The organism is Streptomyces sp. NRRL F-5123 (assembly GCF_000721495.1).
Taxonomy (GTDB): domain Bacteria; phylum Actinomycetota; class Actinomycetes; order Streptomycetales; family Streptomycetaceae; genus Actinacidiphila.
The window spans coordinates 1-55,788 of record NZ_JOHY01000025.1 but is presented as its reverse complement, the minus strand read 5'-3'; the positions used below and the strand labels follow the sequence as shown (position 1 = coordinate 55,788).

Annotated in this window: 53 protein-coding genes, 3 tRNA genes and 1 pseudogene (1 of these 57 only partly in view); 12 read left to right on the top strand and 45 right to left on the bottom strand. The window is 73.0% G+C overall.

Annotated elements, in window-relative coordinates; genetic code table 11:
• The 9 genes from lepB (IH54_RS43450) to proS form a co-directional block, all read right to left on the bottom strand.
• Positions 1-556 carry the 5' end (the start) of a signal peptidase I gene (gene lepB / locus IH54_RS43450; protein ID WP_078862396.1) on the bottom strand. Its footprint begins 710 nt before the window's first position, so 556 of the gene's 1,266 nt are visible here — the first part of the coding sequence; the start codon lies at positions 554-556; its stop codon lies beyond the left edge, outside the window.
• On the bottom strand, positions 549-1,268 hold the full coding sequence (gene lepB / locus IH54_RS0121055) for a signal peptidase I (protein ID WP_031519050.1): 720 nt from the start codon (positions 1,266-1,268) through the stop codon (positions 549-551). The genes lepB (IH54_RS43450) and lepB (IH54_RS0121055) overlap by 8 nt, the downstream gene beginning before the upstream one ends.
• Before the next feature lie 45 nt (positions 1,269-1,313).
• Positions 1,314-1,664: a 50S ribosomal protein L19 gene (rplS, locus tag IH54_RS0121050; protein ID WP_031519048.1), complete on the bottom strand. Its 351-nt coding sequence runs from the start codon at positions 1,662-1,664 to the stop codon at positions 1,314-1,316.
• A gap of 133 nt (positions 1,665-1,797) precedes the next feature.
• A complete protein-coding gene (gene trmD / locus IH54_RS0121045) occupies positions 1,798-2,619 on the bottom strand; it encodes a tRNA (guanosine(37)-N1)-methyltransferase TrmD (RefSeq protein ID WP_031519045.1) in 822 nt (273 codons plus the stop codon).
• 1 nt (position 2,620) lies between these two features.
• Positions 2,621-3,235, bottom strand: coding sequence for a ribosome maturation factor RimM (rimM, locus tag IH54_RS0121040; RefSeq protein WP_031519043.1), 615 nt, complete (start codon positions 3,233-3,235; stop codon positions 2,621-2,623).
• A 141-nt stretch (positions 3,236-3,376) separates the two neighbouring features.
• A complete protein-coding gene (locus IH54_RS0121035) occupies positions 3,377-3,616 on the bottom strand; it encodes an RNA-binding protein (RefSeq protein WP_031519041.1) in 240 nt (79 codons plus the stop codon).
• Positions 3,617-3,618: 2 nt separating this feature from the next.
• On the bottom strand, positions 3,619-4,062 hold the full coding sequence (gene rpsP, locus IH54_RS0121030; RefSeq protein WP_031519038.1) for a 30S ribosomal protein S16: 444 nt from the start codon (positions 4,060-4,062) through the stop codon (positions 3,619-3,621).
• A gap of 149 nt (positions 4,063-4,211) precedes the next feature.
• Complete coding sequence (locus tag IH54_RS0121025; protein WP_031519035.1) at positions 4,212-4,802, bottom strand: hypothetical protein; 591 nt, start codon at positions 4,800-4,802, stop codon at positions 4,212-4,214.
• Positions 4,803-5,023: 221 nt separating this feature from the next.
• Positions 5,024-6,436 (bottom strand): proline--tRNA ligase, encoded by a 1,413-nt coding sequence (proS, locus tag IH54_RS0121020; RefSeq protein WP_031519033.1) that lies wholly within the window; start codon positions 6,434-6,436, stop codon positions 5,024-5,026.
• Between the two features lie 196 nt (positions 6,437-6,632).
• Between proS and IH54_RS0121015 the strand changes: the two genes are divergently transcribed.
• Positions 6,633-7,580: a hypothetical protein gene (locus tag IH54_RS0121015; RefSeq protein WP_031519031.1), complete on the top strand. Its 948-nt coding sequence runs from the start codon at positions 6,633-6,635 to the stop codon at positions 7,578-7,580.
• A 60-nt stretch (positions 7,581-7,640) separates the two neighbouring features.
• On the top strand, positions 7,641-8,162 hold the full coding sequence (locus IH54_RS0121010; protein ID WP_052397699.1) for a DUF402 domain-containing protein: 522 nt from the start codon (positions 7,641-7,643) through the stop codon (positions 8,160-8,162).
• A 67-nt stretch (positions 8,163-8,229) separates the two neighbouring features.
• On the opposite strand, the gene IH54_RS0121005 is transcribed toward IH54_RS0121010, so the two are convergent.
• The 6 genes from IH54_RS0121005 to IH54_RS0120980 form a co-directional block, all read right to left on the bottom strand.
• Positions 8,230-8,748, bottom strand: a complete 519-nt coding sequence (locus IH54_RS0121005; protein WP_031519026.1) for a GNAT family N-acetyltransferase — start codon at positions 8,746-8,748, stop codon at positions 8,230-8,232.
• A gap of 56 nt (positions 8,749-8,804) precedes the next feature.
• Positions 8,805-10,364, bottom strand: a complete 1,560-nt coding sequence (ffh, locus tag IH54_RS0121000; RefSeq protein ID WP_031519024.1) for a signal recognition particle protein — start codon at positions 10,362-10,364, stop codon at positions 8,805-8,807.
• A 131-nt stretch (positions 10,365-10,495) separates the two neighbouring features.
• Positions 10,496-12,925, bottom strand: coding sequence for a [protein-PII] uridylyltransferase (locus tag IH54_RS0120995; RefSeq protein ID WP_031519021.1), 2,430 nt, complete (start codon positions 12,923-12,925; stop codon positions 10,496-10,498).
• Positions 12,926-12,950: 25 nt separating this feature from the next.
• Positions 12,951-13,289: a P-II family nitrogen regulator gene (locus IH54_RS0120990; RefSeq protein ID WP_031519019.1), complete on the bottom strand. Its 339-nt coding sequence runs from the start codon at positions 13,287-13,289 to the stop codon at positions 12,951-12,953.
• Positions 13,286-14,623, bottom strand: coding sequence for an ammonium transporter (locus tag IH54_RS0120985; protein ID WP_031519016.1), 1,338 nt, complete (start codon positions 14,621-14,623; stop codon positions 13,286-13,288). Before IH54_RS0120985 ends, IH54_RS0120990 begins: the two co-directional genes overlap by 4 nt.
• Positions 14,624-14,899: 276 nt before the next feature.
• The gene (locus IH54_RS0120980) at positions 14,900-16,357 is read right to left on the bottom strand and encodes a hypothetical protein (RefSeq protein WP_234343665.1); all 1,458 of its coding nucleotides are present in this window, start codon (positions 16,355-16,357) and stop codon (positions 14,900-14,902) included.
• Between the two features lie 372 nt (positions 16,358-16,729).
• Between IH54_RS0120980 and IH54_RS0120975 the strand changes: the two genes are divergently transcribed.
• Positions 16,730-17,455, top strand: coding sequence for a bifunctional DNA primase/polymerase (locus IH54_RS0120975; RefSeq protein ID WP_078862395.1), 726 nt, complete (start codon positions 16,730-16,732; stop codon positions 17,453-17,455).
• A gap of 116 nt (positions 17,456-17,571) precedes the next feature.
• Here the strand turns inward: IH54_RS0120975 and ftsY are convergent, their stop codons facing one another.
• From ftsY to IH54_RS0120950, 5 genes are all read right to left on the bottom strand, one after another.
• Entirely contained in the window at positions 17,572-18,783 is a 1,212-nt protein-coding gene (gene ftsY / locus IH54_RS0120970; protein ID WP_031518994.1) for a signal recognition particle-docking protein FtsY, read from the bottom strand.
• Positions 18,784-18,858: 75 nt separating this feature from the next.
• Positions 18,859-20,274 (bottom strand): sugar porter family MFS transporter, encoded by a 1,416-nt coding sequence (locus IH54_RS0120965; RefSeq protein ID WP_031518993.1) that lies wholly within the window; start codon positions 20,272-20,274, stop codon positions 18,859-18,861.
• A 96-nt stretch (positions 20,275-20,370) separates the two neighbouring features.
• A complete protein-coding gene (smc, locus tag IH54_RS0120960) occupies positions 20,371-23,946 on the bottom strand; it encodes a chromosome segregation protein SMC (protein WP_031518992.1) in 3,576 nt (1,191 codons plus the stop codon).
• Between the two features lie 312 nt (positions 23,947-24,258).
• Positions 24,259-24,459, bottom strand: coding sequence for a hypothetical protein (locus tag IH54_RS0120955; RefSeq protein WP_031518990.1), 201 nt, complete (start codon positions 24,457-24,459; stop codon positions 24,259-24,261).
• Between the two features lie 358 nt (positions 24,460-24,817).
• A complete protein-coding gene (locus IH54_RS0120950) occupies positions 24,818-25,099 on the bottom strand; it encodes an acylphosphatase (RefSeq protein WP_031518980.1) in 282 nt (93 codons plus the stop codon).
• A gap of 147 nt (positions 25,100-25,246) precedes the next feature.
• On the opposite strand from IH54_RS0120950, the gene IH54_RS0120945 reads away from it, so the two are divergent.
• Entirely contained in the window at positions 25,247-26,116 is an 870-nt protein-coding gene (locus tag IH54_RS0120945; RefSeq protein ID WP_031518979.1) for a CAP domain-containing protein, read from the top strand.
• A 19-nt stretch (positions 26,117-26,135) separates the two neighbouring features.
• Here the strand turns inward: IH54_RS0120945 and mutM are convergent, their stop codons facing one another.
• The 9 genes from mutM to IH54_RS0120905 all read right to left on the bottom strand — a co-directional run bounded on the left by mutM (position 26,136) and on the right by IH54_RS0120905 (position 35,449).
• Positions 26,136-26,999 (bottom strand): bifunctional DNA-formamidopyrimidine glycosylase/DNA-(apurinic or apyrimidinic site) lyase, encoded by an 864-nt coding sequence (gene mutM, locus IH54_RS0120940; protein ID WP_031518978.1) that lies wholly within the window; start codon positions 26,997-26,999, stop codon positions 26,136-26,138.
• A gap of 300 nt (positions 27,000-27,299) precedes the next feature.
• On the bottom strand, positions 27,300-28,061 hold the full coding sequence (gene rnc, locus IH54_RS0120935; RefSeq protein WP_052397694.1) for a ribonuclease III: 762 nt from the start codon (positions 28,059-28,061) through the stop codon (positions 27,300-27,302).
• Positions 28,062-28,080: 19 nt separating this feature from the next.
• A complete protein-coding gene (gene rpmF, locus IH54_RS43445) occupies positions 28,081-28,254 on the bottom strand; it encodes a 50S ribosomal protein L32 (RefSeq protein ID WP_073500419.1) in 174 nt (57 codons plus the stop codon).
• Between the two features lie 2 nt (positions 28,255-28,256).
• Positions 28,257-28,865, bottom strand: coding sequence for a YceD family protein (locus IH54_RS0120930; protein ID WP_234343663.1), 609 nt, complete (start codon positions 28,863-28,865; stop codon positions 28,257-28,259).
• 174 nt (positions 28,866-29,039) lie between these two features.
• Positions 29,040-30,197 (bottom strand): hypothetical protein, encoded by a 1,158-nt coding sequence (locus IH54_RS0120925; RefSeq protein WP_031518974.1) that lies wholly within the window; start codon positions 30,195-30,197, stop codon positions 29,040-29,042.
• 9 nt (positions 30,198-30,206) lie between these two features.
• The gene (gene coaD / locus IH54_RS0120920) at positions 30,207-30,686 is read right to left on the bottom strand and encodes a pantetheine-phosphate adenylyltransferase (RefSeq protein WP_031518971.1); all 480 of its coding nucleotides are present in this window, start codon (positions 30,684-30,686) and stop codon (positions 30,207-30,209) included.
• Positions 30,687-30,714: 28 nt separating this feature from the next.
• The gene (gene rsmD / locus IH54_RS0120915) at positions 30,715-31,293 is read right to left on the bottom strand and encodes a 16S rRNA (guanine(966)-N(2))-methyltransferase RsmD (RefSeq protein ID WP_031518968.1); all 579 of its coding nucleotides are present in this window, start codon (positions 31,291-31,293) and stop codon (positions 30,715-30,717) included.
• Positions 31,294-31,341: 48 nt separating this feature from the next.
• Entirely contained in the window at positions 31,342-33,606 is a 2,265-nt protein-coding gene (gene recG, locus IH54_RS0120910) for an ATP-dependent DNA helicase RecG (protein WP_043181716.1), read from the bottom strand.
• Positions 33,607-33,706: 100 nt separating this feature from the next.
• Positions 33,707-35,449: a DAK2 domain-containing protein gene (locus tag IH54_RS0120905; protein ID WP_031518962.1), complete on the bottom strand. Its 1,743-nt coding sequence runs from the start codon at positions 35,447-35,449 to the stop codon at positions 33,707-33,709.
• Between the two features lie 312 nt (positions 35,450-35,761).
• On the opposite strand from IH54_RS0120905, the gene rpmB reads away from it, so the two are divergent.
• Complete coding sequence (gene rpmB, locus IH54_RS43440; protein WP_033173090.1) at positions 35,762-35,947, top strand: 50S ribosomal protein L28; 186 nt, start codon at positions 35,762-35,764, stop codon at positions 35,945-35,947.
• A 135-nt stretch (positions 35,948-36,082) separates the two neighbouring features.
• On the opposite strand, the gene thiD is transcribed toward rpmB, so the two are convergent.
• Both thiD and IH54_RS0120895 read right to left on the bottom strand, forming a co-directional pair.
• Positions 36,083-36,886 carry a bifunctional hydroxymethylpyrimidine kinase/phosphomethylpyrimidine kinase gene (thiD, locus tag IH54_RS0120900; RefSeq protein ID WP_420711790.1) on the bottom strand — a complete coding sequence of 268 codons (804 nt, stop codon included), beginning with the start codon at positions 36,884-36,886 and terminating at the stop codon, positions 36,083-36,085.
• The gene (locus IH54_RS0120895) at positions 36,883-37,848 is read right to left on the bottom strand and encodes a thiamine-phosphate kinase (RefSeq protein ID WP_031518957.1); all 966 of its coding nucleotides are present in this window, start codon (positions 37,846-37,848) and stop codon (positions 36,883-36,885) included. Before IH54_RS0120895 ends, thiD begins: the two co-directional genes overlap by 4 nt.
• A 176-nt stretch (positions 37,849-38,024) precedes the next feature.
• Here IH54_RS0120895 and IH54_RS0120890 point away from each other — a divergent pair, with 176 nt between their 5' ends.
• Both IH54_RS0120890 and IH54_RS0120885 read left to right on the top strand, forming a co-directional pair.
• Entirely contained in the window at positions 38,025-38,258 is a 234-nt protein-coding gene (locus IH54_RS0120890) for an Lrp/AsnC family transcriptional regulator (RefSeq protein ID WP_031518955.1), read from the top strand.
• Positions 38,259-38,277: 19 nt separating this feature from the next.
• Positions 38,278-38,763: a DUF3515 domain-containing protein gene (locus IH54_RS0120885; RefSeq protein ID WP_078862393.1), complete on the top strand. Its 486-nt coding sequence runs from the start codon at positions 38,278-38,280 to the stop codon at positions 38,761-38,763.
• Between the two features lie 57 nt (positions 38,764-38,820).
• Here IH54_RS0120885 and IH54_RS0120880 read toward each other — a convergent pair whose 3' ends face one another.
• Genes IH54_RS0120880 through IH54_RS0120870 form a run of 3 tightly spaced genes read right to left on the bottom strand, consistent with a single transcriptional unit; the run spans position 38,821 to position 41,744 of the window.
• The gene (locus tag IH54_RS0120880) at positions 38,821-40,011 is read right to left on the bottom strand and encodes a D-alanine--D-alanine ligase family protein (protein WP_031518950.1); all 1,191 of its coding nucleotides are present in this window, start codon (positions 40,009-40,011) and stop codon (positions 38,821-38,823) included.
• A gap of 12 nt (positions 40,012-40,023) precedes the next feature.
• Positions 40,024-41,025 (bottom strand): NAD(P)H-dependent glycerol-3-phosphate dehydrogenase, encoded by a 1,002-nt coding sequence (locus tag IH54_RS0120875; protein WP_031518948.1) that lies wholly within the window; start codon positions 41,023-41,025, stop codon positions 40,024-40,026.
• Positions 41,022-41,744 carry a lysophospholipid acyltransferase family protein gene (locus tag IH54_RS0120870; RefSeq protein ID WP_031518946.1) on the bottom strand — a complete coding sequence of 241 codons (723 nt, stop codon included), beginning with the start codon at positions 41,742-41,744 and terminating at the stop codon, positions 41,022-41,024. The genes IH54_RS0120875 and IH54_RS0120870 overlap by 4 nt, the downstream gene beginning before the upstream one ends.
• Before the next feature lie 113 nt (positions 41,745-41,857).
• Between IH54_RS0120870 and cofC the strand changes: the two genes are divergently transcribed.
• Both cofC and IH54_RS0120860 read left to right on the top strand, forming a co-directional pair.
• Positions 41,858-42,511 carry a 2-phospho-L-lactate guanylyltransferase gene (gene cofC / locus IH54_RS0120865; protein WP_031518944.1) on the top strand — a complete coding sequence of 218 codons (654 nt, stop codon included), beginning with the start codon at positions 41,858-41,860 and terminating at the stop codon, positions 42,509-42,511.
• Between the two features lie 44 nt (positions 42,512-42,555).
• Entirely contained in the window at positions 42,556-42,774 is a 219-nt protein-coding gene (locus tag IH54_RS0120860) for a hypothetical protein (protein WP_031518942.1), read from the top strand.
• A gap of 284 nt (positions 42,775-43,058) precedes the next feature.
• Here IH54_RS0120860 and IH54_RS0120855 read toward each other — a convergent pair whose 3' ends face one another.
• The 4 genes from IH54_RS0120855 to leuC form a co-directional block, all read right to left on the bottom strand.
• Positions 43,059-43,670: an HU family DNA-binding protein gene (locus tag IH54_RS0120855; protein ID WP_031518940.1), complete on the bottom strand. Its 612-nt coding sequence runs from the start codon at positions 43,668-43,670 to the stop codon at positions 43,059-43,061.
• Positions 43,671-43,801: 131 nt separating this feature from the next.
• Positions 43,802-44,026 (bottom strand): hypothetical protein, encoded by a 225-nt coding sequence (locus tag IH54_RS0120850; protein ID WP_031518937.1) that lies wholly within the window; start codon positions 44,024-44,026, stop codon positions 43,802-43,804.
• A 187-nt stretch (positions 44,027-44,213) separates the two neighbouring features.
• A complete protein-coding gene (leuD, locus tag IH54_RS0120845) occupies positions 44,214-44,807 on the bottom strand; it encodes a 3-isopropylmalate dehydratase small subunit (RefSeq protein WP_031518934.1) in 594 nt (197 codons plus the stop codon).
• 5 nt (positions 44,808-44,812) lie between these two features.
• Positions 44,813-46,237, bottom strand: coding sequence for a 3-isopropylmalate dehydratase large subunit (leuC, locus tag IH54_RS0120840; RefSeq protein ID WP_031518932.1), 1,425 nt, complete (start codon positions 46,235-46,237; stop codon positions 44,813-44,815).
• A 134-nt stretch (positions 46,238-46,371) separates the two neighbouring features.
• On the opposite strand from leuC, the gene ndgR reads away from it, so the two are divergent.
• Positions 46,372-47,088 carry an IclR family transcriptional regulator NdgR gene (ndgR, locus tag IH54_RS0120835; RefSeq protein ID WP_031518929.1) on the top strand — a complete coding sequence of 239 codons (717 nt, stop codon included), beginning with the start codon at positions 46,372-46,374 and terminating at the stop codon, positions 47,086-47,088.
• 185 nt (positions 47,089-47,273) lie between these two features.
• On the opposite strand, the gene IH54_RS0120830 is transcribed toward ndgR, so the two are convergent.
• The 7 genes from IH54_RS0120830 to IH54_RS0120800 form a co-directional block, all read right to left on the bottom strand.
• A tRNA-Glu gene (locus IH54_RS0120830) sits at positions 47,274-47,346 on the bottom strand.
• A gap of 65 nt (positions 47,347-47,411) precedes the next feature.
• Positions 47,412-47,484 (bottom strand) — tRNA-Glu (locus IH54_RS0120825).
• A gap of 14 nt (positions 47,485-47,498) precedes the next feature.
• Positions 47,499-47,570 (bottom strand) — tRNA-Gln (locus IH54_RS0120820).
• Between the two features lie 82 nt (positions 47,571-47,652).
• Positions 47,653-48,372 (bottom strand): HAD family hydrolase, encoded by a 720-nt coding sequence (locus tag IH54_RS0120815; RefSeq protein WP_031518927.1) that lies wholly within the window; start codon positions 48,370-48,372, stop codon positions 47,653-47,655.
• A gap of 95 nt (positions 48,373-48,467) precedes the next feature.
• On the bottom strand, positions 48,468-49,967 hold the full coding sequence (gene gltX, locus IH54_RS0120810; protein ID WP_031518925.1) for a glutamate--tRNA ligase: 1,500 nt from the start codon (positions 49,965-49,967) through the stop codon (positions 48,468-48,470).
• Entirely contained in the window at positions 49,960-50,781 is an 822-nt protein-coding gene (locus IH54_RS0120805) for a fumarylacetoacetate hydrolase family protein (RefSeq protein WP_031518922.1), read from the bottom strand. Before IH54_RS0120805 ends, gltX begins: the two co-directional genes overlap by 8 nt.
• Positions 50,782-50,854: 73 nt before the next feature.
• Positions 50,855-51,055: a hypothetical protein gene (locus tag IH54_RS0120800; RefSeq protein WP_031518919.1), complete on the bottom strand. Its 201-nt coding sequence runs from the start codon at positions 51,053-51,055 to the stop codon at positions 50,855-50,857.
• 589 nt (positions 51,056-51,644) lie between these two features.
• Between IH54_RS0120800 and IH54_RS0120795 the strand changes: the two genes are divergently transcribed.
• Complete coding sequence (locus IH54_RS0120795; protein WP_031518916.1) at positions 51,645-55,682, top strand: nitrate- and nitrite sensing domain-containing protein; 4,038 nt, start codon at positions 51,645-51,647, stop codon at positions 55,680-55,682.
• Positions 55,683-55,788: pseudogene (locus IH54_RS0120790) on the top strand (roadblock/LC7 domain-containing protein); the annotation flags it as partial.

The window sequence follows — 55,788 nt, the reverse complement described above, 5'->3', positions numbered from 1 at the left end:
TCGCGTCGCAGCACTGCACGGTGTCGCCGCCGACGCCGATCACCCGCTTGATCAGGTCCTGCTCGCCGCTGGCCGGCAGCAGCCCGATGAAGGTGAAGACCTGTTTCACCTGCTTGACGACCACCGGGTCGGGCTTGGGCTCCGGCTCGCCGTGCAGCCAGCCGCCCGGGTCCTTGAAGACGACCACGTCGCCGCGGTGCGGCTCGGCGCCGAACCACGGGGTGAGCTTGTCGACCAGCACCCGGTCGCCGATCTGGATGGTCTGCTCCATCGACCCCGAGGGGATGACGAACGCCTGCACCAGGAAGGTCTTCAGCACCAGCGCGATGACCAGCGCCACCAGGACCAGCAGCGGCACCTCCCGCGCCAGGGAGCGGCGCCTTCTGCGGGCCACCTTGCGGGCCAGCCGCCGCCGCTCGACCCGGGTGCTGCCGGTCAGCCGCGGCCCGTCCTCGGACCCGGCGTCCTCGACCCCTTCGGTGCCCTCGCCGGAGGCCGGCTCCGTGTCCACCACGCCGCCGAAGAGCGTCCGGCGGCCCTTGCCGCGGTTACCCATGCGCGCCGGCCGGGGCGGGCACGTCGGAGAAGGCCGCGGGGCGGCGCAGCCGGGTCCAGTGGCCGACCGGCCAGGCGATCCAGTCGGCGCGGCCGATCACCCGGCCGACCGGGACGGTACCGCCGCCGGGGTCGCCCAGGTGGTCACGCGAGTCTCGGGAGTCGTCGCGGTGGTCACCCATCACCCACAGCTTTCCGTCCGGCACCACGATGTCGAACCGTACCTGGGAGGGCGTGTTACCGGGATAAAGGTAGGTCTCGTCCAGCGGGTGGCCGTTCACCATGATCCGGCCCTCGGCGTCGCAGCAGGTGACCCGGTCGCCGCCGACGCCGATCACCCGTTTGACGAAGTCCGTGCCGGGCTTCTGGGTGAAGGAGCCGTCACCGTCGAACACGATCACGTCCCCCCTCCGGGGTGTGCCGCCGAAACGGTATGCCAGCTTGTCGACCAGCACCCGGTCGCCGATCCGCAACGTGCCCTCCATCGAGCCGCTCGGCACCTGGTAGGGCCGTACCACGAAGGTGGTGACCAGCAGCATCGCGCCCACGCCTGCCGCCGCGAGGAGGATCGTACGCCGCCACTCCTCCCACAGGGCAAGCAGCGCGCGCGACCGGCTTCCGCCGGACACAGCAGAACGCGACCGCTCCTCCGCTTCCGCCTCGTCGGCGGCGGGGGAACGGTCGCGTTCCGGTGGTGATACGTCGGTGTCCATCGGGGCCAGAGCCTATCCGGCCGCCGCGGACGGCCCGCGACGCGCTCAGTTCTCGCGCTTCTCCTTGATCTTCGCGGCCTTGCCCCGCAGCTCGCGCAGGTAGTAGAGCTTGGCGCGGCGGACGTCACCGCGGGTCACGACCTCGATCTTCTCCACGATCGGGGTGTGCACGGGGAAGGTGCGCTCGACGCCGACCGAGAAGCTGACCTTGCGGACGGTGAAGGTCTCGCTGATGCCCGCGCCCTGGCGGCGGATGACGACGCCCTTGAACTGCTGCACACGGGAGCGGTTGCCCTCGATGACGCGCACGTGGACGTTGACGGTGTCGCCGGGGCGGAAGGCGGGGATGTCGCTGCGCAGCGACGCGCTGTTGACGTCCGCGATCAGGTTGGCCATGTCGGTGTCTGCTTCCTCGCCGATGCCACAGGTCATCGGCGGAACATCAAATCGGATGAGGTGTTTGGCGACCGGTGGTGGCGGGCGTCGTTCCCCCTGTGGCAGGGGCGCGCGCCGGACCGGCAGCAGCCGCTCATTCTTCCATGACGTGCGGGCTCGGCCCAAATCGCCCGTCCGGGCCCTGCTGCCAGCCCAGGATGCTCAGCATCTCCCGGTCCTTCCGGTCGAAGGCGGCCGGGTCGCAGCGCCGGATCAGGTCGGGGCGGTGGGCGACGGTGCGGCGCAGCGCCTCGTCGCGCCGCCAGCGGGCGATCTTGCCGTGGTGGCCGCTGAGCAGCACGTCGGGGATGCCGCGGCCCCGCCACTGCGGGGGCTTGGTGTAGACGGGGCCCTCCAGCAGGTCGGCCATGGCGCCGGGGGCGAAGGAGTCGTCCCGGTGCGACTGGGCGTTGCCGAGCACGCCGGGCAGCAGCCGGGCCACCGCCTCCGTCACGACCAGAACCGCGGCCTCGCCGCCGGCCAGCACGTAGTCGCCGATGGAGACCTCGTACACCGGCATCCGGGTGCGGTACTCGTCGGTGACGCGGGTGTCGATGCCCTCGTAGCGGGCGGGCGCGAAGATCAGCCAGGGGCGCGCGGCCAGCTCGCCGGCGAGCTGCTGGGTGAAGGGCCGCCCGCTCGGGGTGGGGACGACGAGGGCGGGGCGGCCGGCGCCCGCCTCGTATCCCGCAGCCAGGGTGGCGTCGAGCGCCTCGCCCCACGGCCCGGTCATCATGACCATGCCGGGGCCGCCGCCGTACGGGGTGTCGTCGACGGTGTTGTGGCGGTCGTACGCCCACGCGCGCAGGTCGTGCACGCGCACGTCCAGCCGCCCGGCGGCGCGGGCCTTGCCGACCAGCGAGACGTTCAGCGGCTCCAGGTACTCGGGGAAGATCGTGACGACGTCGATCCGCATGTCAGCCGCCGTCCGCCGCACCCCGCGGGGCGTCCCCGGCGTCCCCGGCATCTCCTGCCGCGTCCTCCGGAGCGTCCTCGGGCTCTTCCTGGAGTTCGTCCTGGGGTTCGTCGTCGAGCAGGCCGGGCGGCGGGTCGATGACCGCGCGCTGCTCCTCCAGGTCGATCTCCGGCACGATCTCGGCGACGAAGGGCACCAGCACCTCGCTGCCGTCCGGCCGGGCCACGACCAGCAGGTCCTGGTAGGGCAGGTGGCTGATCTCGCTGATCCGGCCGATCTCGCGGCCGTCGGTCGTGACGACGTCCAGGTCGATCAGCTGGTGGTCGTAGAACTCCTCCGGGTCCTCCGGCGTCTCCTCCGGGTCGACCTCGGCGATCAGCAGGGTGTTGCGCAGCGCCTCGGCGCCGCTGCGGTCGCTGACGCCCTCGAAGCGCAGCATCAGCCGGCCGCTGTGCACCCGCCCGGTGGCGATGGTCAGCGGCCCTGTGGCGGCCGGGTCGGTGGCGAGGACGGCACCGGGCGCGAGCCTCAGCTCGGGCTCGTCGGTGCGCACCTCCACGCTCACCTCGCCCTTGATGCCGTGGGCGCGGCCGATCCTGCCGACTACCAGCTGCATGGAGCGCTTCACCTCTCGTGCGTGCCTCAGGGGGGCGTGCCCTCCCCTCGGCGGCCGGGGCGGGTACGTCAGACGGCTCGGGCCGGGAGCGGCAGCGCCACCCCCGGCCCGAGCCGGTGATTCGTGCGGTACGGCGGGCGGTCAGCGCACCTGGTCGACGTCGACGAGGTCGACGCGGATGCCGCGCCCGCCGAGCGCGCCCACGACCGTGCGCAGCGCGCGGGCGGTACGGCCGTTGCGGCCGATCACCTTGCCGAGGTCGTCGGGGTGCACCCGGACCTCCAGCACGTTGCCGCGACGCAGGGTGCGCATGTCCACCTGCACATCGTCGGGGTTGTCGACGATGCCCTTCACGAGGTGCTCAAGAGCCTCCTCAAGCACGCTCAGGCCTCGGTGGACTCAGCCGCGGCCGGGGCCTCGGCGGCGTCGTCGGCCTTCTTGTCGGCCTTCTTGGCCTTCGGCGTGATCGCCTCGCCCTTGGGCTCGTCGGCGGTGTCCTTGGCCGCGGCCTCGAACAGGGCGCGCTTGTCGGCCTTGGGCTCCGCGACCAGCAGCGGCGCGGGGGCCTCCAGGCCCTTGTACTTCTGCCAGTCGCCGGTGAGCTTCAGGATGGCGAGCACCGGCTCGGTCGGCTGGGCGCCGACGGAGAGCCAGTACTGCGCGCGGTCCGAGTCGACCTCGATACGCGACGGGTTCTGCACCGGGTGGTACAGGCCGATCTCCTCGATGGCCCGGCCGTCACGGCGGGTACGGGAGTCGGCGACGACGATGCGGTAGTGAGGCGAACGGATCTTGCCCAGACGCTTCAGCTTGATCTTGACTGCCACGGGAGTGGATTCTCCTGGTTTTTGACGTGTTTGGGCACAACGAGCTTCCACGTGGGGTTGCGGGAGTCGGGCGCCCGGTGGACGCGTCAGCCGAAGGAGAGAGGGTTCCTGCACGGCTGTCGAGTTCTCAGCTGGCCATTCTGCCACACTCAGGCGACACCCACGACCTCGGGGATCCGGAAGGGCTGCCCGCAGGCACCGCACATGATGGGCGCCTGGGCCAGCACGGACGGCACCACCCGGACATTGCGCCCGCAGTCGCAGACGGCCTTGACCCGGACACCGCCGCCCGACGAGCCGTGCCGCGCGGCCGGGCCGCGGAAGGAGCGCGCGGTGTCGGCGGTCGTTGCCACGGTGTGCGCCTTGAGGGCGCGCTGCAGCCGCTCGATGGTCGGCCGATATCGCTTACGGGTCTCCGGGCGCATCACCACGAGGGAGAAGCCGCTGCTGGGGTGCGGCTCGTCGGCGTGGTCGAGGCCCATCTCGTCGGCGATGGCCAGGAAACGGCGGTTGTGATAACGGCCGGCACGCGAGGTGTCACGGATGCCGCGGGCCGCGGCGATGCCGTGCACGGCCTCGTGCAGCAGCCTCTCGAAGGAGAGTTCGGTTCCGCAGGCGGACGACGACTCTCCGATCAGGGATTCGGGTGCGGCCAGATCGGGCAGCTCGGGGTGGTGCCGTTGAATGTCGGCCCAGGCGACTGCCAGCTCGGCGGCAAGGACAGGTGGTGTCGTGCTCACGCCGTGACAACGAGCCGGATGCTCCCGGTGTTCCTATTCCGGGCCAGCCCAATTAATTTGCACTGATCGGTCAGTTCCGGTTGATGTGCGGATGATGACGGATGATGCGCATGGGATGGGCATGACGAGGGGCGGGTGCGGAGGACGGTGAGGAACCTGCGCACCCGCCCCACGGACGGACGAACCACGTATTACGTACGTGCGTTTTCGGTCAGCGGACGCTAGTAGGCCCGCGCCACGACCGCCAGCGCGCCCGGCGCGTCGTCCGCGTCCGGCACCTCGCCGTCCGCGCCGACCAGGCAGCGCACCGAAACGCCCTGCTCGGCGAGCTTCGCCTCGCCCTCGGGACCGAGATCCGCCCACGGGATGCGAGCCCAGCCGTCGGCCGCGGCCTCGGCTGCCTCGTCGATACCGGTGACGTCCACAGTGCGGGATTCCCGGCGCTCGCGGGACTCGCGCAGCAGCTGCGCCTGGTCCTCCTCCAGCAGCCCGGGCAGCAGCGCCGCGAGCGCGTCCAGCGCGACCGGCTCCTTGCCCCCGGGGATCCGGCGGGCGAGCATCGCGGTGCCGGCCTCCAGGTCGCGCGGGCCGATCTCGACCCGGGCCGGGACGCCCTTGAGCTCCCAGTCGACCGCACGGCGGCCGAACGGGGTGTCGGTGCGGTCGTCGACCACGACCCGCAGCCCGGCGGCCGTCAGCGTCTCGCCGACCTCGCGCACCTTGGCCACGACCGCGTCGTCGCCCTTGATCGCCAGCACCACGACCTGCACCGGCGCCAGCCGCGGCGGCACCCGGAGCCCGTTGTCGTCGCCGTGCATCATGATGAGGCCGCCGACCATGCGGGTGCTGCTGCCCCACGAGGTCTGCCAGACGTGCTCCTGCTCGCCTTCCGCTGACAGGTACTGGGTGTGGAAGGCCTTCGCGAAGTTCTGGCCCAGCTCGTGGCTGGTGCCCATCTGCAGGGCCTTGCCGTCGCCCATCATGCCTTCGAGCGTGAGGGTGTTGATGGCCCCGGCGAAGCGCTCCTTGGCCGTCTTGCGGCCCAGGACCACGTCCATCGCCAGCACCTCGGTCATGAAGTCCGCGTAGACCTCGCGGTGGATCTTCGCGGCGTAGTCGCGCGCGTCCTCGTACGTGGCGTGCGCGGTGTGGCCCTCCTGCCAGAGGAACTCACTCGTGCGCAGGAAGAGCCGCGGCCGCATCTCCCACCGCACCACGTTCGCCCACTGGTTGATCAGCAGCGGCAGGTCCCGGTAGCTCTGCACCCACTTGGAGAAGTACTCGTTGATGATCGTCTCGGACGTGGGGCGCACCACGACCGGCTCTTCCAGGTCCTTGCCACCGCCGTGCGTGACGACGGCCAGCTCCGGCGCGAAGCCCTCGACGTGCTCGGCCTCACGGGCCAGGTAGGACTGCGGGATGAAGAGCGGGAAGTAAGCGTTCTGCGCACCCGCCTGCTTGATGCGCGCGTCCATGTCCTGCTGCATCCGCTCCCACAGGCCGTAGCCGTACGGTCGAATGACCATGGTGCCGCGGACCGGGCCGTTGTCGGCCAGTTCTGCCTTGTTGATCAGATCCTGGTACCAGCGCGGGAAGTCGTCCGCCTGGGGGGTGAGAACGGGAGCCTTTGCCATGCAGGCGATGGTACGGGGCGAGGCCGTCGGACTCCGAATCGGTTACGCCCGCGGGGACGGGTGCGGAACGGGCCGAAAACGCCTCCCGCCGCCCCTGGACGGCGCCCGCAAACAGCAGTTGTCTGGCTCTCGGGGGACGAAGGCGGCACACATTCCCACGGGGGCTCACGGCGGAGCGCGGCTGATTGGGGCTTCGATGGCACCTACCCTCTATCGCGGATCCAGGCCTGCGAAGGCACACACCGACCGGGCACGCGACTGGGCCGAGATCCAGGAGCGCATGCTCGTACCGCTCTACGACGCCGTGCACGAGCGGCTCGGCGTCGGCCCCGGCACCCGGCTGCTGGCGCTCAACTGCGGTTCGGGGCTCGCCCTGCTGCTCGCGGCGGCCCGGGGCGCCGTGGTCACCGGATACGACACCGACCCCGCCCGGCTGCGGCTGGCCCGCGAACGGCTCGGCACATTACGGGCGGACGCGCATATTGCCGAGCCGGCGCACATTGCCGGGCCCGCGCATACTGCCGAGGCTCCGCACATTGCCGAGCCGTTCCGGCTGCGCCCCGGCACGCCGGACGCCGCCGGGCTGCGCGGCGCGGGGTACGGCGTGGTCACCGCCCTCGACCCGGCGGTGCCCGCGGGCGCGCTGCGGCCCGCGCTGGCCGCCGTCGCCGCGACCGCGTGCAAGGGCAGCGCCGTGGTGCTCGCCGGGTGGGGGCCGCCCGAGCGCTGCGCGGCCGCCGCGGTGCTGCGGGTCGCCGCCCGGCTCGCCGAACCCCGCGGCGGCAGCGGCCCGGACGGCGCAGGCACAGGCGCAGGCACCCGCACAGGCACAGGCACCCGCACGGACGCCTGTCCCGCCGGCCCCGTACCGCGGTTCAGCGGCCGGGACGACCTGGAGGACCTGGCCGCGGAGGCGGGCCTGCACCCGGACGGGTCGGGGCGGGTGGCCTGCCCGTTCGGCTATCCGGACCAGGCCGCGGCGGTGCGCGGGCTGCTGTCGACGGGGCTGTTCGACTCGGCGGTGGCCGCGACCGACCCGCAGCAGGTGGAGAAGGAACTAGCAGAGGCCCTGCACCCGTACCGGCGCCGGGACGGCACGGTCCGGATGGAGAACGTCTTCCGCTACCTGGTCGCCCGCGCCTGACCGGCTCCGGGGGCCGGTAAACCGGTGGCCGCCGGGCGCGGCGTCCGCGAGGGTGAGGGCATGTCCGCCACCGTGCCCGACTCCCCCGTGCCGCTGCCGCCCGGCACCCCGGTCACCGTCCGCCTGGTCAAGGCCGGCCGCGAGAAGGTCCGCTACCCCGCGACCGTCACCGCCGACGACGGCGTCCGGGTGACCGTCACCGCGCCCTGGTCGCTGCCGCACACCCGCGACTTCGGCTTCGTCGCCTTCGCACCCGGTGACGTCTTCACCGAGCACTACTGGCGCGACCGCTGGTTCGCCGTCAAGGAGGTGCGCGGCCCGCAGGGCGGGCTCAAGGGCTGGTACTGCGACATCACCCGCCCGGTGGCCGTCGCCGGCGGCGAGCTGACGTCGGAGGACCTGGACCTCGACCTGTGGGTGTCCGCCGACGGCGGCACCGTGCTGCGGCTGGACGAGGACGAGTTCGCCGCGAGCGGGCTCGCGGGGCGCGACCCGGACGCCGCGGCGCGGGCCGTGCGCGCGCTGGACGAACTGGAGGCGCTGGCCCGCCGCACGGGCGGGCTCGCACCGCTGCTCGGCTGAGGCCGGGACCACGGCCGGGACCGGACCGGAGGCCGGCGCCCCAGCAGCGGGAGCCGGGCCCCTTCCGCTACAGCCCCGGCCACTCCTCGACCGTCAGGGCGAAGCGCTCGTGGTCCCGCCAGGCGTCGTTGATGTAGAGCATCCGCGGCGAGAAGCCCTCGTGCCGGAAGCCGAGCCGCTTGGCCATGGCGATGGAGCGGACGTTGTCCGGCTGGACGCTGATCTCCAGCCGGTGCAGCCCGAGGCCGCCCGCCGCCTCCGCCGTGAAGCAGCGGTCGACGATCTGGAGCAGGCCCTCGGTCATCCGCCCGGTGCCGTTGTAGGGCACGTAGCTGTCGTAGCCGAGGGCGCCGTTGCGGAAGCGCGCCAGCACGATGTTGGCGACGTTGCACTTGCCGACGATGCCGCCGTCCTCGTCGTCGAGGACCAGGAACGTGCGCAGCCCGGGGCCCTGCCGCCGCAGCAGGTCCGGCAGCCCGTCCGGCTCCACCGGATTCCACGGGCTGAGGTGCTCCACCGAGCGCAGCACCGCCGCTCGGTGGGCCTCGACGTCACTGGGCCTGGGCTCTCTGATCGATACGCGCATGCGTCCATCATCCCCGGCCCCGCGCGGGACCGCGGCCGGCCCGGGAACTTCCTGGATCAGCCCATGAACTTCTTGAACTCGTCGGGCAGTTCGAAGTCCTGGCCGCCGCCCGGCAGGCCGAACGGACCGCCGTCCTGGCCCGGGCCCTGGTTCTGCTGCTCCTCGCGGCGGGCCGCCGCGGCGGCCTCCTCGGCCTTGCGCTTCATCGGGTTGCCGGACTGCCGGCGCCCCTTGGCCTGCTTCTGCTGCTTCTTCTGCCGCCCGGGCCCGCCGCCCATGCCGGGGATCCCCGGCATGCCCGGCATGCCGCCGCCCTGCGCCATCCGCGACATCATCTTGCGCGCCTCGAAGAACCGCTCGACCAGGCTCTTGACCGCGCTGACCTCGACACCCGAGCCCTTGGCGATACGGGCCCGGCGCGAGCCGTTGATGATGTGCGGGTCGGCGCGCTCGCCCGGCGTCATCGACTTGATGATCGCGGCCGTGCGGTCCACGTCCTTCTCGTCGAGGTTGTTGATCTGGTCCTTGATCTGGCCCATGCCCGGCAGCATGCCGAGCAGCTTGGAGATCGAGCCCATCTTGCGGACCTGCTCCATCTGGGCCAGGAAGTCGTCGAGCGTGAACTCCTTGGGGCCCTTCGCCAGCTTGGCCGCCATCTTCTCGGCCTCGGCCTGGCTGAAGGTCTGCTCGGCCTTCTCGATCAGCGACAGCACGTCGCCCATGCCCAGGATCCGGGACGCCATCCGGTCCGGGTGGAACGCGTCGAAGTCGTCGAGCTTCTCGCCGTTCGACGCGAACATGATCTGCTTGCCGGTGACGTGCACGATCGACAGGGCCGCGCCGCCGCGCGCGTCGCCGTCGAGCTTGGACAGGACCACACCGTCGAAGCCGACACCGTCGCGGAAGGCCTCGGCGGTGTTGACCGCGTCCTGGCCGATCATCGCGTCGACGACGAAGAGGATCTCGTCCGGGCGGACCGCGTCACGGATGTCCGCGGCCTGCTGCATCATCTCCTGGTCGACACCGAGGCGGCCGGCGGTGTCGACGACGACGATGTCGTACTGCTGCGTCTTCGCGTACTCGATGGAGTCCTGCGCGACCTTGACCGGGTCGCCGACGCCGTTGCCCGGCTCGGGCGCGAAGACCGCGACGCCCGCGCGCTCGGCGACGACGCTGAGCTGGTTCACCGCGTTCGGCCGCTGGAGGTCGCACGCGACCAGCAGCGGGGTGTGGCCCTGGCCCTTGAGCCAGCGGCCGAGCTTGCCCGCCAGGGTGGTCTTGCCCGCGCCCTGGAGGCCCGCGAGCATGATCACCGTCGGTGGCTGCTTGGCGAAGCGCAGCCGCCGGGTCTCGCCGCCGAGGATGCCGACGAGTTCCTCGTTGACGACCTTGATGACCTGCTGCGCCGGATTGAGCGCCTGGGACACCTCGGCGCCGGTCGCGCGCTGCTTGACGCTCGCGACGAAGGCCCGCACCACGGGCAGGGCGACGTCGGCTTCCAGCAGGGCGATGCGGATCTCGCGCATCGTGGCGTCGATGTCCGCCTCGGACAGCCGGCCCTTGCCCCGGAGGTTCTTGAACGTCGCTGCGAGGCGGTCGGAGAGCGTATCGAACACGGTGGCTGCAGATCCTCGGGTCAGGGGGCGGGAGACGATCGCCTTCCAGGGTATCCGGCCCGGACGGCATCGGGCCCTCGCCCACCGGATTACGGCGGGCGAGGGCGACACCCCACGTGCGCGGCGGGCGCTCAGCGCAGCGCCGCCTCCAGTTGGCGGGCGGTCTCGGCGGCGCGGTGCGGGGGCAGTGCCTTGCCGTCCTTGCCGACGACGTAGAAGGCGTCCACGGCGTTCGCGCCCAGCGTGGAGATACGGGCGGAGCGCACGGTGACGCCCGTGGCGGTCAGGGCGAGGCCGATGCGGTGCAGCAGTCCGGGGGCGTCGTGGGCGCGGACCTCGATCACGGTGGCGGTCTGCGAGGTGTGGCCGGGCGCCACCGTGACCCGGGGCGGCGGCGGGGTGATGCCGCGCCGCCGCGGGTAGGCGGCCTCGCGCTCGGCGAGCCGGGCCTCGATGTCGAGGGTGCCGTCGAAGGCGCGGGCCAGGTCCGCGCGCAGCCGCGCGGCCTCCGGCAGGGCGCCGTACTCCGCCGAGACGCGCCAGGTCATCAGCGCGATCTGCCCCTCCCCCACCGGGTCGACGGCCCGCAGGTCCGCCGCCCGTACGCCGAGCCGGTGCAGCGCCAGCACGCCGGCGGCCAGGGCCAGCAGCGCGGGGCGGTCCGGCACCGCGAGCAGCAGCTCCACGCCCAGCGCCTCGTGCGGGGCCTCGCCCTCGGCGTCGGCCTCGGCGTGCGCGCGCAGCGCCAGCACCGGGCCGCCGGTGCGCGCGGCCTCGACGGCGAGCCGTTCCTCCTCCGCGGTGGACTCGCGCTCGGCGGCCTCCGGGACCGCCCCGGTGTCCAGCGCGCCCGCCACCCGGTCGACCAGTTCGGCGAGCAGCGAGGCCCGCCAGGTGCTCCAGGCGGCGGGCCCGGTGGCGAGCGCGTCGGCCTCGGTGAGCGCCGCGAGGAGTTCCAGGGTGGAGGTGTCGCGGACGGTCGCGGCGACCGTGCGGACGGTCTCCGGGTCGTCCAGGTCGCGCCGGGTCGCGGTGTCGATGAGCAGCAGGTGGTGGCGGACCAGCAGCGCGAGCGTCTCGGCGTCGGCGGCTGAGAAGCCGATACGGGTCGCGACGTCGCGTGCGATGACCTCACCGGCCTCGCTGTGGTCGCCGGGCCAGCCCTTGCCGATGTCGTGCAGCAGCGCCGCGGTCAGCAGCAGGTCGGGGCGGCCGACCCGGCGGGTGAGCCCGGCGGCCTGCACCGCGGTCTCGACCAGGTGCCGGTCCACGGTGAAGCGGTGCACCGCGTTGCGCTGCGGGCGGCAGTGCACCCGCTCCCAGTCCGGCAGCAGCCGGGTGACCAGGCCCTCGGCCTCCAGCGCCTCCCACACCTGCACCGTGGACTCCCCCGCGCCCAGCAGCGTCAGCAGCTGCTCGCGGGCCTCGGCCGGCCACGGTACGGGCAGCGGCCGCGCGGCGGCGGCGAGCCGGCGCACCGCGTGCGGCGACAGCGGCAGGCCCGCCTGCGCGGCGGCCGCGGCGGCCCGCAGCGGCAGGACCGGGTCGCGGTCGGGCTTGGCGGCGAGCGCGAGCACCGCCTCGCCCTCCTGCTCCACGACGCCCTCGGCCAGCGGTACGCGCTCGGGCACGCCCGCGGCGGGGGTGGTCCGGCCGCGGCCGAGCAGCCGGCGGCGGGGGCGGGACTCGCGGGCCTTGAGCACCCGGGCGACCTCGCGCCAGGTGACGTCGGAGGCGTAGGAGATGCGGCGGGCGGCCTCGTAGACCTGGCGCAGCAGCGCGTCGGCGTCCAGCAGCCCGAGGGCGGCGGCGACCTGGTCCTGCTCCTGGAGGGCGAGCCGGTCGGTGGCGCGGCCGGTCACGAGGTGGAGGGCGTCGCGGGTGTCGAGCAGCCGGGTGCGGGCCTGCTCCAGGCCGTCGCGGGGGGCGTCGGCGAGCCAGGAGGCGGCGACGGCACGCAGCGCGGTGGCGTCCCGCAGGCCGCCGCGGGCCTCCTTGAGGTCGGGTTCCAGCAGGTAGGACAGCTCGCCCTGGCGCTCGGCGCGCTCCTGGCACAGCTCGCGCAGGGCGGGCAGCCGTTTGGGGGCCTGGTTGCGCCAGTCGGCGAGCACGCTGCTGCGCAGCGCGGAGCCGAGCGCGGGGTCGCCGGCCAGGTGGCGGGCGTCGAGCAGGCCGAGCTGCACCTTGAGGTCGTCGGCGGCTGCCTTGCGGGCCTCGTCGGGGGTGCGTACGGAGTGGTCGAGGGCGAGGCCGAGGTCCCACACCGGGTACCAGAGCCGGTCGGCGAAGGCGCCGACGGAGCGTTCGGAGTCGTGCAGCAGCACCAGGTCCAGGTCGCTGCGCGGGGAGAGCTCCCCGCGGCCGTAGCCGCCCACGGCGAGCAGCGCCCAGCCGGTGGCGCCGGTGGCCTCGGCGGCGGCGCCGGCGAGGCCGGCGAGCCAGCGGTCGGTGAGGGCCGCGAGCTCGGCACGGCGCGGCGGCCCGGACCGCGCCTCCTGGGTGAGGAGGCGCAGCCGGGCCGCCGCGTAACTGTCGTCCTGCGCTTCGACGCTGTCGGTCACTCGTTCTCCAGCGCTGGTTCGGGGGTCAGAGCGCGTCGGGGCCGCGCTCGCCGGTGCGTACCCGCACGGCCGTGTCGACCGGGAGGCACCACACCTTGCCGTCTCCGATTTTGCCTGTTCTGGCGGCTTTCACCACGACCTCGATGAGCTGGTCGGCGTCGGCGTCCTCCACCAGGACCTCTATGCGGATCTTCGGCACCAGGTCGACGGTGTACTCCGCGCCCCGGTAGACCTCGGTGTGACCGCGCTGCCGCCCGTAACCGCTCGCCTCGGTGACGGTCAGGCCCTGGACGCCGAAGGCCTGGAGGGCTTCCTTGATCTCGTCCAGCCGGTGCGGCTTGACGACCGCGGTGATGAGCTTCACGCGTCCACCTTCTTAACGGGAGCACCGGCCTCGCTGTCAGAGCCGGTCAGAGCGGTACGGACGGCGCCGACGACGCCGGTGAAGTCGTAGGCGGTCTCGGCGTGCAGGACCTGGTCGACACCGGCGATCTCCTCGTCCTCGGTGACCCGGAAGCCCATGACCATATCGACGATCTTGGCGAGGATCGCCGAGCACACCAGCGAGTAGCCGAGCACGGCGCCGACGCCGGTGAGCTGCAGGCCCATCTGGTGCCAGCCGCCGCCGTAGAAGACGCCCTTGGCGGGCTGGCCGACGCCGCCGGTGGCCAGCAGGCCGATGGACAGCGAGCCGACGATGCCGCCGACCATGTGGACGCCGACGACGTCGAGCGAGTCGTCGTAGCCGAAGCGGTACTTCAGGCCGACGGCCGCGGCGCAGATTGCACCGGTGACCAGGCCGAGCGCGATGGCGCCGAGCGGCGAGATCGAGCCGCACGCGGGGGTGACGGCGACCAGGCCGGAGACGGCGCCGGAGGCCGCGCCCAGGGTGGTGAACGAGCCGTGCCGCAGCCGCTCGTAGATCAGCCAGCCGATCATCGCGGCGGCGGTGGCGACCTGGGTGTTGGTGAAGGCGACGGCGGCCACGCCGTCCGAGCCGAGCCACGAGCCGGCGTTGAAGCCGAACCAGCCGAACCACAGCAGACCGGCGCCGAGCATGACCAGCGGCAGGTTGTGCGGGCGCATCGGGTCGCGCTTGAAGCCGTGCCGCTTGCCGATCACCAGGATGACGCCGAGGGCCGCCGCACCCGCGTTGATGTGGACCGCGGTACCACCGGCGAAGTCGATGACGCCCTTCTTGAACAGCCAGCCGTCACCACCCCACACCCAGTGCGCCACGGGGAAGTAGACGACCGTCGCCCACAGCGTGATGAAGATCGCCCACGCGGTGAATTTGACGCGGTCGGCGAGTGCGCCGCTGATCAGGGCGGGGGTGATGATCGCGAACATCAGCTGGAAGACCGCGAATACGTAGACCGGAATGCTGTAACCGGGCCACAGTTCGGCGATGCCTATGCCGCGCATGCCGAGCCAGTCACCGCCGCCGAGGAATCCGTTGCCCGAGTCGAAGGCCAGGCTGAATCCGTACAGGGTCCACAGGATGGTGATGATGCCGAGGCTGATGAAGCTCATCATCAGCATGTTCAGGGCGCTCTTCACCCTCACCATGCCGCCGTAGAAGAAGGCGAGACCGGGGGTCATCACCATCACCAGGGCCGCACTGAGCAGCATGAACGCCGTACTACCGGTGTCGAGCGTGGGCGCATCCGCGGCCAGCGTCGTGATGGCTGGTGCCATCGGCGTCTCCTCGTCGTCCGAACGGCCCGAACGGGCTGTGCAGGGTGGGCCGGTTTTCGCCATGAGATTGGCCGAGCCGGGTTTCCGCCGATGCCGTACGGTGTTTCGCCGCGGTGACGAAGAAGTCGGGTGTGTTACGCCGGGGTGAACCGTCCCCCGGTTCGGTGAATTGTGTATACGGGTGGGAACGCGGAGGAGCGGGAGATCGCCGAGAAGGTACTCGGGCCGCACGCCGGTAAGGCGTGCGGCCCGTGGGACGGCCGGCCGGAAGGCCGGTCAGGCGGTTTCCGCGACCTCGGGGAGTTCCACCGAGAGCCGGTCGGCGAGCGCGACGACGGCCGGGAGGTCGCCGAAGTCGCGCACCGCCGTGCGGGTGGTCTTGCGGATGCGCGTGTTGACGCGTTCCGACCGCAGGCGCTTGGCGACGTCCATCGCCTGTTCGGTGCAGAGCGCCGCCTCCTCCGGCTGCCGCTGCAGCAGGTGGACGCTGGCCAGGCCGACCAGGTTGAGCGCGTACGCCCGCTGGTGCACGCCGTCGTCGCGGAATCCCGCCACGGCCTTCTCCATCACCGGGTGCGCGAGCGAGGCGTACGCGGGGCTCCGGCCTGCCACATAGGCCAGGTCGCGGTAGGAGTGGGCGTTCTCGGCGTGCAGCTCGGCCTCGGTGAAGAAGCTGATCCAGCTCGGGTCCTCACCGGGGCGGGCCTCGGTGAACGTGTCCTCGGCGGCGCGTACCGCCCGGTGGCACTTGCTGACCTGGCCCATGTTGGCGTACGCCCGGGCCTCCAGCGCGTAGAGCATCGACTGGGTGGTGGCGGTCGCGGTGTCGCGGCTGCCGTACTGCGCGAGGTGGATCAGCTCCAGCGCGTCCTCCGGGCGGTCCAGATGGATCATCTGGCGGCTCATCGAGGACAGGATGAAGGCGCCCAGCGGCCGGTCGCCGGCCTCCTTGGCCGCGTGCAGCGCCAGCACCAGGTACTTCTGGGCGGTGGGCTGCAGGCCCACGTCGTAGCTCATCCAGCCGGCCAGCGAGGCGAGGTCGGCGGTGACCCCGTAGAGGCGGCGGGCGACCGCCTCCGGGTGCGGCTCCTGGAGCAGGTCGGTGACCTCGTGCAGCTGGCCGACGACCGCCTTGCGGCGCAGCCCGCCGCCGCACTGGTTGTCCCACTCGCGGAACATGACGGTGGTCGACTCCAGCAGCTGGAGTTCCTGCTCCGACAGCCGCGACGGCCGGCTCGCGGCGGACCTGGGCGCGGCCTCCGGCGCGCCGAAGCCGCCCGCCGAGGTCGGCACCAGCCAGCGCTGCATGGGCTCGACCAGCGCGGGCCCGGCCGACAGCGCGAGCGAGGCGCCGAGGAAGCCACGACGGCCCAGCATCAGGTCGCTGCGGGAGAACTCGCTGATCATCTCGACGGTCTGCGGCCCCGCCCAGGGCAGGTCCACGTCGCCGCCGGCGGGCGGCTGGTGCGCCGGACGCAGGCCCAGGTCCTCGACCGGGACGACACACCCGAAACGCTCGGAGAACAGCTCCGACAGGATGCGCGGTATCGGCTCGCGCGGCTGCTCGCCGTCGAGCCAGCGGCGCACCCGGGAGGTGTCCGTACTGACATGGTGCGCGCCCAGCTCGCGCGCTCTGCGGTTCACCTGACGCGCCAGCTCGCCCTTGGACCAGCCGCTGCGTACGAACCATGAACTCAGCTGCGCGTTGGGCTGCTTGTCTGCTGCGCCGCCCACGGTCAAGCCCCCATCCTGGTCTTGCCCGACCCCGACACCCAGTGATTACCAGGGTCCGCCGAGTCCTGTCCTCCGGTTGCCGAAAGTGCCGGGGCCCGGTAGCGCGGTCCTGAACCGCCCGGAACTGCCCGCGGCATAGGCGGAAGGCACACACGGACGCATGCGGTGCCGCCGCCGGGGACTCACCAACCGAAAGTAGTCCTACGATCACGCACCCGACGAGCCCCCGTGGCGAAACGCCACCATTCGCCACCCCAACGAATGAACTCCTCGGCAGTAACAGGCGATTCACTTGACACAGCACTGGTCAGCGCGGCCCGGAACGAGCGGGCGGGCGCGTAACCATCGGCGGCGGCGATCCGTTGGAGGTGCATGGTGTTCACGATCAGCGGGATGCGGGAGTCGCGCGAGTCGCGGCAGCAGCGGACCGGCGTCCGGGACCTTCCCCGGCCGCGCCCCCCGGTGCGCCCCGGCGTACGCCGTCGGTTGCACGCCGGGGTCTGCACCACAGTTGGCGACTACACGGGTCGCTGCGGTTGGGCCGTCGTGCCCGGCGCCCGGGTCGCCCGCGGCGGCGGGCCGTGCTCCTGCGGCGACTCCGGCTGCCCGGCGCCGGGCGCGCATCCGCTGCCCTTCGCCGACGAGATCCCGGCCGGCGCGGCGGCCGCGGGCGCCGCGGAGGCGTGGGCGCGGGTACCGGGCGCGGCGGTGCTGCTGCCGACGGGGCGGTCCTTCGACGTGATCGAGGTGGCCGCGGAACCGGGGCAGCGGGCTCTGGTGCGGCTGGAGCGGATGGGCCTGCGGCTGGGCCCGGTGCTGGTGACCCCCGCCGGGCGGGCGCAGTTCTTCGTCGCGCCGGGCGCGGCGGCCGAACTGCCGCACCTGCTCTACCGGATGGGCTGGGACGACGCGGACCTCGACCTGCGCTGCCTGGGGCCCGGCGAGCACGTCACCGCTCCGCCGTCGGACCTCGGCGGCCTCGGCCCGGTGCGCTGGTTGCGCGAGCCGCTGCCCGAGGGCGTGCCGCACGCCCCCGAGGCCCGGCTGCTGCTGGGCACGCTGGCGTACGTCTGCCACCGCGACCGCTCCCCGGTCTGAGCGGGGCGGCCCGGCCCGGATACGTAACCACCGCCGGGAATGCGTGACGGGAACGCGTGAGGGGCACCTGCCAATGGCCGGTGCCCCTCACGGATGCGGTCGCGCGGTGCGCCGTGCTACTCGCCGATGAGCGCGTCCACGAAGGCCTCGGGCTCGAACGGCGCCAGGTCGTCGGCGCCCTCGCCCAGGCCGATCAGCTTGACCGGCACGCCCAGCTCGCGCTGGACCGCGATCACGATGCCGCCCTTGGCGGTGCCGTCCAGCTTGGTCAGCACGATGCCGGTGATGTTCACGACCTCGGCGAAGACCCGGGCCTGCACCAGCCCGTTCTGACCGGTGGTGGCGTCCAGCACCAGCAGCACCTCGTCGACCGGACCGTGCTTCTCGACCACCCGCTTGACCTTGCCCAGCTCGTCCATCAGGCCGGTCTTGGTGTGCAGCCGGCCCGCGGTGTCGATCAGGACGGTGTCGGCGCCCTCGGCGATGCCCTCCTTGACCGCGTCGAAGGCGATCGACGCCGGGTCGCCGCCCTCGGGGCCGCGTACCGTACGGGCGCCGACGCGCTCGCCCCAGGTCTGGAGCTGGTCGGCGGCCGCGGCGCGGAAGGTGTCGGCGGCGCCGAGGACGACGCTGCGGCCGTCGGCGACCAGCACCCGGGCGAGCTTGCCGGTGGTGGTGGTCTTGCCGGTGCCGTTGACGCCGACGACCATGAGGACGGCCGGGGACTCCTCGTGGCTCTCGGTCCGCAGCGCCCGGTCCAGGGTCGGGTCGACGAGCGTGAGCAGCTCGGTGCGCAGCAGGCCGCGCAGCTCCTCCGGGGTCCTGGTGCCGAGCACCCGCACCTGGGTGCGCAGCCGCTCGACCAGCTCCTGGGTCGGGGCGACGCCGACGTCCGCGGTGATGAGGGTGTCCTCGACCTCCTCCCAGGTGTCCTCGTCGAGGCGCTCCCGGGACAGCAGGGTCAGCAGGCCCTTGCCCAGGGTGTTCTGCGAGCGGGACAGCCGCGACCGCAGCCGGACCAGCCGTCCGGCGGTCGGCTCTGGCTGCTCCAGGGGCGGCGCCGGTTCGAGCTCGATCTCCTCGACGGTCTCGGGCGCGACGGTGGCCCCGGGCAGCGGGACCTCTTCGATGGTCCGCCGGGATTCCTCCCGCGGCGGCGCGGTCTCCTCCCCGACCTGCGGTTCCGCGGGCGGGGAGGGAGCCGTCGGCGTGCTCGGCGGCTCGCCGGGCGGCAGCTGCTGCTTCCTGCGGCGGCTGCCCACCACCAGCCCGCCGGCCCCGAGGATCACGACCAGGGCGATGACTACGACAAGGATGACGATTTCCATAACCCGACCAGTATCCATGCTCGGGTTATGGCGTGGTGGCGCCCGTGGCGACCCGGTGAAGGTGTCGGAACGGGCTCAGCCCATTTCTTCGAGGGTTTTGCCCTTCGTCTCCTTCACGAAGAAGACCACGAAGGGGATGGAGAGAAGCGCGAAGCACGTGTAGATGACGTAGGTGGCCGACAGGTTCCAGTCCGCCAGGGTCGGGAAGCTCGCGGTGATCGCCCAGTTGGCGATCCACTGCGCGGAGGCGGCGACGCCGAGGGCCGCGGCGCGGATCTTGTTCGGGAACATCTCGCCGAGGAAGACCCACACCACCACGCCCCAGGACAGGGCGAAGAAGAGCACGAAGACATGGGCGGAGGCCAGCGCGACCGCGCCCTGGGCGGTGGGGAGCTTGGCGCCGTGCTTGTAGGAGAAGGCCCATGCCTCGAGGGCCAGCGACACGGCCATGCCGGCGGAGCCGATGAGGGCCAGCGGGCGGCGGCCGATGCGGTCCACGAAGACCATGGCGATGGCTGTACCGATGATGTTCACGATCGAGGTGGTGAAGGAGTAGAAGAACGAGCCGGAGGGGTTGATGCCGACCGACTGCCACAGCGTCGAGGAGTAGTAGAAGGCGACGTTGATGCCGACGAGCTGCTGGAACATCGACAGGCCGATGCCGATCCAGACGATCGGCAGGAAACCGAAACGCGAGCCGAGCAGGTCGGAGAAGGTGGACTTGTGCTCGCGGCGCATCGCGGTGCGGATCTCGTCGACGCGCGCGTCCAGATCGGTCTCCCCGCCCTCGACCTCGGCGAGCACCGAGCGCGCCTGGGCGTCCTTGCCGACGGTGAGCAGGTAGCGCGGCGACTCGGGGATGGCGAAGGACAGCAGCCCGTAGATCACCGCGGGGATGACCATCACACCGAGCATGACCTGCCATGCCTCCAGGCCGATGATCTTGCCGCGCTGGTCGCCGTTCGCGCCCTGCAGGATGGCGTAGTTGACCAGCTGCGACACCGCGATACCGAGCACGATCGCAGCCTGCTGGAAGGACGCGAGCCGGCCGCGGATGGCCGGCGGCGAGACCTCGGCGATGTAGGCGGGGCCGATGACCGAGGCCATGCCGATCGCGAAGCCGCCGATGATCCGCCAGAAGGCCAGGTCCCACAGGGCGAAGGGCAGCGCGGAGCCGACGGCGCTGATGGTGAAGAGGACCGAGGCGATCTGCATGCAGCGGATGCGGCCGATGCGGTCGGCGATCCGGCCCGCGGTGGCTGCGCCGATGGCGCAGCCGATCAGGGCGATCGCGATGACCTGGGCCAGCGTGCCCGAGCCGATGTCGTACTTGTCGCGGATGGCCTCGACGGCGCCGTTGATGACGGAGCTGTCGTAGCCGAAGAGGAAGCCGCCCATGGCCGCGGCGGCGGTGATGAAGATGATGTGGCCCAGATGCTCCGGCGGTGTGCTGCCGCCCCTTGCGGAGGCTCGCTCCGTACTGCTGGTCACAGGGTCTCCTCGCCATCGGCGTCCGGCCCCCATGACCGGGGACCGGCGCTTCAAGTGTTGGCGGCGCCACCTGCGGCCACCACTTGGAGTAGGCCGTCAGGCGGTCTTCCGCTGACCGTCTCGCAGCCGCTGGCTGATCACCTTGGACACCCCGTCGCCCTGCATGGACACGCCGTAGAGCGCGTCGGCGACCTCCATCGTCCGCTTCTGGTGCGTGATGACGATGAGCTGGGAGCTCTCCTGGAGTTCCCTCATGATCCGGATCAGCCGCTGCAAGTTGGTGTCGTCCAGTGCCGCCTCGACCTCGTCCATCACGTAGAACGGGCTGGGGCGCGCCTTGAAGATCGACACCAGCATCGCCACCGCGGTCAGCGAGCGCTCACCACCCGACAGCAGCGACAGCCGCTTGACCTTCTTCCCGGGCGGCCGGGCCTCAACCTCGACCCCTGTGGTGAGCATGTTGTCCGGGTCGGTCAGCAGCAGCCGGCCCTCGCCGCCGGGGAAGAGCCGGGAGAAGACGCCCTCGAACTCCCGTGCGGTGTCGTGGAAGGCGGCGGTGAAGACCTGCTCGACGCGCTCGTCGACGTCCTTGACCACCTGCAGCAGGTCGGCCCGGGTCTTGCGGAGGTCCTCCAGCTGCTCGGTGAGGAACTTGTGCCGCTCCTCCAGCGCCGCGAACTCCTCCAGCGCCAGCGGGTTGACCTTGCCCAGCTGGGCGTAGGCCTTCTCGGCGATCCGCAGCCGCTTCTCCTGCTCGGTGCGCACGTACGGGCGGGGCTGGTTGCGCGGGTCCTCCGGATCCTCCGGCAGCACCTCCCCCTCGGCCGGCGGCGAGGGCGGCACGGGCTGGTCCGGGCCGTACTCGGCGACCAGCCCGGCCGGCTCCATGCCGTGCTCCTCCAGCGCCTTGGCCTCCAGCTGCTCGATCCGCAGCCGCTTCTCCGCGCCCAGCACCTCGCCCTTGTGGACGTCGCCGGTCAGCCGGTCCAGCTCGCTCTTCAGCTCCCGCCCGCGGCGCCGCTCCTGCCCCAGCTCCGCCTCCCGCTCGGCCCTGGCCCGCTCGGCGGCGGCGCGTTCGGCCTCCGCCCTGGCCAGCGAGACCTGGACGCTCTCCAGCAGGCCGCGCGCCCCGTCCCGTACGGCGGCGGCCACCGACGCCTCGTAGGCCAGCCGGCGGCGGCGCTGCTCGGCACGGGCGCGGGTCTCGCGCTCGGCGCGGGCGGCGCGGTCCAGGCCGTCGGCGCGGCCGGCCAGGCCCTTGACCCGCTCCTCGTGGGTACGCAGCTGGAGGCGGGCCTCCATCTCGGTCTGCCGGGCGTTGGCGCCGTCGGCGGCGAGCCGGTCGCGCGCGGAGGTGTCCGGCTCCTCCTCACCGGGCTCCTGCTGCGCCTCGCCGAGCCGGTAGGAAAGCTCCTCGAACTCCTCGCGGGCCGCCGCCAGCGACTCCCGGCTGCGGCCGACCGCGACGGCCGCCCGGTCGGCCTCCCCCGCCGCCGCCCTGGCCTGCCCGCCGAGCCTGCCCAGCTGCTGGGCGACGGAGGACCTGGCCTTCTCCGCCTCCCTGCGCCGCCGGCCCAGCTCGTCGACGGTACGGGACGCCACCGCGCGCCGGTCCTTGGCCTCGGCCTGACGCTCGGCCAGCTCGGCGCACTCCTCCGCGAGCCGCTCCAGCTCGGCGGCGGCCTCGTCCACCTGGGCCTGCACCTCCAGCAGGCTGGGGGCCTTGGCGCTGCCGCCGACCGCGGTGTGCGCGGACAGCAGGTCACCCTCCGCGGTGACCGCGGTCAGCTCCGGGTGGACGCTGACGACGGCCTCGGCCTCCTCCAGCGAGCCGACGACCACGACGTCCCGCAGCAGGGTCCGCACCGCGGCCGCCAGCTCGTCGCCCGCGGTCACCAGCTCGGCGGCGCGCCGGGCACCGCCCGGCAGTTCGGCGGCGGTCGGCGGCGCGGGCTCCGGGGTGCCGGCAAGCAGCAGCGCGGCCCGTCCGGCGTCCTCCTTGCGCAGCAGCCGCAGCGCCTCCGCGGCGGTGCCGACCCCTGTGACCACGACCGCGTCGGCGGCGGCGCCCAGGGCCGCGGCGACCGGGACCTCGTAGCCCGGCGCGACCCGCAGCAGCCCGGCGGCCGGGCCGAGCACCCCGGTCAGGGCCCCGCCGAGCAGCGCCCCGCTGCCGTCCTTGCGGCGCAGCGCGGGCTCCAGCGCGTCCCGCCGGGCGGCGACCGCGGCGCGGCGGCGCTCGGCGGCGGTGGCTGCCTCGCGGGCGGCGGTGAAGTCCTCCTCGGCCGCGGCCTGCTCGGCGCGCGCGGCCTCGAAGCGCTCCTCCAGCTCGCTGTCGTCCGCCTCCAGACCCTCGACCTGGGCGGCCAGCTCCTCGTACTCGGCCTGCGCGGACTCGGCGCGCTCGCGGGCCTCCTCCTGGGCCGCCGTCAGCCGCTCTATCTCCGCCTCGGCCGACACGGTCCGCGAGCGGGCGGCATTGACCTGGCCGCCGAGCCGGGCCAGGCCCTCGCGCCGGTCGGCGATGGCCCGGGCGGCGGTGCGCAGCCGGGCCTCCTCCTCGGCGAGCCGGCGCTCCAGCTCGGCGCGGTGGCCGACGGTGTCGTCGAGGGCGCGCTGGGCGGCGTCCAGGGCCTCGGTCAGCTCGGCCTCCTGCTCGCGGATGCGGGCGGCCTCGCGCTCCATGTCCTCCGGGTCGCGGCCGCGCCGCTCCTCGGCGGGCTGGCCGGTGGCGTGCCGGTGGCGCTGCTCGGCCAGGCCCACGGTGCCGCGCACCCGCTCGGTGAGCTGGGAGAGCTCGTACCAGGTTGCCTGCGCCTCGTTGACCCGCGGGGTGAGGGCGCGCACCTGCTCCTCCAACCGGGCCTCGCGCCGGGTGGCGGCGGCGAGCTCGGTCTCGACGGTGTCCCGTCGCTCCTTGAGGGCGGCCTCGTCGGCGACCTCGGCGCGCAGCGCCTCCCGCAGGCTGACCAGGTCGTCGGCGAGCAGGCGCAGCCGGGCGTCGCGCAGGTCGGCCTGGATGACGGCGGCCCGGCGGGCGACCTGGGCCTGCCGTCCGAGCGGTTTGAGCTGGCGGCGCAGCTCGCCGGTGAGGTCGGTGACGCGGGCCAGGTTGGCCTGCATGGCGTCGAGCTTGCGGAGCGCCTTCTCCTTGCGCTTGCGGTGCTTCAGGACGCCGGCTGCCTCCTCGATGAAGGCCCGGCGGCCCATCGGGTCGGCGTGCAGCACGGAGTCCAGCTGGCCCTGGCCGACGATGACGTGCATCTCGCGGCCGATACCGGAGTCCGACAGCAGCTCCTGGATGTCCAGCAGCCGGCAGGTGTCCCCGTTGATCTGGTACTCGCTGCCGCCGTTGCGGAACATGATCCGGGTGATCGTGACCTCGGCGTACTCGATGGGGAGCACGCCGTCGGTGTTGTCGATGGTCAGCGAGACCTCGGCCCGGCCGAGCGGGGGGCGCCCGGTGGTGCCGGCGAAGATGACGTCCTCCATCTTGCCGCCGCGCAGCGACTTGGCCCCCTGCTCGCCCATGACCCATGACAGCGCGTCGACCACATTGGACTTGCCCGATCCGTTGGGGCCGACCACACAGGTGATTCCGGGTTCGAAGCGCAGCGTCGTCGCCGAGGCGAAGGACTTGAAGCCGCGCAGCGTGAGGCTCTTGAGATGCACGCCCGCCGACTCTACTAGGCCGTGTCTGACAAATCCCGTCTGCCTGGCGGTGTCTGGCACGCACTGCGGGCGGCGACGCCATTTGTCAGACACGACCTAGCCGCCTGCGGTTTCACCAGGGAATGTGCAGGGCACATCAGACGGTAAGAGGCGGTGACCATGCGGTGACAGCCGCGACGGAAGAGGGGGAATGCCACGACGAAGGGACGCCGAAGCGTCCCTTGGCGATGCTGCATGGTGCGAATACTGCTGATGCCGTAGTGCTCTTGCTACGCGATGCGCGATGTGATGGCGGCGAAGGCTGACGCCGGCTCAGGCGAGGACGGGCTCCCCGTGAGCGACGTCGATGCTGAGCAGCGACTCTTCGTGCGACGCGACAGTCAGAGCGTCATTGCGGGCCTGCATCCTGACCAGCTCGGCTTCCAGGTCCTGAACGCGCTGCTGCAGCCTTCGCATCTCGGCGAGGAGTCGCGGGTCGGGACCGCCGACGTAACCGAGAAGCGCTTTTGCCATGATGAGTGGTCCTCCACGCTGAGTGACCGACCGAGAGCGGTTTGGGTCGTGGGTGAGGGGGTAAAGCCCACGCGCAGGGTGTATGTCGTGGCTCGCCGTGAGCATTCCATGGAGCCACGTTGCGCTGGGCTTCCAGCGTCTCACCAAATAAGTGGTCGGTCAACACGATCACAGCCCAGCCGCGGGGTCCGCCTCAGAAAACACGGCGCAGACACGCCGGGGGCCACCCGCCTGGAGTCGAGATCATTCTCGATGGGGGCAGCCTGACACGACATCCGGGATATGGCAACCGGTCATCCTCATGGCTTCGCAAAACATCGGCCGTCCGGGTACCGCCCGTGCGTGCCGGCCGGAATGCTCAGCGGATCTCGAACCCGGCGTAACCGCCGCGCGGCTGCGACCAGATCTCGGTCACCCCGTCGACCCTCCCGGGCGTGTCGCCCTCCCCCAGCCAGTCGAGCAGGCGTTGGCACCGGTCACGTGTGCCTTCGGCGACGACCTGGACCCGCCCGTCGGCGAGATTGCTCGCATAGCCGGACAGGCCGCCGATCTCCAGTGCGGTGGCGCGCGTCCACCAGCGGAAGCCGACGCCCTGCACCCGGCCGCGCACCCAGGCGGTGAGCCGGATATTTTCGCTCATGCCCGCACGTTATCCGGTCCGCCTCCGGTCGGCGGACCACCGTTTGCGACCGCATCACGGCAACGGCGGGCGCGATTCGCTACAGTCGCCCCGCAGCAGGACTTCACCCGAACGGGTGAGGCACCGTGGAGCATGAGGAGCGCAATCGTGGGCCGACACAGCCGCCACGCGCAGCCTGCCGCGCCGCAGCAGCCCGCCGCCCCGCGCGGTCACCGCGGGAAGCGCAGGCACCACCCGCTGCGCACCGGGATGCTGACCACGTCCACCGCCCTGGCGGTCGGCGCGGTCGTCAGCTCGTCCGGGCTGCTGTCCCAGGCCGCCGACCGGCTCGGCTACGACGACGGCGCGGGCACCCCCCAGGCCGACGCCCCCGACCGCCCCGCGCAGGACGGCAGCGACTCGCCCTCCCCGCTGAGCACCACCGGCTCCCCGCTGCCGGGCACCACCACCCCGGCCGCCCCCGGTACGCCCTCCCCGGGCGCGACCGCGACCGGCACCCGGGCCACGCCCAAGGCGACGCCGACCACGCGGGCCACCACCGCGAAGCCCACCCCGACCCGCACCGGCGCGGCCCCCACCACCCCGGTGCGCACCGCGCCCGCGACCACCTCGCCGGCCTCCTCCCCGAGTACGGACACGGTCGCCGCGACCCGGGCCGCGATCCTGTCGCTGGTCAACAAGGAGCGCTCCACCGCCGGCTGCAAGCCGCTCACCGCCAGCAGCTCGCTGGACGGCCTCGCGCAGGCCTTCAGCGACGACATGGCCGCACGCGGCTTCTTCGACCACACCGACCCGGACGGCGACGACCCCTGGGACCGCGCCAAGGCCCGCGGCATCACCGACCTCGGCGGCGAGAACATAGCCAAGGGACAGGCCACGGCCGAGGCCGTGATGACCGCCTGGATGAACAGCCCCGGCCACCGTGCGAACATCCTGAACTGCGACTACACGACGCTCGGCGTCGGCGTCCACTTCGGCTCCGGCGGCCCCTGGTGGACCCAGGACTTCGGCTTCTGAGCGCCCCGCCGCTCCCGCGTCACGCCGCGCGCGGCGGGCGCTGGCAGTGCGGGCAGAAGTAGCTCGACCGGTTCATCCACGGGCGGCGCCGGATCGGCGTGCCGCAGCGGCGGCAGGGCCGGTCCTCCTGCCCGTAGGCGTCCAGCGAGCGGTCGAACCAGCCGGACTCGCCGTTCACGTTGACGTACATGCTGTCGAAGCTCGTGCCGCCGGCGGCCAGCGCGTCGCCCATCACCTCGCGGATGTGCTGCACCAGCTCGGCCGTACGGGGGCGGGTCAGCGTCGCGGTCGGGCGCTCGTAGTGCAGCCGGGTGCGCCACAGCGCCTCGTCCGCGTAGATGTTGCCGACCCCGCTGATCAGGCTCTGGTCGAGCAGCGCGCGCTTGACGGTGGTGCGCTTGCGGCGCAGCGCCGCGTGGAAGGCGTCCTCGTCGAAGGCGTCGTCCAGCGGGTCGCGCGCGATGTGCGCGAGGGGCTGCGGCAGGCTCTCCGGGTCGCCCGGCACCGTCGGCTGCACCGACAGGCCGCCGAACGTGCGCTGGTCGACGAATCGCAGCTCGGTGCCGAGGTCGTCGGCGAAGGTGAAGCGGACCCGCAGATGCGTCTCGGGCGGGGCGTCCGCGGGCTTCACCAGGAACTGGCCGCTCATGCCCAGATGGGCGAGCAGGGCCGCGCCCGGCTGGAGGGGGATCCACAGGTACTTGCCCCTGCGGTGGGGCTCACCGAGCACCGCGCCGCGCAGCCCCGCCGCGAAGTCCGCGGGGCCGGCCGCGTGCCGGCGCACCGCCCGCGGGTGCAGGACGCTCACCGTCTCGACGGTTCGTTGCGCCGCCCAGCGTGCGAGTCCGCGCCGCACGACCTCGACCTCCGGCAACTCCGGCACGAGCTCTCCTTCTGCGAAGCGCTTGAGATCAGCGGGTGCGGCTGCGCCGCGGGGCAAGCGCTGTGCGCCGCCGCGCCGGGCGAGCGTTGTGCCCCGCCGCGCCGGGCGAGCGTTTCAGGGGCGCGGGGAACTGGGCGCCCAGCCACCCACCGGCCGGTGATCCGGATCGGACCGCACCGCCCCTTCGGGTCGGTGACGACCCGCGCCCCGGTGGGGGCTTGTCGCGCAGTTCTCCCCCAGAGCTTCGCCTGGGAGGTACTCCCACGCGCCCCTGGTGTGCCCGGCGGGGCACCGCGAGCCCTACGCAGTAGCGCCCGTCGCGGAGGCGGAGGTCTGGCGGATGGAGCGCCAGGCGGCCTCGGCCGCCTGCTGTTCCGCTTCCTTCTTGCTGCGGCCGGTGCCGGTGCCGTACTCGACACCACCGACGCGGGCGGCAGCCGTGAAGGTCTTCTCGTGGTCGGGACCGGACTCGGAGACGACGTACTCGGGCACGCCGAGGCTCTCGCTCGCGGTCAGCTCCTGGAGGGAGGTCTTCCAGTCCAAGCCGGCGCCGAGGTTGGAGGACTCCTCGATCAGCGGGTCGAAGAGCCGGTGGACCAGCTCGGAAGCGGCATCGAGGCCGCAGTCGAGGTAGACGGCGCCGATGACCGCTTCCAGGGTGTCCGCGAGGATCGAGGCCTTGTCCCGCCCGCCGGTGCCCTCTTCGCCGCGGCCCAGGCGGATGAACGCGCCGAGGTCGAGCCCGCGGCTGACGCCCGCGAGCGCCCGCGAGTTGACCACCGCGGCCCGCAGTTTGGCCAGTTGGCCTTCCGGCAGGTCGGGGTGGGTGCGGTAGAGGGTGTCCGTGACCACCAGGCCGAGCACGGAGTCCCCGAGGAACTCCAGCCGCTCGTTGGTGGGCAGCCCGCCGTTCTCGTACGCGTACGAGCGGTGGGTGAGCGCACGCACCAGAAGGGCGGGCTCGAGACGATACCCGAGCCGCCCTTCCAGAAGCGTGTGGGACGAGGCTGTTTCCGTCGCGGCGTCCTTCGCGGCCTGCTTGGGCGCTGAGGCGTCTGACATAAAGCCTGTCACCTGCCGATCAGACGTCGAGAACCTGACGGCGGTTGTAGGTGCCGCAGTTGGGGCACGCGATGTGCTGCAGCTTCGGCTCGTGGCAACGCTCGCACGCCACCAGGCTCACGGGCGCAGCCTTCCACTGCGAACGGCGGTGACGCGTGTTGCTGCGCGACATCTTCCGCTTCGGAACAGCCACGGCTACTTCTCCTGGTCGTCATCGGAGCCGTTTCCGGCACCGTTTTGCTGGATGGTCGGATCCGACGGGTCGAGCGTCAGATCCTGCAAGGCCGCCCACCGGATGTCGGTGGCCTCGTGGTGGTGGTCGGGGTCGTCCGCGAGGCGTGCTCCACAGGTGGGGCACAGGCCCGGGCAGTCGTCCCGGCACACCGGCTGCATCGGCAGTGCGAGCACCACCGCGTCGCGCAGCACCGGTTCGAGGTCGAAGAGCTCGTCCTCCAGCACCGGCATTTCGTCGTCCTCGTCGGCCTCGGCGTCGGCACCGGCTTCGCTCTTGCGAGCGGTCCGGGTATCGGCGTCGGGGTAGGAGAACATCTCCTGGATGTCCGCGTCCAGCTCGCGCCGGACGGGCTCCAGACACCTTACGCACTCCCCCTCGGCGGTCGCGTGGGCGGTGCCGCTGACGAGCACGCCCTCCATGACCGACTCCAGGCGGAGGTCCAGTTCGATGGTCGCGCCCTCGGGCACGGCGATGACGTCGCGGATCCCGAGGTCGGCGGGGGCCGGTACCGAGCGGGCGACCTTCTTCATCGCGCCCGGACGCCTGCCCAGCTCGTGCGTGTCGAACACGAGGGGCTTGCGGTGGTCAAGGCGGGTGTTCAGGGCTCCTGCTTTCCTCGGTCACGCCTGTCCGGTCGCTGGATGCGGGTGGGCAGGCAGAAGCGCCGGCGATTCACACGGCTGGAAGTGACAGGATACTGGAACCGCCGCCCCCGCCCAAACGGGCGGTGTCCCGCCCTGGCGTCAGCGCCCCTGCTCCAGCTCGCGCAGCCGGTCGAGATCGATCATCCCGGTGTCGAAGAAGCTGGTCTCGTCGAGCGCGGCGGGCTGCGCCTGCGGGTATCCCTGCTGGCCCTGCTGCTGGTAGGGGATCTGCGGCGGGTACTGCTGCCGGCTGCCGTAGTCGGGCTGCTGCCCGTAGTCGTAGCCCTGCTGCTGCTCCTGGCCGTAGCCCTGCTGGGGGGCGTACGGGTCGGCGTAGCCGGGCTGCTGGGCGTACTCCTGCTGGTAGCCGTCGCCTTCCTGCGCGTAGCCCTGCTGGTAATTCTCCTGCGGGTAGCCGCCGTAGCCGGGGTCCTGCGGGGCCTGGGCGGCCGGCTCCACCGGCTCCTGCGGGCGGTAGCCGTACTGGGTCAGGTCGGCCTGCTCGGCGGCGGGGGCGGCGAGGCCTGCGAGGTAGTCGGCGTCGGACTGCCGGTGCGGGCCGTCCTCCGCGCCCTCCCGGTCTGCCGCGGCGATCTGGGCGGCCAGGTCGTCGATGGGGTTGTGCCCGGTGAGCTTGAGCCGGCCGCGGCCGACGGCCTCCAGGGTCTTGCTGAGCACCGCCTCGAAGGCGCCGAGCTTGGCGTCGACGTAGTCGTCCGCGCGGCGGCGCAGCGTCTCGGGGTCGCTGCTGCGCTCGGGGGCCTCGGGGTCGTCCTCGGCGTACTCCTGCTCGTACCCCTCGTCGTAGCCGGGCCGGCGGCCGAGCAGCTTCTCGCGGCCGCGGTCGACGGAGCCGATGGTCTTGGTGAGGACCACCTCGAAGTTGGCGAGCTTGCTGTCGACGTAGTCGTCGGCCTCGGCGCGGATCTCCTCGGCCTCGCGGCGGGCCTCGGCGAGGATGCGCTCGGCCTCGTCCCTGGACTGCCGGACGACGGCGGTCTCGGCGGTCAGCGAGCCCCGTTCGGCGTGCGCCTGCTCGATGATCCGCTGCGCCTCGCCCCTGGCCTGCTCCACCATCTGCTCGCGGTCGCCGAGCAGGTCCTGCGCCTGGGCCAGGGAGTCGGGCAGCGCGGCGGCGAGCTCGTCGAGCATGGCCAGCAGCTCGGCCCGGTTCAGCACGCAGGAGGCAGACATCGGCATCGACCGGGCGTTCGCCACGGTGGCCGCGATCTCATCGAGCTTCTTCTGGACGTCCACGTCTCGACTCTAGCGCTGCCGCAGCCGGGAGTTCAGTGCCTCCAGGACGGGACCCGGTACCAAGTGCGAGATGTCCCCGCCCCATTGGGCCACTTCCTTCACAAGAGACGACGAGAGGAAGCTGTAGGCCGGGTTGGTGGGCACGAAGAGGGTCTCGACGCCCGACAGGCCGATGTTCATCTGGGCCATCTGCAGCTCGTAGTCGAAGTCGCTGACCGCCCGCAGGCCCTTGACGATGGCCGGGATGTCGCGCTGCTTGCAGAAGTCCACCAGCAGGCCGTGGAAGGACTCCACCACCACGTTGTCGAGGTCGGCGGTGACCTCTTCGATGAGCGCGATGCGCTCGTCGACGCCGAAGAGGCCCTGCTTGGACTTGTTGATCATCACGGCGACGTGCACGACGTCGTACAGCCGCGAGGCGCGGGCGATGATGTCGAGGTGGCCGTTGGTGACGGGGTCGAAGGACCCGGGACAGACTGCGCGGCGCATGGCAGGCTCCTCGCTCTGCTGACGGGCGTTACCTGTGGGTAACCGGGGCGGCGCGACCGTACCAAAGAGTGGCCTCGCCGTACCGCCGGGAGCGGAGCCCCTCGAAACCGGCCGGCCAGCCGAATTCGCCGCCCCTGGTCCTGCGTTCCACGGTGACCAGTGTGTCGGCGGCGAGCCAGCCGCCCGCGCCGAGTGTGAGCAGGATCTCGCGCAGCTCGTCGTCCGGCACGTCGTACGGCGGGTCCAGGAAGACCACGTCGTACGGCTCGGCGGGCGGCGGTCCCGCGGCCACCTTCTCGGCGCGCCCGCCGCGTACCTCGGCGCCCGGCAGGCCGACGGCCGCGGCGTTCTCCCGGACCGTGCGCAGCGCGCGCGGGTCGGACTCGGCGAGCAGGACGTGCGCGGCGCCGCGGGAGAGCGCTTCGAGGCCGACCGCCCCGGAACCGGCGTACAGGTCCATCACGCGGGCACCGCCGAGGGTGCCGCGCAGCGACTCCAGGGTCGAGAAGAGGGCCTCCTTGGCGCGGTCCGAGGTCGGCCGGGTGCCGGTGCCCGGCGGTACCGCCAGCCGCCGGCCGCCGGCTGCTCCGGCGATCACACGGGTCATGAGCTGCTCACCTTCCGCACCCTATCCGCCGCCGCCGGGCCACGCGGCTCAGCCCTTGTCCAGGTAGCGCTCGCGGTCGGCGTCGAGCAGGCTGTCCAGGGCGCTGCGCAGGTCGGGGTGGCGGGTCAGTTCGGGGTCGGCGGCGACCACGGCGACGGCCTCCTGCCGGGCCTCCTCGATGATCTCCCGGTCGCCGATCACCGTGAGCATCCGCAGCGACGAGCGGCTACCGGACTGCGCCTGGCCCAGTACATCGCCCTCGCGGCGCTGCTGGAGGTCGATCTCGGACAGCTCGAAGCCGTCCAGCGTGCCGGCCACCGCGTCCAGCCGGCCGCGCGCCGGGCTCGCCTCGTGCGCCTCCGAGACCAGCAGGCACAGGCCCGCGGCGCTGCCGCGGCCGACCCGGCCGCGCAGCTGGTGCAGCTGCGAGACGCCGAAGCGGTCGGCGTCCATGATCACCATCACGGTCGCGTTCGGCACGTTGACGCCCACCTCGATGACGGTCGTGGCCACCAGGACGTCCAGCTCGGCGGCGGCGAAGCGGCGCATCACGTCGTCCTTCACGTCCGGCGCCAGCCTGCCGTGCAGCACCTCGACGCGCAGGCCGCGCAGCGGGCCCGCCGCGAGCTGCTCCGCGACGTCCAGAACGGCCAGCGGCGGGCGGCGCTCCGCGTCGTCGGTGTCCTTGGCGTCCTTGGCGTCCTTGGCGTCCTTGCCGCCGTTGGCACCCTTTGCCGGCTTCTTCGCGGGCTTGCCGCCCGGCGCCTCCTCGTCGTCGCCGATCCGCGGGCACACCACGTACGCCTGGTGGCCGCCCTCGGCCTCCTCGCGCACCCGCTCCCACGCCCGGCTGAGGAAGTGCGGCTTCTCCGCGGCGGGTACGACATGCGTGGCGATCGGCGAGCGGCCGGCCGGGAGCTGGTCGAGGACGGACGTCTCCAGGTCGCCGAAGACGGTCATCGCGACCGTGCGCGGGATCGGGGTCGCCGTCATCACCAGCAGATGCGGCGGCTTGGGGGCCTTCGCGCGCAGCGCGTCGCGCTGCTCCACGCCGAAGCGGTGCTGCTCGTCCACCACGACCAGACCCAGGTCGTGGAATTTGACCTTGTCCTCGATCAGCGCGTGCGTGCCGATGACGATGCCCGCCTCGCCCGTCACCAGGTCCAGCAGCGCCTGGCGGCGGGCGGCGGTGCCCATCGAGCCGGTCAGCAGCACCACCTTGGTGCCCAGGTCGCTGCCGCCGAGCATGCCCGCGGACTCCGCCAGCTCGCCCATCATCTCGGTGATCGACCGGTGGTGCTGCTGGGCCAGCACCTCGGTCGGCGCGAGCATCGCGGCCTGGCCCCCGGTGTCGACCACCCCGAGCATCGCGCGCAGCGCCACCAGGGTCTTGCCCGAGCCGACCTCGCCCTGGAGCAGCCGGTGCATGGGGTGGTCGGTGGCCAGGTCGGCGAAGATCTCGGCGGAGACCGCCCGCTGGCCCTCGGTGAGGGTGAAGGGCAGCTTGGCGTCGAAGGCGGCGAGCAGCCCGTCGGGGCCCGGGCGGCGCGGCACCGCGGGCAGCGCGGACTCGGCGGCCCGCCGCCGCGCCAGCGCGACCTGGAGCACGAACGCCTCGTCCCAGCGCAGCCGCTGCTTCGCGGTCTCCTCGTCGGCCTTCGTACGCGGCCGGTGCACCTTCTCCAGCGCCTCCGGCAGGGCCACCAGGCCGCGGTCGGCGCGCAGCTGCTCCGGCAGCGGGTCGCCCACGCCCGCCCAGCCGGTCGCCTCCAGGGAGTTGAGGGCCGTCTCGACGGCCTGGGCGATCTTCCACGAGGTGATCTGCTTGCAGGCCGGGTAGAGCGGGATGCGGCGGCCCGCGAAGGCGTCGGCGGCCTGCTTGCCGTCGTCGTCGGCGTCCAGCAGCTGGTAGTCGGGGTGCGCGAGCTGCCGGGTGCGGTTGAAGACCGACACCTTGCCGGAGAACATGCCGCGGCGGCCGGGGATCAGGCGGTGCGCGTGGGCGTGGGCGGCCTTGCTGAAGAAGACCAGCGTGAGCGAGCCGCTGCCGTCGGTGACGACGACCTCCAGGCGTACGCCGGAACCGCCGCCGTACGTCCGCTTGTCGGCCTTGGCGATCTGCGCGACCACCGTCACGTACTCGTCCACGGGCAGGTCGGCGAGCCGCGTCAACTCCCCTCGCTCGGCGTACCGCCGCGGGTAGTGGTGCAGCAGGTCACCGGTGGTGTGCAGGTCGAGATGCTCGCCGAGCACCTTGGCGGTGCGGTCCCCGACGAGCTTGCGCAGCGGTTCGTCCAACGGATTTCCGGTCATCGCTCCCATCCTCGCGCACCCCACCGACAACGAGGGCCCCGCCGCCCGGCGGGCGCGCCGCGCGGCGGCGTGGGTGGCGTCCGCCGCATGCCGACCGGGGCTACTCCACGCCGATCAGCAGGGGGCAGGACGGCTGGCCGCCCTCGTAGATGACGGTGTCCACCGCGAGGTGGGTGTCGCGGACGTGGGCCTCCAGTCGGGGGGCGAGGCCCTCGGGGGCGGTCGCGCCGAGCACGAGGGTGACCATCTCGCCGCCGGCCGCGAGCATCCGGTCCAGTACGCGGGCGGCCGTCCCGGCGACGTCCGCGCCGATCACCGCCACGTCGCCGTCGATCAGGCCCAGGACGTCGCCGGCCTGGCAGACGCCCGCCATCGTCCACGACTCGTGCTCGGCGACGGCCAGCTCGGCGTAGCGGGTCGCACCCGCGGCGGACGTCATCGCCACCACGTCCTCGTCGAAGCGGCGGGACGGCTCGTGGACGGCGAGCGCCGCGATGCCCTGCACGGCGGAGCGGGTCGGGATGAGGGCGACGCGCACGCCGTCCGCGCGGGCCTGCGCGGCGGCCGCGCCGGCCGCGGGGCGCAGCTCGGCGCCGTTGGGCAGCAGGATCACCTCGCGGGCGCCCGTACGCCGGACCGCCGCGGAGATCTCGCCGCTGGCCGGCGCCTCCCCCGGGCCCAGCGCGACCACCACCGCGCCCGCCTGCTCGCACAGCGCCGCCATGCCCTCGCCGCGCACCAGCGCGACGACCGCGCGCTCGCGTCCGCGGTCGCCCGGGGTGCGGCGCGTCTGGGCGCCGAAGTGGGTGACGCGGATGCGGTGCGGGCGGCCCGCCTCGATACCGGCCTCGATGGCCGCGCCTACGTCGTCGACGTGCACGTGGACGTTCCACAGCCCGTCGCCGCCGACGACGACGAGGGAGTCCCCGAGCGCGTCCAGCCGCGCCCGCAGCGGCGGGACGGCCGCGGACGGCGCCTCCAGGAGGTAGATCACCTCGAACGCCGGCCCGCCGGGCGCGGCGTCCCCCTCCGGGCAGGCGTGGACCTGCGCCGCCGTCGCCGGGGCGGGCCGGGCGGCGGCGCCCGCGCTCTCCTGGCGGCGCGGCGCCTCCCCGGTGACGGCGTCGGCCAGCGCCCCCAGCACGGCGAGGAGCCCGAGCCCGCCGGCGTCCACGACCCCGGCCTCGCGCAGCGCCCCGAGCTGCCCGGTCGTCGCCGCCAGCGCCTCCCGGGCCCCGCGCTGCGCGGCCCGTACGACCGGCCCGAGGAGGTCCCCTCGGGGTCCGGCGGCCCGGCCGGGCGACGCCGGTGCGGACGCGCCGCCGGCGGACGCCGCCGGGTCCGCGTCCCCGGCGGAGGCGGCCTCCAGTGCCCTCTGCGCCGCCGTCGCCGCGGCCGCGGCGACGGTGAGCATCGTGCCCTCCGCCGGGTGGGCCACCGCCTCGTACGCGGAGTCCGCAGCCGTCCGCAGGGCCCGGCACAGGGCGGCGGCGTCCGGCTGCGGCGCCGGGTCCGCGGCGAGCGACTCGTTCATGCCGCGCAGCAGCTGCGCCAGGATCGTGCCGGAATTGCCGCGGGCGCCGATGAGGGCGCCGTGCGACATCGCCCGGAAGGTCTCCTGCAGGGAAGGGCCGGCCGCCGGGCCCGCCGCGGCGTGGGCGTCGCACACGGCGTCCACGGACTGGGCGGCGGATTCCACGGTGAGGTAGAGGTTGGTGCCGGTGTCGCCGTCGGCGACGGGGTAGACGTTGATCGCGTCGATCTCCTCGCGGGCGCGGCCCAGGGCCGCGAGGGCGAGCCGGCACCAAGTGCGCACCGTGGGTGCGTCGAGCGAGGGCGGCACGGATCCTCCTGCGAGCGCGACAACTGCGTCCGAGCCTATCGGCCCCCGGACGGGGGGTTCGGCGGCAGGCCGCGCCCCGCTGCGCCCTGCCCGGAGAGCGCGGTACGAGGGGGGTGCAGGGGTTCCCTGCGGTGCGGCAAAGCCACGGGTGACCAGGGGCGTGGGCCCTCCCCCCGGGGGGCGGGCGGGCAGCTCGGCGCCCGGGGCATGGTAATTTCGTAGGAGCCGCGCAGGCGTTGTATGCTGCTCCGGTTGCCTGGGGTTCTCCCGGGTTTTTCCTCGTAAATGCATCTGAAGTCTTTGGAGTGTCCCGTGGCTGCCAACTGCGACGTCTGCGGCAAGGGGCCGGGCTTCGGCAACAGCATTTCCCACTCGCACCGCCGTACCCCGCGTCGTTGGAACCCCAACATCCAGCGGGTGCGCGCGGTTGTGGGGAAGACGCCGAAGCGGCTCAATGTCTGCACCTCGTGCATCAAGGCCGGCAAGGTCTCGCGCTAGCGAGTGGCCCGTTGCCGCGTATGACACGCGGCAGTCGTACCGCAGCGGCGCAGCCTTCCGGCTTCGCGAAGCCGGCTCACCTCTGGTGAGCCGGCTTTTTGCGTGCCCTGCGCCCCGCCCGCCAGGGCCGCCGCGTCACCTCCGCCAGGCCGGGTCGACCGGGCCGGTGCCCGTGCCCAGCGGGTAGCCCGCGGCGATCGCGGCGGTCACGAAGTCCTTGGCCAGCGCCGCCGCCTCGGGGACGGGGCGGCCGAGAGCGAGGTGGGTGGCCAGGGCGGTGGCGAGGGTGCAGCCGGTGCCGTGGGTGTGCGCGGTGGGGTGGCGCGGGGCGCGGAACCAGTGGTCGGTGCGACCGTCGGAGAGCAGGTCGGGGGCGTCGGCCGCCGGCAGGTGGCCGCCCTTGACGAGGACCCAGCGCGGGCCGAGGGCGAGGACGGCGCGGGCGGCGGCGCGCATGCCGTCCTCGTCGGTGGCGACGATGCCCGTGAGCCGCTCGACCTCGTCGAGGTTGGGCGTGACGACGGTCGCGAGCGGCAGCAGCCGGTCGCGTACGACGGCGGTCGCGTCCTCGTGCAGCAGCGCCTCGCCGTGGCTGGACACGCCCACCGGGTCGACGACGACCGGCACCGCGACGTCCCGGAGCAGGTCCACGACGGTGCCGGCCATCTGCGCGGAGCCGAGCATGCCGGTCTTGACGGCCTGCACCCCGATGTCGTCCACGACGGCGCGGAATTGCGCGCGCACCGCGTCCGGCGGCAGCTCCCAGGTGCCGTGCACGCCGTGCGAGTTCTGTGCGGTCACCGCGGTGACGACGCTCGTGCCGTGGGCGCCGAGCGCGGTCGCCGTCTTGAGGTCGGCCTGGATGCCGGCCCCGCCGCCGGAGTCGGACCCGGCGACGGAGAGCACCCGTACGGGCGCGGGCGCGGTCACGCCCGTCACGCGTCCGGGCCGAAGTGGTCCCAGCCGCCCGCCTTCTCCCAGGGCGCGCCGTCCACGGTGACCTGCGGGGCGCGTCCTGAGGGGGCGCTGACCGAGCCGATGACGCGCCAGCGGGCGGGGAGCTTCACGTCGGGCGGGAAGGTGGCGACGATGGCGTGGTCCTCGCCGCCGGTGAGCACCCAGTGCAGCGGGTCGACGCCGACGGCCTGCCCGATGTCGGTCATCTGCGCGGGCACGTCGACGGCCGCGGAGCGCAGGTCGATGTCGGCGCCGCTGGCGGCGGCGATGTGCCCGAGGTCGGCGACCAGGCCGTCGCTGACGTCGGTCATGGCGGTGGCGCCCAGCTCCGCGGCCGCCGGTCCGGCGTGGTACGGCGGCTCGGGCCGGCGGTGCGCCTCGACGAAGGCGCGCGGGGAGCGGAAGCCGCGGGAGAGGACGGCGAGCCCGGCCGCGGACCAGCCGAGCCATCCGGTGACCGCGACGACGTCGCCCGGACGGGCCCCCGATCGGGTGACGGCGGAGCGGTTGCGCAGGTCACCCAGCGCGGTGACGGCGACCGTGATGGTGTCGCCGCGGACGACGTCCCCGCCGACGACGGCGGCGCCGGCCACCTGGCACTCGTCGCGGATGCCGTCCATCAGCTCCACCGGCCAGGTGGCGGGCAGCTCGGCGGGCACCACGAGGCCGAGCAGCACCGCGGTCGGGAAGGCGCCCATGGCGGCGACGTCCGCGAGGTTCTGCGCGGCGGCCTTGCGGCCCACGTCGTAGGCGGTGGACCAGTCGCGGCGGAAGTGCCGGCCCTCGATGAGCAGGTCGGTGGTGGCCACCACCCGGCGGTCGGGCGCGGCGACGACGGCGGCGTCGTCACCCGGGCCGATCTTCACGGCCGGGGTCGAGGTGAGGCGTGAGGTCAGCTCCCTGATGAGCCCGAACTCCCCCAGCTCCCCCACAGTGCCCTTCATCTTTCCGTCCCCTCTGGTCTTCCGCTCGCGTGCCACGGCACGCATCGGCGTCGATCGGCGTTTCTCGGCGTCAATACGGGGGTCAGGTACCGCGCGGGTCTCCCCGCCGTGCGCGACGACGCGATAACGTGGCGTCCCCCTTCCCACATGATCCTCGTAGCCGCCCTGGAGGTTCCGTGGTACAGGCCTACATCCTGATCCAGACCGAGGTCGGAAAGGCCTCGGCAGTAGCGGAGGTGATCTCCAAGATCGACGGCGTGATCCAGGCCGAAGACGTCACCGGACCCTATGACGTGATCGTCCGGGCCCGTGCGGACACGGTCGACGAACTGGGCCGCATGGTGGTGGCCAGAGTCCAGCAAGTGGACGGCATCACCCGCACCCTCACCTGCCCCGTGGTCCATATCTAGCCCCCGATATGCTCGCCCGGTGGCGCTGTTTCACCGGGTCGTCCTCATCAACGTCTCCGCCCTCGCATGCCTGTCCGCGGCGGCGGCGTACGGTTTCGCCGTCTCCGGTAACGGTGACGGTACGGTCGCCGTGCCGGTTCCTGACGCACTCACGTCGAGCTACTGCCGCGCGCTGCACGAAGTCCTGCCGCAGCGCGTCGGCGGTCTCTCCCGGCATGATCTCAAGCCGGAGTCCGATCTGACCGCCGGGTGGGGTGATCCGGCGATCGTGCTGCGCTGCGGGGTGCCGCGGCCCGCGGTGGACGACGACCCGGGGGCCGACGGCGTCGACGTGGACCAGGTGGGGTGGTCCGTCGAGCACGTCGCGGACGGCTCGCTGCGCCTGACCACGACGTACCGCAAGGCGTACGTCGAGGTGACGCTGCCGAAGAAGTACGCGGCGGACGTCGGCCCGCTCACCGACCTCGCCGGTGCGGTGAAGCGGGCCGTCCCCTCCGCGCTGTGACGTCCCCGCGGGACGGCCGCCGGCTCGGCGGCGGTTCCGCAGGGACGTTTCCGCGGTTCAGCGCAGACCGGTGGAGCGGCGCAGCGCCGCCTCGATGAGCCGGTCGACCAGCTCGGGGTATTCCACACCGCTCTCCTGCCACATCCGCGGGTACATCGAGATGGGGGTGAAGCCCGGCATGGTGTTGATCTCGTTGATCACGAACTCGCCGTCCTCCGCGAGGAAGAAGTCGGCGCGCACCAGGCCCTCGCACGACGCGGCCTCGAACGCCGCGACCGCCAGCCGCTGCACCTGCGCGGTCTGCTCGGGGGTGAGCGGCGCGGGCACGACGCCCTCGGCGGAGTCGATGTACTTCGCCTCGAAGTCGTAGAAGGCGTGCTCGGTGACCGGCGGGATCTCGGCGGGCACCGACGCGCGCGGCCCGTCCTCGAACTCCAGTACCCCGCACTCGATCTCCCGGCCGCGCACCAGCGCCTCCACGACGACCTTCGGGTCGTGCCGGCGGGCCTCGGCGATGGCGGCGTCCAGCCCCTCGGGGCCGTCGACCTTGCTGATGCCGAAGGAGGAGCCGCCGCGCGCGGGCTTCACGAAGAGCGGCCAGCCGTGCTCGGCGGCGAAGGCCAGGACGCGGTCGCGCGCGGCGCCCCGGTCGCGCTCCCAGTCGCGCGGGCGGATCACCGTGTAGGGGCCGACGGCCAGCCCGAACGAGGTGAAGATCCGCTTCATGTACTCCTTGTCCATGCCGATGGCCGAGGACAGGACGCCGGCGCCGACGTACGGCACCCCGGACAGTTCCAGCAGCCCCTGGAGCGTGCCGTCCTCGCCGTACGGGCCGTGCAGCAGCGGGAAGACGACGTCGACCTCGCCGAGCGCCTTGGGCACCGCGCCCGCCTCGGTGTAGACGACCTCGCGGTTCGCCGGGTCGACGGGCAGCACGACGGCGCCCTCGTGGTCGGTGACCTGCTCCACGGTGGGCATGGTGCGGTCGGCGATGGCCATCCGGTCCGGTTCGTCGGCGGTGAGGGCCCAGCGGCCCTCACCGGTGATGCCGATCGGCAGGACGTCGTACTTGCTGCGGTCGATGGCGCGCAGCAGGCTCGCCGCGGTCACCACCGAGACGCCGTGCTCGGAGCTGCGGCCCCCGAAGACGACGGCGACCCGGGGCTTGCGGGCGTATCCGCCCGAGGACGGGGCCGCGGGGGCGGCGGCGTCCGGGCTCTGGCTGTGGGGTGAAGGCAGGTTGGTCATGTCGCGTCGACCTTACCTTTCGGGCTTCGCGGACCGTGACATCAATTCCCGCACGGCCACGACCGGCGGCTTTCCGTTGTGCACGATATCGACCACGGTCTCCGTGATCGGCATGTCCACGCCGTGGCGGCGAGCGAGTTCGGCCACCGACTCGCAGGATTTGACGCCCTCCGCGGTCTGGGGGGTGACCGCGATGGTCTCGGCGAGGCTCATGCCGCGGCCGAGGTTGGTGCCGAAGGTGTGGTTGCGGGACAGCGGCGAGGAGCAGGTGGCCACCAGGTCGCCCATGCCGGCGAGCCCGGCGAAGGTGTGGGCGTCGGCGCCCATCGCCAGGCCCAGCCGGGTGGTCTCGGCAAGGCCGCGGGTGATGAGCGAGGCCTTGGTGTTGTCGCCGAGCCCCATGCCGTCGGCGATGCCGACCGCGAGGCCGATGACGTTCTTGACGGCGCCGCCCAGTTCGCAGCCGACCACGTCGGTGTTGGTGTACGGCCGGAAGTAGCCGGTGTGGCAGGCGGCCTGGATCTGCCGGGCCACGGCGTCGTCCGCGCAGGCGACGACGGACGCGGCGGGCTGCCGCTGGACGATCTCCGGCGCGAGGTTGGGGCCGGAGAGCACCGCGACGCGCTCCGGGCCCGCCTTGGCGACCTCCTCGATGACCTCGCTCATCCGCTTGGCGGTGCCGAGTTCGATGCCCTTCATCAGGCTGACCAGCACCGCGTCGGGGCGCAGCAGCGGCGCCCACTCGGCCAGGTTGCCGCGCAGCGTCTGCGAGGGCACGGTGAGGAAGACCATGTCCGCGTCCCGTGCCGCCTCGGCGGCGTCGGCGGTGGCGGTGACGGCGGCGGGCAGTTCGAGGCCCGGGTGGTAGTCGGGGTTGTGCCGCGTGGTGTTGATGGCCTCGGCGACGGACGCCCTGCGGCCCCACAGCGACACCTCGCACCCGGCGTCGGCCAGCACCATGGCGAAGGCCGTGCCCCACGAGCCGGTGCCGAAGACCGCGCAGCGTGCCGTCACTTGCCCTCCCGTGCCGCGCGCGGGTCGAACAGCCCCGCGGGGGCGGGCTCGCCGCGCACCTCGGCGAGGAGTTCGGTCACCGCGCGCATGATGACCGCGGTGACCTCGCGCAGCACCTCGCTGGTGGGCTCCTGGGAGTAGTACGCCGAGAGGTCGACGGGCGGTCCGGCGAGCACCCGCAGCGTCTTGCGCGGGAAGAGCCGGATCTTCTTCTCCTTGGCGTACGGCGGCATGGCCTCGTTGGCGCCCCACTGGGCGACCGGGACGACCGGGGCCTTGGTGATGAGCGCGACGCGGGCGATGCCGGTCTTGGCGATCATCGGCCACTGGTCCGGGTCGCGGGTGAGGGTGCCCTCGGGGTAGAAGGCGACGCATTCACCCTTCTCGATCGCCGCGACGGCGGCCCGGAAGGCGTTGGCGGCGTCCGAGCTGTCCCGGAAGACCGGGATCTGGCCGGTGCCGCGCAGCACCGACCCGACGAACTTCGGCTTGAACAGCGCGGCCTTGGCCAGGAAGCGCGGCACCCGCCCGGTGTTGTACTGGTAATGCGCGTACGACAGCGGGTCGAGATACGAGTTGTGGTTGACGGCCGTGATGAATCCGCCGTCGGCCGGAATGTGCTCCATTCCGCGCCAATCCCGCTTGAACAGCGCAATGAGCGGCGGTTTCACGATGACGGCCGCCAGGCGGTACCAGAAACCGATTCTGCGGCCAGACACCCGGACTCCTCTTCGTTGCGATGGCGCTGCCGCTCAGCATCGCGGCTACCAGAGACTAACGCCAGGGCCGCGGCGGCCGCGGGGCGCCTCTGGCCCTCGGTGACAATGGTGCGGTGGATGGTCCGGTGGATGTGACGCGGCGGTGGTCGCTGGTCGTGCCGCTCAAACCGCTCGCGCTGGCCAAGAGCCGGCTCGCGGGCGCTCCGGGGCCGGGGCGCCCTGCGCTCGCGCTGGCCTTCCTCCTCGACACGGTCGCGGCGGCGCTGGCCTGCCCGCGCGTGGCGGACGTCACGGTGGTGACCGACGACCCGCTGGCGGGCACGGAGGCGACCGCGCTGGGGGCGCTCGTCCTGCCCGACCTTCCGGCGGCCGGGCTGAACGCGGCGCTGCGCCACGGTGCCGAAAGGGTGCGCGACCGGGTGCCCGGCGCGGCGGTCGGCGCGCTCAACGGCGATCTCCCGGCCTTGCGGCCCGCGGAGCTGGGCGAAGTGCTGGCGGAGGCCGCGGGGCTGCCTGGGCGGGCTTTCCTGACCGATGCGGCGGGCGTGGGGACAACCTTGCTGACCGCGTCGCCGGGCGTGCCGCTCTCCCCCGGCTTCGGCGGCGCGTCCCGGGCCCGCCACCTGGCGTCGGGCGCGCGGGAGATCACGCTGCCCGCGGTGCCCTCGGTACGCCAGGACGTCGACACCGGCGCCGACCTGGACGCGGCCCGCGCGCTGGGCCTGGGCCCGCGCACCGCCGCGCTCTTCCCGGCCCGCACGGCGTGAGCGGGCCCCGGCCGGGGCACCCGGGCACCCCGTAGGCTGAGGCCATGCAAGCCACCGCGTTCACCTTTGACCCCGGCACCCGCGAGGGCAGCGTGCTGCTGGACGACGGGACGCCGGTGCCCTTCGACGCGGCGGCCTTCGACTCGGGCGGCCTGCGGCTGCTGCGCGCGGGCCAGCGGGTGCGGATCCGCACCGAGGGCGAGGGCGCGGCGCGGCGAGTGGTCTTCGTGACGCTGCAGACGTATCCGGACCCGGGCGCGTAACCCCGGGCGGGACGCGGGCGCCCGCCGGGCGGGGCGGGAAGGGCACGGCGGCCGGGAAGGGCGCGCCGGGGGCAGGCACGACGCGCGGGAGCAGGCACGACGCGCGGGAGCAGGCACGACGCGCGGGAGCAGGCACGACGCGCGGGGGCAGGCACGGCGCGGGCCGGGTCACCCTGCGGGTGCCCGGCCCGGTGCGGTCTTTCGGATCCTGGGGTCTTCCGGCGCCGGCCGTGGCGGCCGCGCGGCCCGGACGGCGCCCCGATGGCGGTCGTGGTGGAGGCGGCCTACCTGGCTGCGGCGCGCTTGGCTGTCGTCTTGCGGGCCGAGGTCTTCTTGCCCGGGGTCTTCTTGGCCGTCGCCTTCTTCGCCGGCGCCTTCTTGGCGGCGGTCTTCTTGGCCGTGGCGGTCTTCTTCGCGGCGGTCTTCTTGGCGGCCGTGGTCTTCTTCGCGGCGGTCTTCTTGGCCGCCGTGGTCTTCTTCGCGACGGTCTTCTTCGCGGCCGTGGCCTTCTTCGCGGCGGCCTTCTTGGTGGTGGTCCGCGCGGTGGTGGAGGCGCCGCCGCCGGTCAGGCTGCCCTTGGGCGCCTTCTTGACCGAGACCTCGCCGCTGCGCGGGAGCTTCTTCGCGCCGCTGACCAGGTCCTTGAAGCCCTGGCCTGCGCGGAAGCGCGGCACGGAGGTCTTCTTGACCCGGACCCGCTCCCCGGTCTGGGGGTTGCGGGCGTAGCGGGCGGGTCGTTCCACCTTCTCGAACGAACCGAAGCCGGTGACCGACACCCGGTCGCCGGCCACCACCGCGCGGACGACCGCGTCGAGAACCGCGTCAACCGCGTCCGCGGCGGCCTGCCGGCCGCCCACCTTGTCGGCAATCGCTTCTACGAGCTGCGCCTTGTTCACGTCTTCCCCTTCGGAAACTTGCCCGGCGAATGAGTGCGGGCCTTTTCGCACGCTAGGGGGATATATACCGCAAATCAAATACGAAACGGGCGAATCACCCTTGTGCCGCAACAGACTCAGGGGTTACGCGATCACCGATCGGGGATTCCGAGGGCGTCCAACTCCGCGGTCAGCACGTCGAGGCGCCGGGCCGCGTCGGCGAGGTCGTGCTTGGCCGCGGCGGTCACCGCGAGGAGCCTGCGGGTCAACTCCCGCCTGGTCTCATCAGGGACTTCGGGATTGGCGACCCGGGTGTGCGCCTGCTTCAGCCGCGCGGCGAGAACCCCGTAGAGCTGGAGTTGGCCGTCGGGTTCCATGCGTCGATTGTGCCATCTGCGGCGAGTTGTCAGGCATGACAGGGCCAACCGGGTGTTCCGGCACCCGTGGACCGGTCTTTTGGACGAGCGTGCACACCGCGGCGGGGGCGTGCGGGCACGGCAAAGCGCCCCCCGCGTGAACGCGGAGGGCGCTTGGGAAGGTGCCGTGTGCCGGTGGTACCGGTGCTCAGACCCGGACGGTGCTGGGCTTGAAGGACGGCCGGCCGGCCTCGTAGGCGGCGATGTCCGCCTCGTTGGCGAGCGTCAGGCTGATGTCGTCCAGCCCTTCGAGCAGCCGCCAGCGCGCGTTGTCGTCCAGCTCGAACGACGCGGTCACGCCCTCGGCGCGGACCTCGCGGGCGACCAGGTCGACGGTGATCTCCGCCGTCGGGTCGGCCTCGGTCAGCTTCCACAGCGCCTCGACGGTCTCCTGCGGCAGCACGACCGTGAGCAGGCCGTTCTTGAGCGAGTTGCCACGGAAGATGTCGGCGAAGCGGGACGAGAGCACGGTCTTGAAACCGTAGTTCTGCAGCGCCCACACGGCGTGCTCGCGGGACGAGCCGGTGCCGAAGTCGGGGCCGGCCACCAGCACGGTGGCGCCCTGCCGCTCGGGGCGGTTCAGGACGAACTCCGGGTCCTTGCGCCAGGCCTCGAACAGACCGTCCTCGAAGCCGTTGCGAGTGACCTTCTTGAGCCAGTGCGCGGGGATGATCTGGTCGGTGTCGACATTGCCGCGGCGCAGCGGCACGGCCCGGCCGGTGTGGGTGGTGAAGGCTTCCATCGGGCTCAGACCTCCGTCAGTACGGGCGCGTCGGACAGGTCGGCGGGCGAGGCGAGGTGACCCAGCACCGCCGTCGCGGCGGCGACCTGCGGAGAGACCAGGTGGGTGCGGCCGCCCTTGCCCTGCCGCCCCTCGAAGTTGCGGTTGGACGTGGACGCGCTGCGCTCGCCGGGCGCCAGTTGGTCGGGGTTCATGCCCAGGCACATCGAGCAGCCCGCGTGCCGCCACTCGGCGCCGGCGGCGGTGAAGACCTTGTCCAGGCCCTCCTCGACGGCCTGCAGCGCGACCCGTACCGAACCCGGCACGACCAGCATGCGGACGCCGTCGGCGACCTTGCGGCCCTGTACGACGGAGGCCGCGGCCCGCAGGTCCTCGATCCGGCCGTTGGTGCACGAGCCGACGAAGACGGTGTCCACGGCGACCTCGCGCAGCGGCTGGCCGGCGTTGAGGCCCATGTACTCCAGCGCCTTCTCCGCGGACAGCCGGTCGCCGGGGTCGGCGAACGAGGCCGGGTCGGGCACCGACGCGCTCAGCGGCGCGCCCTGGCCGGGGTTCGTGCCCCAGGTGACGAACGGCGAGAGGGTAGCCGCATCGATCCGCACCTCGTGGTCGAAGACCGCGTCCTCGTCGGTGCGCAGCGTCTTCCAGTACGCGACCGCGGCGTCCCAGTCCTCGCCCTGGGGCGCGTGGACGCGGCCCTCCAGGTAGTCGAAGGTGATCTGGTCGGGGGCGATCATGCCGGCCCGGGCGCCCGCCTCGATCGACATGTTGCAGACGGTCATCCGGGACTCCATCGACAGCTTCTCGATGGCGGAGCCGCGGTACTCGATGACGTAGCCCTGGCCGCCGCCGGTGCCGATCTGCGCGATCACGGCGAGGATCAGGTCCTTGGCCGTGACGCCCTCGGGCAGCTCGCCGTCGACGGTGACGGCCATGGTCCGGAACGGCGCCAGCGGCAGCGTCTGGGTGGCCAGCACGTGCTCGACCTGCGAGGTGCCGATGCCGAACGCCAGCGCGCCGAACGCGCCGTGGGTGGAGGTGTGGCTGTCACCGCACACCACCGTGGTGCCCGGCTGGGTCAGGCCCAGCTGCGGGCCGACCACGTGCACCACACCCTGCTCGACGTCGCCCAGCGGGTGCAGCCGCACGCCGAACTCGGCGCAGTTCTTGCGCAGCGTCTCCAGCTGCGTGCGGGAGACCGGGTCGGCGATCGGCTTGTCGATGTCGAGGGTCGGGGTGTTGTGGTCCTCGGTGGCGATGGTGAGGTCGGTGCGGCGCACCTGCCTGCCGTTCATCCGCAGCCCGTCGAATGCCTGCGGGCTGGTCACCTCGTGGAGCAGGTGAAGATCGATGAAGAGCAGATCGGGCTCGCCTTCGGCGCGGCGGACGACATGGTCGTCCCAGACTTTTTCCGCGAGTGTCCTACCCATCGCTGTCCCTCCGGCCTGGGGCGTCGTCGACCCCGGCCAACTCGGTGTGTGGTTTCTGCGCTGTGCTCCCAGCCTGACGGGTTCCGGGAGAAATTGAACTTGCGTTTCAGAGTGTGAGACGCGAGTATCGTTGCATGGACAACTCTAGCGGCGTCGGCGTTCTCGACAAGGCCGCTCTGGTGCTCAGCGCACTGGAGTCAGGACCGGCCACCCTGGCCGGGCTTGTCGGCGCCACGGGTCTCGCCCGCCCGACCGCGCACCGGCTGGCGGTCGCGCTCGAACACCATCGCATGGTGGCCCGCGACATGCAGGGCCGCTTCATCCTCGGCCCCCGGCTCTCCGAGCTGGCCGCCGCCGCCGGCGAGGACCGGCTGCTCGCCACGGCGGGCCCCGTCCTCACCCACCTGCGGGACGTGACCGGCGAGAGCGCCCAGCTCTACCGGCGGCAGGGCGACATGCGCATCTGCGTCGCCGCCGCCGAGCGGCTGTCCGGCCTGCGGGACACGGTGCCGGTCGGCTCCACGCTGCCGATGAAGGCCGGCTCGGCCGCGCAGGTCCTGATGGCCTGGGAGGAGCCCGAGCGGCTGCACCGCGGGCTGCAGGGCGCGCGCTTCACGGCCACCGCACTGTCCGGCGTGCGACGCAGGGGCTGGGCACAGTCGATCGGCGAGCGGGAGCCCGGTGTGGCGTCCGTCTCGGCCCCGGTGCGCGGGCCGTCGAACCGGGTGGTGGCCGCGGTGTCGGTCTCCGGCCCGATCGAGCGGCTGACCCGGCACCCGGGCCGGATGCACGCGCAGGCCGTCGTGGACGCCGCCGCCCGGCTCTCCGAGGCCCTGCGCCGCTCCGGCTGACCCCTCCCCGCCCTGCCGCCCGCCCGGTCCGCGCCGACGAAGCCGTGGACCGGGGGGACGCGTGACGCGGAACACGTACGCACCGGATGCGGGTGTTCGGCTCTCGGACGGCACAGGACCCGTAAAACACCGGAGCCCGCCGCGACTGGCGCGACGGGCTCGGTTTCGCATGTCCTGCGGATGCGTACCCCCGACCGGATTCGAACCGGCGCTACTGCCTTGAGAGGGCAGCGTGCTAGGCCGCTACACAACGGGGGCAGGCCTGGCGATCCTGTCATCGTCCGCACCGGGAGCGACCCGATGAGAACGGAGTGAAGGATCAGTACCCCCGACCGGATTCGAACCGGCGCTACTGCCTTGAGAGGGCAGCGTGCTAGGCCGCTACACAACGGGGGCTCGCACGAAACGCGCTGGGGTACCAGGACTCGAACCTAGAACAACTGAACCAGAATCAGCCGTGTTGCCAATTACACCATACCCCACCAAAACGCAACCCCTGCGGGTCTTGTTCGGCTTGCGCTCCGGTCCGGGCCTTTCGGCCTCTCCGGCGGCGCAGGAAGAACATTACCCGATCAGGGACACCGCACCAAAACGAGTATCGGGACGGAGCATCGCGGCCAGCTCGCCGAGCCCGGTGATGCGGGTCAGGTCGGGCCGCCCGCCGCTGCCGCCGCGGTCCAGCCAGATGCCCAGCAGCCCCGCGTCCATGGCCCCGCGGGCGTCGATGTCCGGCTCGTTGCCGACGTACGCGACCTCCTCCGGCGCCAGCTCCAGGGCCCCGCAGGCGGCGTGGAAGGCGGCGGCGTCCGGCTTGTGGACGCCCAGCTCGGCCGCGCACAGCAGCACCTCGAAACGCTCCCGGACGCCCAGCGCGCGCAGCTTGCGGTCCTGGTGCTCGAAGGCGGAGTTGGACAGCACCGCGTGCCGGTAACCGGCGGCGAGCCCGTCGAGAGCGGGCAGGGCGTCCGGGAAGAGCGCCCAGGCGGCCTCGTAGTGCAGCCGGTGCCGCTCGAACCACTCGTCGGCCTCGGCGTCGGACAGCGGCGCGCCCAGGAAGCCGCGTACCCGCTCCCTGCGCTGCCCGGCGAAGTCGACCTCGCCGGCGGCGAAGCGCTCCCATTGCCGCACGGTCAGGTCCCGCCAACGGTCGAGGGCCTGCTCGACGTCGTCGTAACCGTCGGGCAGGCCCTCGTGTGCCAGGTGGTGCCGCATGCCGGTGCGCTCGGCACCGGCGTAGTCGAAGAGTGTGTCGTCGATGTCCCACAGCACCGCGCGGATCGCCATACCGGCGAATCTAGCCGGGCCGGGCGGAGCCCGCGGATGCTGCGCCGGTCATGCGCCGGTGGCGTGCACCCGGATCCGGCCGGACACGCCCCCGGTCAGCCCGCGAGGCGGGCCAGGGCCCGGTCGATCCGGGCCAGCGAGCGCTCCCGGCCGAGAACCTGGAGGGACTCGAAGAGCGGCAGCCCGACCGTGCGGCCGGTCACCGCGACCCGCACCGGGGCCTGCGCCTTGCCGAGCTTGAGGCCGTGCGCCTCACCGGCTGCCAGCACGGCCTCCTTGAGCGCCTCGGGGCTCGACCAGTCGGCGTCCCCGAGCTTCTCCCGCGCGGTGCGCAGCAGGGCGTCGGAGCCCTCCTTCATCGCCTTGGCCCAGGACGCCTCGTCGTCGGCGGGCTCGGGCAGGAAGAGGAAGTCGACGTTGGCGGTGATGTCGGACAGCACCGTCAGCCGGGTCTGCGCGTACGGCGCGATGGCCTGCCAGGCGGCCTCGTCGAAGTCCTCCGGCGCCCACGGCGCGTACGGGGCCTGCAGCCACGGCCCGCAGGCCTCGGCGAACGCGGCGGGGTCCAGCAGCCGGATGTGGTCGGCGTTGATCGCCTCGGCCTTCTTCAGGTCGAAGCGCGCCGGGTTGGCGTTGACGTCCCCGATGTCGAACTTCGCGACCATCTCGTCCTTGGAGAAGACGTCGCGGTCGGCGGAGAAGGACCAGCCGAGCAGCGAGAGGTAGTTCAGCAGCCCCTCGGGCAGGAAGCCGCGCTCGCGGTAGAGGTTGAGCGAGGACTCCGGGTCGCGCTTGGACAGCTTCTTGTTGCCCTCGCCCATCACGTACGGCAGGTGCCCGAAGCTCGGGGTGTACTTCGCCAGGCCCAGCTCGGTGAGTGCCTCGTACAGCGCGATCTGCCGCGGGGTGGAGGACAGCAGGTCCTCGCCGCGCAGCACGTGGGTGATGCCCATGGCGGCGTCGTCGACCGGGTTGACGAGGGTGTAGAGCGGTGCGCCGTTCGCCCGCACGATGCCGTAGTCCGGGACGTTCTCCGGGCTGAAGGACAGCTCGCCGCGCACCAGGTCGGTGAAGGTGATCACCTTGTCCGGCATCCGGAAGCGCACGACGGGGCTGCGGCCCTCGGCGGTGTAGGCGGCCACCTGCGCGGCGGTCAGCTCGCGGCAGTGGCCGTCGTAGCCGGAGGGGCGGCCGGCGGCGCGGGCGGCCTCGCGGCGGGCGTCCAGCTCCTCGGTGGAGCAGTAGCAGTCGTAGGCGTGCCCGGCCTCCTTCAGCCGCCGCACGACGTCGGCGTAGAGGTCCATGCGCTGGGACTGCCGGTAGGGCGGGTGCGGGCCGCCGACCTCGGGGCCCTCGTCCCAGTCGAGGCCGAGCCAGCGCAGCGAGTCCAGCAGCGCGGTGTAGGACTCCTCGGAGTCGCGCGCGGCGTCGGTGTCCTCGATGCGCAGCACCAGGGTGCCCTGGTGGTGGCGGGCGAAGGCCCAGTTGAACAGGGCCGTGCGGACCAGCCCGACGTGCGGGTTGCCGGTCGGCGAGGGGCAGAAGCGGACCCGGATGCCGGAGTCCGCGGGAACGGGGGTGGGGGCGCTAGCCACGCGAGATCACCTTGTTGGTGAGAGTGCCGATGCCTTCGATGGTGACGGCGACCTCGTCGCCGGGGGTCAGCGGGCCGACCCCGGCGGGAGTGCCGGTGAGGATGACGTCGCCGGGCAGCAGGGTCATCGCCTCGCTGACGTTGACGACCAGGTCCTCGATGGAGTGGATCATCTGCCCGGTGCGGCCGGCCTGCCGCAGTTCGCCGTTGACGGTCGCGGTGATCGCCAGGTCGGCGGCGCCCGCGAGGTCGATACCGGTCTCGATCCACGGGCCGAGCGGGCAGGAGGAGTCGAAGCCCTTGGCCCGCGCCCACTGCTTCTCGCTCCGCTGGGTGTCCCGCGCCGTGACGTCGTTGGCGCAGGTGTAGCCGAGGATGACGTCCTTGACCCGCTCGCGCGGCACCTCGCGGCACAGCCGGCCGATGACGACCGCCAGCTCCGCCTCGTGGTGCACCTCGTGCGAGAAGGACGGGTAGACGATGCTGTCGCCGGGCCCGATCACGGAGGTGGAGGGCTTGAAGAAGGCCCAGGGCGCGTCCGGCACCTCGTTGCCCAGCTCGGCCGCGTGGGCGGCGTAGTTGCGGCCGATCGCGACGACCTTGCTGGGAAGCACGGGTGGCAGCAGCCGGACGGAGCCGGACCCGCCCAGCGGCACCTTGGTGCCGGACAGTTCGAAGTCCGCGAAGGGGACGCCTTTGATGATGTCGACGACGAGGCCGTCCAGGCTGCCGGGACCGCCCGGGCCGGACGTCGGGTCGCCTTCGACAGCGCCGAAGGCGACATTGCCGTCGATGGAGAACCTGGCGATGCGCATGAACGCAAGCCTATCGTCCGGGGCCGTCTCGCCTGACGGAGCGTCGCCGCAGGTCAGCCGCGGGGTGCGGGGTTCAGGCGACGGGCGGCTTGGGCAGCTCGTTGAGGATCGTGCGCCGGGGGTTGGCCGTCGTGGCCGGCAGCGGGCGTTCCCCCGCGGGCGCGTCGGGAGCGACGGAGGTCACAGCGGCGGTGAGTTCCGAGGCGTCCTTCAGATGCGCGAGAGTGGTGCGCCGCGGGTTGGCGATGCGGCGGACGGTCATGGTGGTCTTCATCGGCGCTCGGGACCTCGCGGACTCGGGGACCCGCCGGGCGGGCCGCGGTTGACAGACGTACGACTCGTGTAAACCACAACGTTAGCCGCGCCCATTCCCCGCCCCCGAGGGCGCAGTCATCTGACGGGCTGTGATTTTGCTCACGAAGTGCGTACGTTTCCCGGCATCACGGACACTCCGGTCGCGTACCGGAATCCGACAAGCGGCACCAATGACCGGAAACCACCCGCACGCCGCACCCACAAGGGGCCATGTACCGCCTGGGTGATCTTGTCCGGAGTGCCGGAAATAGCCGGAATCCACAAGATCATCGGTATACGCACCGTGGGAGCGCTGCCACGGTCGGTCACGGATTCCAACAGGTCGGCTACGGCCCTTGTTGGGGGATCCGGCACTGTGCTGGAATCTCCCGGACCGCCGCATCACATCGAGCCGGCGCGCGCAGGGGGCGTGCACGAGTGCCGAGCGGCGGTGAAGGGCCTGCACGGCCTCCTCGACGCTGAGAACGGGGTGGCCAGGGCCCCCATGACTCGACACCGTCCCTTCCGCCTCACCGCGGGGGACGCCTGGTCCAGAGGTTGCGACGCTAGTGCAGGGACGTTTCAAGAGGGACAGCGGCGCGGCGGGCGACGCGGAGCAGCAGCCCGGCGGGACCGGCAACGGTCCTGCGCAGGCTGCGGGCGACTCCGGGACGGCCACGCCGGGCACGACTGCGGCCGGCGGACGGACGAGCACGCCCAGCGGGATCGAGGCGGGCCGGATCACCGGCCTGAACGGCAAACCCGGCACCCGAATAGCCATGCGCAACTGGCGCATCAGCACCCGGCTGGTGTCGCTGCTGGCCCTGCCGGTGGTCACCGCCGGCGCACTCGGCGGCATGCGCGTCAACACCACGCTGCAGAACATCGACCAACTGCAGCGCCTCGACGCGCTGACAGAGATCGCCGAGAAGGCGACCGTGCTGGCCGACGCGCTCGCCGAGGAGCGCGACAGCTCCGCGGGACCGCTCTCCTCCGGCCGCACGACGGACGCCGTGACGCAGTCGCGTGCCGCCACCAACCGCGCGGAGAAGGCGTACCGCACGGCGAGCGACAACCTCGACTCGTCCGGCGACCTGTACAGCGGCGTCCGCTCCAGCCTCATCGCGATCGACGTGCAGCTGTCGAGCCTCGCGGGACTGCGCGACAGCGCCTACAACTCCGACACCTCGTCGATCGCCCAGACCGTCACCACGTACGACAGCTTCATCCAGTCCCTGCTGGGCCTGTCGGTCGACATGGCGCAGGCGACCGAGAACTCGGACATGGTGACCAGCACCCGTGCCCTGGCGGCGTTCTCCTCCGCCAAGGAGTACGAGTCGATCCAGCGCGCGGTGGTCAGCGCGGCCCTCGCCCACACCAAGACCGGCGAGAAGCCGACCCTGCTCCCGGGCGACTACCAGGAGATGAAGCTGGCGTCCTCGCAGGAGGACCTCAACCTCCAGCGGTTCACCACCATCTACGGAACGCCCAGCGCCGAGCTGCTCAAGCCGATCCAGGGCGACAACGAGATCATCAACAAGCACGACACCGAGGCCGAGCGCGTGGCCCGCTCCCCCGACGGCATCGCGGGCCTGACGGAGTCGTACCTGGACTGGGACGACGCCGCCAAGGCGAAGATCGACGCGATGAACCACATCGAGCAGTCGCTGCTGGAGGAGATGCGGCAGAAGTCCCTGGAACTCCAGGACTCCGCCAAGCAGGACGCGCTGATCTCCGGTGCACTCATCCTGCTGGTCCTCGGCATCGCCGTGGTCGGCGCCTTCGTCGTCGCCCGCTCCATGATCCGCTCGCTGCGCCGGCTGCAGCAGACCGCCCAGGAAGTCGCCCAGAAGCGGCTGCCGGAGCTGGTCAAGCAGCTGTCCGAGAGCGACCCGCAGGACGTCGACACCTCGGTCGCCTCGATCGGCATCAACAGCCGCGACGAGATCGGCCAGGTGGCCCGCGCCTTCGACGAGGTCCACAGCGAGGCCGTGCGGCTCGCCGCCGAGCAGGCCCTGCTGCGGGGCAACGTCAACGCGATGTTCACCAACCTCTCGCGCCGCAGCCAGGGCCTCATCCAGCGCCAGCTGTCGCTCATCTCCGAGCTGGAGTCGCGCGAGGCCGACCCGGACCAGCTGTCGTCGCTGTTCAAGCTGGACCACCTCGCGACCCGTATGCGCCGCAACGGCGAGAACCTGCTGGTCCTCGCCGGTGAGGAGCCGGGCCGCCGGTGGACCCGGCCGGTCCCGCTGGTCGACGTGCTGCGTGCCGCGGCCTCCGAGGTGGAGCAGTACGAGCGCATCGAGCTGACCTCGGTCCCGTCGGCCGAGGTCACCGGCCGCGTCGTCAACGACCTCGTGCACCTGCTCGCCGAGCTGCTGGAGAACGCCACGTCGTTCTCCTCCCCGCAGACCAAGGTGCGGGTCACCGGTCACGCGCTGCCCGACGGGCGGGTGCTGATCGAGATCCACGACACCGGCATCGGCCTGTCCCCGGAGGACCTGGCCGACATCAACGAGCGGCTGGCCAACCCGCCGACGGTGGACGTCTCCGTCTCCCGCCGCATGGGCCTGTTCGTGGTCGGCCGGCTGTCCCTGCGCCACGGCATCCGCATCCAGCTCCGGCCGTCCGACTCGGGCGGTACGACGGCGCTGGTCATGCTGCCCGTCGACGTCACGCAGGGCGCGGCCAAGGCGAACGCCGCGGCCGGCGGCCAGCGCCCCGGCGCCCCGGCGGCGGGCGGCCAGTCCGCCGCGGCGGGCGCCGTACCGTCGGGCACCGGCGGCCCCGGCCTCACCAGCGCGTTCGGCAACTCGCCCCAGGTCGGCCGGGCCCAGCGCGGCCAGGTCGCGGGCGGCGGGCCGCGCCCGGCGCTCAGCCCGGGCAACGCACCGGCCGCCCCCGCGGGCGGCGCCCCCGGCCGCAGCGGCGGCCCGCAGCAGCCCCCGGCGCCCCGCTGGGCGGCACAGGACGGGTCGCAGGGCCAGGGCTTCGGCGACGACCGCGGCCTGCCGGACGCCCCGCGCGGCCACGAGGACGTCGAGCCGGCGCCCGGCACCGGAGCCCGCGCGGACTTCCGGCAGGACGGCGGCACCGGGCAGTTCCCGGCCCCGCAGCCGCAGGACACCGGCCCGAGCGGCTTCCGCACCGATGTCTTCGGCGGCCGCTCCGGCCCGCGCCAGGGCCCCTCGGCCACCCCCGACGCCCAGCCCGGCCAGGGTCAGGGCGGTCGCCCCGGACAGGGCGGCCCGGGCGACACCGCGCAGTTCCCGGCGGTCCGCGCCGAGGACGACTTCGCCCCCGAGGGCTTCGGCCGCGACGGATCCGGCCAGGACGCGCCGCGGCGCGAGGACACCGGACGCTTCCCGGCCCGTCAGCAGGGCGGCAACGACCGCGACGACCGGGACTTCCCCCGCGGCCGCACGCCGCAGGAGACGTACGGCACCGGCCAGTTCCCGGCACCCGGCGACACCGGCCAGTTCCCGGCACCCGGCGACACCGGCCAGTTCCCCGCCCCGGGCCGCCCCGGCGACACCGGGCAGTTCCCGGCACCCGGCGGTCCCGGCGACACCGGGCAGTTCGCCCGCCCCGGCCGCGAGCAGGCAGACGGCACCGGGCAGTTCCGGCTTCCCGGCGGCCCCGGCGCCCCCGCGGACACCGGCGGCTTCCGGGCCCCGGCGGGCCCGGGCGACACCTCGCAGTTCCCGCCCGTCCCCGCGCCGCCGCGGCCCGTGCAGCCCGGCCAGGGCCAGGGCGGCCCGGGCGACACCGCGCAGTTCCCGGCGGTCCGCGCCGAGGACGACTTCGGCGGCGCCACCGGACAGTACGCACCGCCCGCCGCCCGCCCGCAGGGCACGCCGGCCGGGCACGCGCTGCCCCCGCAGCAGCCGTACGAGGTGCCGGGCCCGGAGGGCCTCGACGGCACCGGGTCGCACCGCGGCCCGTTCCAGCCGCACCCGGGCCAGCCGCGCCAGGAGCCGCAGCACACGGAGCCGATGGCGCTGCCGCCGGCCCCGACGCGCGGCGACGAGCCGACGCCGATCTTCTCGGCGATCGAGTCCGACTGGTTCCGCACGGGCCAGGCCGAGCGGATGCAGCAGATCCACGTCGAGCAGAGCGCGCAGGGCCGCCAGGCCCCCGCGCCGCGCCCGGTGGGCCGCACCGCGCCGCCGCAGCGGCCCCGCACCACCGAACGCCCGGCCGCCCCGGCCGGAACAGGGCCGCAGACGCGGCCCGCCGCCCCGCAGCAGGCGCAGTCCGCGCCGGCCGCGCCCGCAGGACCGGTGGCGCAGCCGCTGCCGAGGGAGACGCCGAACTGGCGGACCTCGCCCAACGACGCGCTGCGCCAGCGCGCGGAGTCGGTGCGCGAGCCGTCCGCCGGCGGGGTCACCCCGTCGGGGCTGCCGCGCCGGGTGCCGCGGGCGAACCTCGTGGCCGGCGGCGCCGCCCAGGCGCAGCCGCAGCAGGGCGGCCCGCAGGTCTCCCGCGCCCCGGACGACGTCCGCGGCCGGCTGACCAACCTCCGACGGGGTATCCAGCAGGGCCGGCAGGCCGGTGGCGGGACCACCGACGGCCGTGGTTTCGGTACGAATCATCAGGAGCGTTAGTTGAGTGCGATGAGCCAGGCGGCACAGAACCTGAACTGGTTGATCACCAACTTCGTGGACAACACCCCCGGGGTGTCCCACACCGTGGTGGTCTCCGCCGACGGCC

What these genes read in the sequence shown, in the direction of transcription:
- coaD (WP_031518971.1), bottom strand. Translation starts at nt 30,686, where the DNA reads ATGCGCCGCGCAGTCTGTCCCGGGTCCTTCGACCCCGTCACCAACGGC.
- trmD (WP_031519045.1), bottom strand. Translation starts at nt 2,619, where the DNA reads ATGCGGATCGACGTCGTCACGATCTTCCCCGAGTACCTGGAGCCGCTG.
- IH54_RS0120860 (WP_031518942.1), top strand. Translation starts at nt 42,556, where the DNA reads ATGCAAGCCACCGCGTTCACCTTTGACCCCGGCACCCGCGAGGGCAGC.
- IH54_RS0121005 (WP_031519026.1), bottom strand. Translation starts at nt 8,748, where the DNA reads ATGCGCGTATCGATCAGAGAGCCCAGGCCCAGTGACGTCGAGGCCCAC.
- IH54_RS0120955 (WP_031518990.1), bottom strand. Translation starts at nt 24,459, where the DNA reads ATGGCAAAAGCGCTTCTCGGTTACGTCGGCGGTCCCGACCCGCGACTC.
- leuD (WP_031518934.1), bottom strand. Translation starts at nt 44,807, where the DNA reads ATGGAAGCCTTCACCACCCACACCGGCCGGGCCGTGCCGCTGCGCCGC.
- IH54_RS0120895 (WP_031518957.1), bottom strand. Translation starts at nt 37,848, where the DNA reads ATGAAGGGCACTGTGGGGGAGCTGGGGGAGTTCGGGCTCATCAGGGAG.
- IH54_RS0120805 (WP_031518922.1), bottom strand. Translation starts at nt 50,781, where the DNA reads ATGCGCATCGCCAGGTTCTCCATCGACGGCAATGTCGCCTTCGGCGCT.
- rimM (WP_031519043.1), bottom strand. Translation starts at nt 3,235, where the DNA reads ATGCAGCTGGTAGTCGGCAGGATCGGCCGCGCCCACGGCATCAAGGGC.
- ftsY (WP_031518994.1), bottom strand. Translation starts at nt 18,783, where the DNA reads ATGGAAATCGTCATCCTTGTCGTAGTCATCGCCCTGGTCGTGATCCTC.
- IH54_RS0120800 (WP_031518919.1), bottom strand. Translation starts at nt 51,055, where the DNA reads ATGAAGACCACCATGACCGTCCGCCGCATCGCCAACCCGCGGCGCACC.
- IH54_RS0120850 (WP_031518937.1), bottom strand. Translation starts at nt 44,026, where the DNA reads ATGGAACCCGACGGCCAACTCCAGCTCTACGGGGTTCTCGCCGCGCGG.
- recG (WP_043181716.1), bottom strand. Translation starts at nt 33,606, where the DNA reads ATGACCGGAAATCCGTTGGACGAACCGCTGCGCAAGCTCGTCGGGGAC.
- IH54_RS0120815 (WP_031518927.1), bottom strand. Translation starts at nt 48,372, where the DNA reads ATGGCGATCCGCGCGGTGCTGTGGGACATCGACGACACACTCTTCGAC.
- IH54_RS0120985 (WP_031519016.1), bottom strand. Translation starts at nt 14,623, where the DNA reads ATGGCACCAGCCATCACGACGCTGGCCGCGGATGCGCCCACGCTCGAC.
- leuC (WP_031518932.1), bottom strand. Translation starts at nt 46,237, where the DNA reads ATGGGTAGGACACTCGCGGAAAAAGTCTGGGACGACCATGTCGTCCGC.
- IH54_RS0120880 (WP_031518950.1), bottom strand. Translation starts at nt 40,011, where the DNA reads ATGACCAACCTGCCTTCACCCCACAGCCAGAGCCCGGACGCCGCCGCC.
- rplS (WP_031519048.1), bottom strand. Translation starts at nt 1,664, where the DNA reads ATGGCCAACCTGATCGCGGACGTCAACAGCGCGTCGCTGCGCAGCGAC.
- lepB (WP_031519050.1), bottom strand. Translation starts at nt 1,268, where the DNA reads ATGGACACCGACGTATCACCACCGGAACGCGACCGTTCCCCCGCCGCC.
- ndgR (WP_031518929.1), top strand. Translation starts at nt 46,372, where the DNA reads ATGGACAACTCTAGCGGCGTCGGCGTTCTCGACAAGGCCGCTCTGGTG.
- rnc (WP_052397694.1), bottom strand. Translation starts at nt 28,061, where the DNA reads ATGTCAGACGCCTCAGCGCCCAAGCAGGCCGCGAAGGACGCCGCGACG.
- IH54_RS0121015 (WP_031519031.1), top strand. Translation starts at nt 6,633, where the DNA reads ATGGCACCTACCCTCTATCGCGGATCCAGGCCTGCGAAGGCACACACC.
- proS (WP_031519033.1), bottom strand. Translation starts at nt 6,436, where the DNA reads ATGGCAAAGGCTCCCGTTCTCACCCCCCAGGCGGACGACTTCCCGCGC.
- IH54_RS0121010 (WP_052397699.1), top strand. Translation starts at nt 7,641, where the DNA reads ATGTCCGCCACCGTGCCCGACTCCCCCGTGCCGCTGCCGCCCGGCACC.
- rsmD (WP_031518968.1), bottom strand. Translation starts at nt 31,293, where the DNA reads ATGACCCGTGTGATCGCCGGAGCAGCCGGCGGCCGGCGGCTGGCGGTA.
- IH54_RS0120975 (WP_078862395.1), top strand. Translation starts at nt 16,730, where the DNA reads ATGGTGTTCACGATCAGCGGGATGCGGGAGTCGCGCGAGTCGCGGCAG.
- IH54_RS0120950 (WP_031518980.1), bottom strand. Translation starts at nt 25,099, where the DNA reads ATGAGCGAAAATATCCGGCTCACCGCCTGGGTGCGCGGCCGGGTGCAG.